Origin of the sequence: Streptomyces sp. NPDC051907, from assembly GCF_040681075.1 — a bacterium.
Taxonomy (GTDB): Bacteria; Actinomycetota; Actinomycetes; order Streptomycetales; family Streptomycetaceae; genus Streptomyces.
The window spans coordinates 1-45,666 of record NZ_JBFAYB010000075.1; the positions used below are offsets into that span (position 1 = coordinate 1).

34 protein-coding genes and 1 pseudogene are annotated in these 45,666 nt (G+C 73.1%); 12 read left to right on the forward strand and 23 right to left on the reverse strand.

All coding sequences use genetic code 11. The annotated features are described in order from the left end of the window. Positions 1-111 precede the first annotated feature (111 nt). The 9 genes and pseudogenes from AB0M39_RS30210 to AB0M39_RS30250 all read right to left on the reverse strand — a co-directional run. Positions 112-360, reverse strand: a pseudogene (locus AB0M39_RS30210) (zinc ribbon domain-containing protein); the annotation flags it as partial. A gap of 3 nt (positions 361-363) precedes the next feature. Further along, positions 364-2,895, reverse strand: a complete 2,532-nt coding sequence (locus AB0M39_RS30215) for a tetratricopeptide repeat protein (RefSeq protein WP_365369197.1) — start codon at positions 2,893-2,895, stop codon at positions 364-366. A 50-nt stretch (positions 2,896-2,945) separates the two neighbouring features. After that, positions 2,946-4,283 (reverse strand): hypothetical protein, encoded by a 1,338-nt coding sequence (locus AB0M39_RS30220; protein WP_365369137.1) that lies wholly within the window; start codon positions 4,281-4,283, stop codon positions 2,946-2,948. Between the two features lie 50 nt (positions 4,284-4,333). Further along, entirely contained in the window at positions 4,334-5,353 is a 1,020-nt protein-coding gene (locus AB0M39_RS30225; RefSeq protein WP_365369138.1) for a glutamate ABC transporter substrate-binding protein, read from the reverse strand. Positions 5,354-5,364: 11 nt separating this feature from the next. Then, a complete protein-coding gene (locus AB0M39_RS30230; protein ID WP_365369201.1) occupies positions 5,365-6,705 on the reverse strand; it encodes a hypothetical protein in 1,341 nt (446 codons plus the stop codon). A 530-nt stretch (positions 6,706-7,235) separates the two neighbouring features. After that, the gene (locus AB0M39_RS30235; RefSeq protein ID WP_365369139.1) at positions 7,236-8,255 is read right to left on the reverse strand and encodes a BadF/BadG/BcrA/BcrD ATPase family protein; all 1,020 of its coding nucleotides are present in this window, start codon (positions 8,253-8,255) and stop codon (positions 7,236-7,238) included. Beyond that, positions 8,246-9,511: a 6-phospho-beta-glucosidase gene (locus tag AB0M39_RS30240; RefSeq protein WP_365369140.1), complete on the reverse strand. Its 1,266-nt coding sequence runs from the start codon at positions 9,509-9,511 to the stop codon at positions 8,246-8,248. Before AB0M39_RS30240 ends, AB0M39_RS30235 begins: the two co-directional genes overlap by 10 nt. Before the next feature lie 112 nt (positions 9,512-9,623). Further along, on the reverse strand, positions 9,624-10,802 hold the full coding sequence (locus tag AB0M39_RS30245) for an ROK family transcriptional regulator (protein WP_365369204.1): 1,179 nt from the start codon (positions 10,800-10,802) through the stop codon (positions 9,624-9,626). Between the two features lie 250 nt (positions 10,803-11,052). Further along, entirely contained in the window at positions 11,053-12,129 is a 1,077-nt protein-coding gene (locus AB0M39_RS30250) for a mechanosensitive ion channel family protein (RefSeq protein WP_365369141.1), read from the reverse strand. A 248-nt stretch (positions 12,130-12,377) separates the two neighbouring features. On the opposite strand from AB0M39_RS30250, the gene AB0M39_RS30255 reads away from it, so the two are divergent. Then, positions 12,378-12,914: an HNH endonuclease gene (locus AB0M39_RS30255; protein WP_365369142.1), complete on the forward strand. Its 537-nt coding sequence runs from the start codon at positions 12,378-12,380 to the stop codon at positions 12,912-12,914. Positions 12,915-13,668: 754 nt separating this feature from the next. Here AB0M39_RS30255 and AB0M39_RS30260 read toward each other — a convergent pair. Beyond that, positions 13,669-16,590, reverse strand: coding sequence for a beta-N-acetylglucosaminidase domain-containing protein (locus tag AB0M39_RS30260; RefSeq protein WP_365369143.1), 2,922 nt, complete (start codon positions 16,588-16,590; stop codon positions 13,669-13,671). Between the two features lie 267 nt (positions 16,591-16,857). Here AB0M39_RS30260 and AB0M39_RS30265 point away from each other — a divergent pair, with 267 nt between their 5' ends. From AB0M39_RS30265 to AB0M39_RS30275, 3 genes are read left to right on the forward strand one after another with little or no spacing between them, the layout of a single operon-like run. After that, on the forward strand, positions 16,858-17,052 hold the full coding sequence (locus AB0M39_RS30265) for a hypothetical protein (RefSeq protein WP_365369144.1): 195 nt from the start codon (positions 16,858-16,860) through the stop codon (positions 17,050-17,052). Next, entirely contained in the window at positions 17,053-19,209 is a 2,157-nt protein-coding gene (gene malQ / locus AB0M39_RS30270; RefSeq protein WP_365369145.1) for a 4-alpha-glucanotransferase, read from the forward strand. Positions 19,210-19,229: 20 nt separating this feature from the next. Continuing rightward, positions 19,230-19,460, forward strand: a complete 231-nt coding sequence (locus tag AB0M39_RS30275) for a hypothetical protein (protein WP_365369146.1) — start codon at positions 19,230-19,232, stop codon at positions 19,458-19,460. A 592-nt stretch (positions 19,461-20,052) separates the two neighbouring features. On the opposite strand, the gene AB0M39_RS30280 is transcribed toward AB0M39_RS30275, so the two are convergent. Further along, positions 20,053-20,613 carry a MarR family transcriptional regulator gene (locus tag AB0M39_RS30280; protein WP_365369149.1) on the reverse strand — a complete coding sequence of 187 codons (561 nt, stop codon included), beginning with the start codon at positions 20,611-20,613 and terminating at the stop codon, positions 20,053-20,055. An 80-nt stretch (positions 20,614-20,693) separates the two neighbouring features. Here AB0M39_RS30280 and AB0M39_RS30285 point away from each other — a divergent pair, with 80 nt between their 5' ends. The 3 genes from AB0M39_RS30285 to AB0M39_RS30295 are packed head-to-tail and all read left to right on the forward strand — an operon-like array spanning position 20,694 to position 23,610. Then, positions 20,694-21,689 carry an EamA family transporter gene (locus AB0M39_RS30285; protein ID WP_365369151.1) on the forward strand — a complete coding sequence of 332 codons (996 nt, stop codon included), beginning with the start codon at positions 20,694-20,696 and terminating at the stop codon, positions 21,687-21,689. A 38-nt stretch (positions 21,690-21,727) separates the two neighbouring features. Next, a complete protein-coding gene (locus AB0M39_RS30290) occupies positions 21,728-22,705 on the forward strand; it encodes a DMT family transporter (RefSeq protein WP_365369153.1) in 978 nt (325 codons plus the stop codon). After that, positions 22,702-23,610: a LysR family transcriptional regulator gene (locus AB0M39_RS30295; protein WP_365369156.1), complete on the forward strand. Its 909-nt coding sequence runs from the start codon at positions 22,702-22,704 to the stop codon at positions 23,608-23,610. The genes AB0M39_RS30290 and AB0M39_RS30295 overlap by 4 nt, the downstream gene beginning before the upstream one ends. 325 nt (positions 23,611-23,935) lie before the next feature. Here AB0M39_RS30295 and AB0M39_RS30300 read toward each other — a convergent pair whose 3' ends face one another. The 6 genes from AB0M39_RS30300 to AB0M39_RS30325 all read right to left on the reverse strand — a co-directional run bounded on the left by AB0M39_RS30300 (position 23,936) and on the right by AB0M39_RS30325 (position 30,443). Beyond that, the gene (locus AB0M39_RS30300) at positions 23,936-24,562 is read right to left on the reverse strand and encodes an ATP/GTP-binding protein (RefSeq protein ID WP_365369159.1); all 627 of its coding nucleotides are present in this window, start codon (positions 24,560-24,562) and stop codon (positions 23,936-23,938) included. Beyond that, complete coding sequence (locus AB0M39_RS30305) at positions 24,543-24,902, reverse strand: DUF742 domain-containing protein (protein ID WP_365369161.1); 360 nt, start codon at positions 24,900-24,902, stop codon at positions 24,543-24,545. Before AB0M39_RS30305 ends, AB0M39_RS30300 begins: the two co-directional genes overlap by 20 nt. After that, on the reverse strand, positions 24,899-25,315 hold the full coding sequence (locus AB0M39_RS30310) for a roadblock/LC7 domain-containing protein (protein WP_365369164.1): 417 nt from the start codon (positions 25,313-25,315) through the stop codon (positions 24,899-24,901). Before AB0M39_RS30310 ends, AB0M39_RS30305 begins: the two co-directional genes overlap by 4 nt. Next, positions 25,312-26,733: an ATP-binding protein gene (locus tag AB0M39_RS30315; RefSeq protein ID WP_365369167.1), complete on the reverse strand. Its 1,422-nt coding sequence runs from the start codon at positions 26,731-26,733 to the stop codon at positions 25,312-25,314. Before AB0M39_RS30315 ends, AB0M39_RS30310 begins: the two co-directional genes overlap by 4 nt. Before the next feature lie 211 nt (positions 26,734-26,944). Continuing rightward, positions 26,945-29,521 (reverse strand): aminopeptidase N, encoded by a 2,577-nt coding sequence (gene pepN, locus AB0M39_RS30320; protein WP_365369170.1) that lies wholly within the window; start codon positions 29,519-29,521, stop codon positions 26,945-26,947. Positions 29,522-29,525: 4 nt separating this feature from the next. Continuing rightward, positions 29,526-30,443: a LysR family transcriptional regulator gene (locus tag AB0M39_RS30325; RefSeq protein ID WP_365369173.1), complete on the reverse strand. Its 918-nt coding sequence runs from the start codon at positions 30,441-30,443 to the stop codon at positions 29,526-29,528. Between the two features lie 176 nt (positions 30,444-30,619). Here AB0M39_RS30325 and AB0M39_RS30330 point away from each other — a divergent pair, with 176 nt between their 5' ends. Both AB0M39_RS30330 and AB0M39_RS30335 read left to right on the forward strand, forming a co-directional pair. Next, the gene (locus AB0M39_RS30330; protein WP_365369175.1) at positions 30,620-31,840 is read left to right on the forward strand and encodes an MFS transporter; all 1,221 of its coding nucleotides are present in this window, start codon (positions 30,620-30,622) and stop codon (positions 31,838-31,840) included. Continuing rightward, positions 31,837-32,406: a DUF1203 domain-containing protein gene (locus AB0M39_RS30335; protein WP_365369177.1), complete on the forward strand. Its 570-nt coding sequence runs from the start codon at positions 31,837-31,839 to the stop codon at positions 32,404-32,406. The genes AB0M39_RS30330 and AB0M39_RS30335 overlap by 4 nt, the downstream gene beginning before the upstream one ends. A gap of 67 nt (positions 32,407-32,473) precedes the next feature. Here the strand turns inward: AB0M39_RS30335 and AB0M39_RS30340 are convergent, their stop codons facing one another. Continuing rightward, a complete protein-coding gene (locus AB0M39_RS30340; RefSeq protein WP_365369179.1) occupies positions 32,474-33,490 on the reverse strand; it encodes an aspartate-semialdehyde dehydrogenase in 1,017 nt (338 codons plus the stop codon). Between the two features lie 166 nt (positions 33,491-33,656). After that, on the reverse strand, positions 33,657-36,986 hold the full coding sequence (locus tag AB0M39_RS30345; protein WP_365369181.1) for a S8 family serine peptidase: 3,330 nt from the start codon (positions 36,984-36,986) through the stop codon (positions 33,657-33,659). A gap of 222 nt (positions 36,987-37,208) precedes the next feature. On the opposite strand from AB0M39_RS30345, the gene AB0M39_RS30350 reads away from it, so the two are divergent. After that, positions 37,209-37,775 (forward strand): CGNR zinc finger domain-containing protein, encoded by a 567-nt coding sequence (locus AB0M39_RS30350; protein ID WP_365369183.1) that lies wholly within the window; start codon positions 37,209-37,211, stop codon positions 37,773-37,775. A gap of 72 nt (positions 37,776-37,847) precedes the next feature. Continuing rightward, the gene (locus AB0M39_RS30355) at positions 37,848-38,342 is read left to right on the forward strand and encodes an NUDIX hydrolase (RefSeq protein ID WP_365369185.1); all 495 of its coding nucleotides are present in this window, start codon (positions 37,848-37,850) and stop codon (positions 38,340-38,342) included. Here AB0M39_RS30355 and AB0M39_RS30360 read toward each other — a convergent pair. Then, on the reverse strand, positions 38,318-39,316 hold the full coding sequence (locus tag AB0M39_RS30360; protein WP_365369187.1) for a hypothetical protein: 999 nt from the start codon (positions 39,314-39,316) through the stop codon (positions 38,318-38,320). The genes AB0M39_RS30355 and AB0M39_RS30360 overlap by 25 nt on opposite strands. A 535-nt stretch (positions 39,317-39,851) precedes the next feature. Continuing rightward, positions 39,852-42,416 carry an aminopeptidase N gene (pepN, locus tag AB0M39_RS30365; protein WP_365369189.1) on the reverse strand — a complete coding sequence of 855 codons (2,565 nt, stop codon included), beginning with the start codon at positions 42,414-42,416 and terminating at the stop codon, positions 39,852-39,854. A 136-nt stretch (positions 42,417-42,552) separates the two neighbouring features. Between pepN (AB0M39_RS30365) and AB0M39_RS30370 the strand changes: the two genes are divergently transcribed. After that, positions 42,553-43,197: a DsbA family protein gene (locus tag AB0M39_RS30370; protein WP_365369191.1), complete on the forward strand. Its 645-nt coding sequence runs from the start codon at positions 42,553-42,555 to the stop codon at positions 43,195-43,197. A 141-nt stretch (positions 43,198-43,338) separates the two neighbouring features. Here AB0M39_RS30370 and AB0M39_RS30375 read toward each other — a convergent pair whose 3' ends face one another. Both AB0M39_RS30375 and AB0M39_RS30380 read right to left on the reverse strand, forming a co-directional pair. After that, positions 43,339-43,980 carry a superoxide dismutase gene (locus AB0M39_RS30375; RefSeq protein ID WP_365369193.1) on the reverse strand — a complete coding sequence of 214 codons (642 nt, stop codon included), beginning with the start codon at positions 43,978-43,980 and terminating at the stop codon, positions 43,339-43,341. Positions 43,981-44,069: 89 nt separating this feature from the next. Next, the gene (locus AB0M39_RS30380) at positions 44,070-45,515 is read right to left on the reverse strand and encodes an FGGY-family carbohydrate kinase (protein WP_365369195.1); all 1,446 of its coding nucleotides are present in this window, start codon (positions 45,513-45,515) and stop codon (positions 44,070-44,072) included. Positions 45,516-45,666 lie beyond the last annotated feature (151 nt).

A 45,666-nucleotide genomic window follows, 5' to 3' on the forward strand; every position in this document is an offset into this window, starting at 1 on the left:
CGTTCGTCCTCACCCTGACCGCGCGCCGGGCCGCCGGGGAAGACCCGTAGGGCCAGTCCACCCTGATAGGCGACAGCCCCGCCGGAACCGTCCGGACGCGGACAGCTGGCCGCCGCCCGAGTCCGTGCCCGGCAGATCGCCGGGCACCTGGAGCGGGGCGGGCCGCCCCGCCGTGTCCGTGCCTGTGGCCGCGGGCCACTCCACCGACGCGCCGATGGCGAGGGTGGGATGGTCGTCCGGCGGGGCGGACACGGCCGACAGGTCGTGCCCGCAGGCGCCGCAGAAGAGGTCACCCGCGTCCAGCGGCTCCGCGCAGCTGGGGCAGCTCGACCCGGCGGCCAGCTGGTGCATTCGCGACATCACTCACACCCACGTCCGGGGGCGGAAGCGGTTGGCCCGCTCCACCAGGTCTATCCGCTCCTCGCCGCGCTGGGCGAGCCGGGCGAGCACCCGGTACGAGCGTTCCAGCCCGAAGCGCAGGCCGCGCTCGTCCAGTTCGCTGCCGAGCAGCACGGTCTGTGCGCCTTGCTCGTTCGGTGCGGTCGGAACGGACGGCTGGGCTCCGGGACTACCGGAGAGTACCCAGTCCAGGGCCGTGCCGAGTACTTCCGCCGACAACTGTTCCCGGCGCACCGCGTCGAGCCCGAACTCCTTCAACGCCTCCACCTGCGCCGCTGCCGCCGACAGGTCCTCCAGCAGCGCGTCGTGCGCGGCGCGTCGCCGCAGCCGCGCCCGGACCGCCGCGACCCGCGCCGCCGTGTAGTGGATGGACGCCTCCGGCACCGACTCCAGGGTCCGTACGGCCCCGGGCCGGTCGCCGGACGCGATCTGCACCCGGGCCAGTCCGAACGCCGCGCTGACGAAGCTCGGGTCCGTCGTCCACACCAGGCGGTAGTACTCCGCCGCGTTGTCCAGCTGGCCGAGCACCTCGGCGCAGACGCCCAGCGCCAGCTTCGGCGCGGGCTCCCCGGGGAACGCGTCGTAGATCGCGTCGAACGAGAGCGCCGCCGCCTCGTTGTCGCCGGTCACCAGGGAGGTCAGACCGCGGTACCAGACGACCCGCCAGTCGTCGGGCTGCTGGCTCTCCAAGGACGCAAGCGCCTTCGACGCGGCGCCCAGGTCGCCCATCTCCAGCCGGGCCCGCAGTTCGCGCAGCCGCGTCTCGGACGAGCTCGCCGGCGCGGAGTGCAGCGCGGCGATCAGCTCGGCGGGCGCGGCGGCCATCAGCCCGGCCAGGAACCCGGCGTTCGGATCGTTCGGGTCGACGCGCGGGACGGGCAGTGCGAGCGAGGTCGTCCGGGTGTCGAACACGGCGAGCTGCGGCGCGAGGGCGAGCTGCGGAGCGGGCGCGCCCAGCGGCTCGCCGCGGGGCGCGGGGATCGCCGCGGGAGCGTACGACGGCGCGGCGGGCAGCGCGGCCGCGGAGGACCGGCCGTGTCTCGCTCCGGCCGCCGTCTGCGTCCGCCCGCCCAGCTGCGAGACGTCGCCCGCCAGCTCGGCGAACAACTCCGTGTCCGTGACCCGCAGCTCGGGACCGAACAGCGTCGACAGCGACGGGCGCGGGCGGCCCGTCTGGATCGCGACGACCTCCCTGAGCACCCCCGTCAGCTGCTCCGCCATCTCCTGCGCCGAGGCGAACCGCCGCGCCGGATCGGGGTCCGTCGCGCGCACCAGAAGCCGGTAGAACGACTCGTACGTCCTAAAGACGTCGATGTTGTCAGGGTCGGGCAGGGAGTCGGCGAAGACGTTCGTATAGCCCTGGAAGTCGAACGTCAGCACCGCCAGCGTCCGCGCGACGGTGTAGAGGTCGGAGGCGACCGACGGGCCCGTCTCGGCGACCTCGGGGGCCTGGTAGCCGACCGTGCCGTAGATCGCGGACTCGTCGTCGTCCATCCTGCGGACCGCGCCCATGTCGATGAGCTTGAGCTGGTCCTGCTGCTGGATGGCGTTGTCGACCTTGAAGTCGCAGTACAGCAGGTTCCTGCTGTGCAGATGGCCGAGCGCCTCCAGCGCCTCGATGCCGTACGCGCACGCCTGCTCCACCGGGAGCGGGTCGCGCTTGCCCGCCGGGGTGCGCCGCTCGTTGGCGATCTCCTTCAGCGACTTGCCGCCGACGTACTCCATGACTATGTAGCCGTCGAGGGAGCCCGTGCGCTGGTCGAGATGCTCGACGAAGTTGTAGATCCGGACGATGTTGGAGTGCTCGATCTCGGCGAGGAATCGGCGCTCGGAGATCGCCGCCGCCATGGCGTCCTGGTCGCCGGTGTCCAGCAGTCCCTTGAGCACCACCCAGCGGTCGGACACCGCGCGGTCGACGGCCAGATAGACCCAGCCGAGGCCGCCGTGGGCCAGACAGCCCGCGACCTCGTACTGGCCGTGCACGATGTCGCCCGCGTCCAGCTTCGGCACGAAGGAGTACGGGTGTCCGCACTTGGTGCAGAACCCCTCCGTGCGGCCCGGCCGCTCGCCGCGCGAACGGCCCACCGGCGCACCGCAGTCGGAGCGCGAGCAGAACCTCTTGCGCTCGGGGACCTCGGGGTTCTGCATCACCGCCGCGTTCGGGTCCGGGCGCGGCACGTCGGGCACCGTGACCAGGCCCGCGCCCAGGCGGTTGCGCCCGGAGGAGCTCGTGGACGGGCCGGAGCTGCGCACCGAGACCGAGCGGGAGGAGGTGCTGCTCCCGCTCAGCGAGCGCGACAGCCGCCCGGAGACCGACCGGCGCGAGGTCGACGAACGGGACGAGGCCCGCGACGAGGCGCGCGAACTGCTGCGCCCGGAGGCGGATCCGCGCCCGCCGCCGCCTGTGATGCCGGTCGGCGGCGACGAGACCATGCCGTTCGCCGAGACGACCGGGGCGAGCCCGCAGTGGTCGCAGTACAGCTCGCCGCCGCCCATGTCCTCGTACGAGCCCTCGCACCCGGACCGCTGGCAGTTGTTCTTCTCGCTCACGGACGCCCCCCGCCCTCGTCGGGCCCGTACGGCCCTGCTTGCCTCGGCACCAGCAGCTCCGCCGCGGCGTGCTGATAGCGCAGCACCGCCTGCTCGGCCACCCGCAGATCGCACGGAGCGCTCCACAGCATCCGGCGGGCCGCGTCGTACCTCTCCATCAGCATCGGGTCCTCGGCCATGCCGTGCCGGGCGACCTTCGCCTTGTACGCGTCGAGACGGCCGCGCAGCTCCGCGCGGACCGCCAGCGGCGCGGTGACGGCCGTCAACGACTCACGGGCCCTCAGCAGCTCGTCCTCGGCCTCCCGCTCCAGGGACTCCAGCAGCGGCGAGAGTCGGTGCCACTGGGAGTGCCTGCGGTACTCGGCGGCCGTCGCCAGCCGCTCCTGCAGCACGGTCGGCGGACCGCTGACCGCCGGGACCTCGGAGGCCGCGATCTTCGCCAGCACCTCGCCGCGCGCGGAGCGCGCCTCGGTCAGCGTCCGGTCGGCGCGCGAGAGCACGTCCCGCAGCCGCATCAGCCGCTCCTCCGAGTCCTGCCGGACCCGCAGCACCGCCTCGATCTCCCGGCGGATGTCCTCCAGAGCGCGCGCCGCCCGGTCGTACCGGTCGGTGTCGGGACGGCCGCCGCCGGGCGCCGAACTGCCCGGCGCGGGACGCCAGAAGGCGAGCGGATCGGAGATCACCTGGACGCGGAGCGTCGCCAGCTCGTGCGTGATCGACTCCAGCTCGTCGCCGGCCGGGTGCTCCCCGGGCCGCACGCCCACCGAGTGGGCGAGCGAGCGGGTGCGCTGGAGCTCGGCGGACAGAAGGTCTATCCGGGCGGGCAGTGCGGACCACACCGCGTCGGCCGTCACCACCATGTCCAGGGAGCTCGCGTACAGCTCGTTCATCCGCGCCACCAGCTCCTCCAGCGAGAACCGCTCGGAGAGTCTGGCGGGCCCGGCGATCGAAGGCGCGGAGTGCGCGGAGGAGTTCGCGACCGTGACGCTGCGGCCGCGCAGCCGCTCGGTCAGCTCCACCAGGTCCTCACGGCTCGCCCAGCGCCGCCTGGCGCGCAGCTCCTGGGCGTCGTGCAGAGCGCCGGCGTACGCGTCGAAGTACCCCCACAGCAGCGTGATCGCCTGCTCGGCGGAGGCCCAGCGGTCCTTGGTGACCCCGCTCAGCTCGGCCCCTTCGAGGAGCCTGCGGCCCGCGTGGTCCTGGAGGGCGAGGAGAGAGGTCTCGATCGCCTCGTGCTCGGCGCCGAGCCGCGCCAGCGCGCGGTCGACCTCGTCCCGGTCCATCACCGGCCCTGGCGGTCCCCCCGCAAAGGGGGAGGGTCCAGCGACGCCCATCGAGCACCTCTCCGCTTTCGTCTGTCTTCGCATGACTGGTCTCCGCGCGCTCAGCCGGCCCGGTACTTGGGAGCCGGCGGGCCGGTTATCCCCTCCAGGTCGTCGGCCAGCCATTTGTCGTACGCCTTCTTCCAGGGGCCGTCGCGGTACTCCTCGAGCACCTGGTTCACCCGGCCGACCACGTCGTCGTTGCCGAGCTTGGTCGCCACGCCGTAGTACTCCGTGGTGAAGGGCTTGTCGCCCTTGAGCTCCACCGACGGGTCCTGGGCGGCCTGGCCGGCCGCCAGGGCGTTGTCCGTGACCACCGCGTCGACCAGGCCCAGTTGGAGGCGGACCAGGCAGTCGAGCTGGTTGGGCACGGTGAGCAGGTCCTCGTCTCCCGGCTGCCCGTCGTGCTCGTCCTTGAACGTGGCGCCGAAGCTCTCCTTCTCCAGCTCCTCGTACGCCGTCGAGCCCTCCGCCGAGCAGACCCTCTTCCCCGCCAGCGACTTGTCGTACCCGGTGATCTTCGAGCTCTTGGGCGCGAGCACCTGCTGCCCGGCCTGGAAGTACGCGGTGGAGAACGCGACCTGCTTGATACGCGCGCAGTTGATCGTCATCGTGCGCACCACGACGTCCACCGTGCCGTTCTCCAGGGCGGGGATACGCTGGTTGGTGGGGATGGCGCGGAAGGTGATCGCGTCCGGGCTGCCGACGATGTTCTCGGCGATGGCGCGGGCCAGATCGATGTCGAAGCCTTCGAGGCCGCTGTTGGCCCCCTTCGCCGGATTGCGGTAGCCCCAGCGGTAGCTGTTCTGGTCGACGCCGACGATCAGCCGGCCGCGCTTCTTGATCGCGTCGATGTTCGGCCCGCCGTCGGTGGACGCCGGCAGAGAGCGCTCCGGCTCCTTGCACTCATCCGCCTTGGCCGGCGCGGCCGACGCGGCGAGGTCCTCGCCTGTGGGCCCGGTCAGGGCCTCCGCGCCGCCGTGGGACAGCGGCAGCAGGGTGACGGCGGCGGTCAGCGCGCAGGCGGCGGCCATCCCCGCGACGCCGCCCCAGCCGCGCAGCCGGGTGCTCGCGCCTGGCATCGCTTCCCCTCTCACCGGTACTCCGAAAGCCTGCGGTTGATGCCGAGGACGGCGCCCGCCGCGCCCAGCACGGCCAGCACGGCCGCGCCGACCGGCAGCCCGGCCAGCGCGCCGCGCCCGTCCTCGGCGGCGGAGGTGAACTCGCGCTGCTCGTGCGCCAGCGCCTTCTCGAGCGCCTGGTCCACCCGGTCGAAGGACTGGCCGGTGGAGTCCTCGGCGCCGATGACCTTCTCCAGCGCGCCCTCGTAGTCGCCGGACTTGTCGGTTTTGCTGGCGCTGTCGTGCCGGACCTTCCACTCCTTCACGCCCTCGACGGCTGCCTCGACCGGAGCGCTGCCCGCGTCGTCGTCGGCGGCGAGCCGGCCGGCCTCGGCCAGCGCGGTGCGGAGCTCGCCCATGCCCGCGGCGTACTGCGACTCGTACTTGTCGCTCTTGCCGTCGTCGGTCAGGACCGCGCCGCGGGCCACGAGCGTGAGGTTCTCGTTGGCGCGCGCCTTGAGGGAGTTGATCCGCGCGTCGCTGAGGACCTTCAGGGACCGCTGGCCGTTCTCCTTGGCGTCGTGCAGCTGGGCGCGGGCGACCGTGTGCCCCACCGCCAGCCAGAGCAGCACCACGGTGGCCGCGGCGGTCGCGGCGAGCAGGCCGTGGTTGAACACGCGGTTCGTCCGCTGGTAGTTGCGCCGCTGCGCCCAGGCCAGGGCGCCCAGCGCCACGATCCCGGTCGCGAGCGAGAAGAACGGCCACAGGGAGGCGTCGTCGTGGTCCTGGTCGAGCCGGGCCGTCTCCGCCTCGTACAGCTTCTGGGCGGCCGGCAGCAGCTCCTTGGTCATCTGCTCGTTGGCGAAGCGGAGATAGGCCCCGCCGAGCGGTCTGCCGAGGCGGTTGTTGGCGCGGGCGGTCTCGATCAGGCCCGTGTAGCGCGGGAGCTGTTCGTTCAGAGCGGCTATCTGGCGGCCGGACTCGCTCGAGCTGTCGGTGTTCGTCGCGGCCTTGATCAGCAGCTGGGAGGCGAGCGCGATGTCCTTCTGGTACCGCTGGTGGACGTCCCGGGGCTCCTCGGCGCCGGCCAGGAACCCGCTGGAGGCCGCCGTGTCCGCGTCGGCCAGCGAGCGGTAGATGGACGCGGCGTCCGCGCTGAGCGGCTGACTGCGGCTCACCACGTCGTCCGCCGCGGACGCCCGGTCGGAGATCTCGAAGGCGGTCACCGCGCCGAACGCCACGACCAGCGCGGCCAGCACGGCCCCGATGATCTGCAGCCGCCCCGGCTCGGTCGTCGCCGCCGTGCGCAGCCGCTCCTTGCCCTCGGCCCAGGCCCCTCGGCTCGCGGGCGGCGGCGGGGCCGCGGGCGTCAGAGCCGGCGGGCGCTCGGTGTGCACAGTCGGCGGGTGTGTCACGTGACCTCCCCCTCGGTCGCTGACGGCGGCCCGCTGATCGGCGGGTCGGGGGACGGCCCCCGGCCTGAAGTATGGCCGCAGTGACCGAGGAGCACACCAGAATTGACTGGATCTTGTTCCTATCGCAGTGATCCAGTCGCACTGATCCGACGTAACGCGCCCCCGGTCGATCTCCCCACCATGAATACGTTCCCCGACCTTGATCGGTTCCCTTTTCCGCCGGATACGGCCGAGGTTGGGCTGCGGAGATGGGGCGCGTGCCGTCGCGCGGCGGTGCACGGTGCGTCGCCTGTGGCGTGTGCGTCGGATGGGACGCACGCGGCGCCTGGAGTGCCGAGCGCCGAGAGCCGAGTGCCCGTGCGGTCGGACCGAGGCCGAAGGCACGGGCGGGGTACGGGCGTTGCCCACCGGCGACGGGTGGGGCGCGCTCTCCTGCGCAAGGCGCCAAGCGTCATGCGTGGGACCCCATGCTCCAAGCGCCATGCTTCCTACGCGTCCGCCGTCTGGCCGCGCGGCCCGGCGTAGTGCGCCCGCAGCCGCGCCCTCGCCTCGGGCGTGGCCCCTGTGCGGTCGAGGCCCAGCAGCGCGGCCCCCAGCACCGGCTGCGCCGACACCACCTCGACGACCGCCTTGGGGGCCTTGGCCGCCAGCAGCTCGCCGATCCTCTCGTCCAGCTCCGGATGACGGGCCGAAAGCACGCTGCCGCCGAGCACGACCGGGACCTCCTCGTCGAGCAGCCCGAGCCGGCCCAGCGCGACCGTGGACATGGCCACGACCTCCTCGGCGAGCCGGTGCACCAGCGAGCGGGCGACCGGGTCGCCGCCCGCGCTCGTGGCGAAGAGCACCGGCGTCAGCTCGTGCTTGCGCGCCGACGCGACGCGGCCCAGGTGCAGCGCCTCGATCAGCGCGTACATCGAGTCGAGGCCGAAGTGCGCGGGCAGCGCGCGGGCCAGCTCCGTCGGCTCGCCCCTGCCGTCCTCGGCCCGCGCCCCGAACCACAGGGCCTCCTCCGCCAGCCCCGAGCCGCCGCCCCAGTCGCCGGAGATCCGGCCGATCGCGGGGAAGCGGGCGGTGCGGCCGTCGGGCAGCATGCCGACGCAGTTGATGCCCGCGCCGCACACCACCGCGACGCCCCGCGGCTCGGCGTCCTGCTGGAGCCCGGCCCGCAGGACCGCGAAGGCGTCGTTGCGCACCTCGGTGCTCAGGCCCCATGCGCGGGCCTCCAGAGCGGCCGTCAGCTCCCGCTCCTCCACCGGGAGGTCGGCGTTGGCCAGACAGGCCGAGACATGCTCGACGCGGCCGATGGGCGCGCCGCGCGCCGCGGCCTGGGAGAGCGCCTCGCCGACCGTCGCGGCCAGAGCGTCGACCGCCGCCCGGACGCCGGCCCTCGGCGGCTGGAAGCCGTCCCCCCGGGCCGACGCGAGCACCGATCCGTCGACGCCGACGAACGCCACGTCGGTCTTGCTGTTGCCCGCGTCGACGGCGAGCACCGCAGCTCTCACGCCCACGCCAGGTGCTCCCGGTTGTGCGCGACCAGCTTGTCCGTGAGCGCCTCGGCGTACGCGTACTGGCCGATCAGGGGATGCGACAGCAGCGCCTTGAACACCCGGTCCCGGCCGCCGCGCAGGGCGGCCTCCAGCGCCAGGTCCTCGTACGCCGTCACCTGCGCGATCAGCCCCGAGTACAGCGGGTCCAGCTCGGGCACGTTCAGCGGGACCGCGCCCGTGCCGTCGACGCGCGCCTGGACCTCGATCACCGCGTCGTCGGGGAGGAACGGCAGGGTCCCGTTGTTGTACGTGTTCACCGCCTGCACGGCCGAGCCGCCGCCGACGAGCAGCGCGGCCGCCAGGTCCACGGCCGCCTCCGAGTAGAAGGCCCCGCCGCGTTGGGCGAGGAGCTCCGGTTTCGCGTCGAGCGCTGGATCGCCGTACATCGTCAGCAGCTGCTTCTCCATCCGCGCGACCTCGGCGGCCCGCGAGGGCTTGGTCCTCAGCTCCGCTACGACCTGGTCGTGCGCGTAGAAGTAGCGCAGGTAGTACGAGGGGACGGCGCCGAGCCGGTCCAGCAGGGCGCGCGGCAGCCGCAGACGGTCGGCGATCGCGTCGCCGTGGTCGGCCAGCAGCTTCGGCAGCAGGTCGGCGCCGTCGGGCCCGCCGAGGCGGACGCCGGTCTCCCACGTCAGGTGGTTGAGGCCGACATGGTCCAAGTGGACGTCGGACGGGTCGGCTTCGAGGAGCCCGGCGAACGTGCGCTGGAGGCCGATGGCGACGTTGCACAGGCCGACGGCCCTGTGCCCGGCCTGGAGCAGCGCTCGGGTCACGATGCCCACCGGGTTGGTGAAGTCGATGATCCAGGCGTTCGGGCTGGCGCGCCGTACGCGCTCGGCGATGTCGAGGACGACGGGCACCGTGCGCAGGGCCTTGGCGAGGCCGCCCGCGCCGGTCGTCTCCTGGCCGACGCAGCCGCACTCCAGCGGCCAGGTCTCGTCCTGCTCGCGGGCCGCCTGTCCGCCCACGCGCAGCTGGAGCAGCACCGCGTCGGCGTCCGCGACGCCCGCGTCCAGGTCCGACGTGGTGACGATCCTCCCGTCGCAGCCCTGCTTGGCGAAGATCCGCCGGGCCAGTCCGCCGACCAGCTCGAGACGGTCGGCCGCGGGGTCGATCAGGACCAGTTCGGCGACGGGGAGGGTGTCGCGCAGCCGCGCGAATCCGTCGATCAGTTCGGGGGTGTAGGTGGAGCCGCCCCCCACTACAGCGAGCTTCATGACTAGCCCTTCACTCCGGTCGGTGTGACGCTCTCGATGAATGCCTTCTGTGCGAAGAACAAGACCACGATCACCGGCTCGCGAGGGCCGTCCGCGCGGGCCTTTGCGGGCGTCAGCGCGTGGTGTCGAAGACCTCGTCGCGGGTCGTGGCCAGAGCGCTCTCCAGCGCCCCGCGCAGGACCGGGTGGCGGCGCACGGCGCCGAGGACCAGGCGGGGCCGGGACGCGGCCAGCTCGGCGAGCTCCGCCTGCACGCGCTCGCGCAGCGGCTCGCCGCCGGCCGCGATCGCCTCGCCGGACAGGACGACCAGCTCGGGGTCGAGGACGGCGACCATGGAGGCGAGACCGGTGGCGAGGCCCGTCGCGTACGCGTCGAGGAGCCGGCCGTACGGCTCCGCTTCCGCGCCGCCCGCCGTCACCGCCTCGGCCGCACGGGCGACCAGCGCGGCGGCGACCTCGGTGTGCCGGCCGTGGCCGACGCCCCCCACGCCGAGCTCGCGGGCCAGCCGGGGCAGCGCCTGCGCGCCGGCCAGCTCCTGGAAGCCGCCGCTGTTCGCCCGGGTCACCTGGCGCACCAGCGGGGTTCCGGGGACCGGCAGGAAGCCGACCTCGCCCGCGCCGCCGGTGAAGCCGCGGTGCAGCCGGCCGCCGATGACGACGGCGGCGCCGAGGCCCTCCTCGTTCCACAGCAGGACGAAGTCGTCGTGGCCGTGGGCCGCGCCCAGGCGCTGCTCGGCTATGGCGGCGAGGTTGACGTCGTTCTCGTACTCCAGCGGCATCGGGAGCGCCGCGGCCAGCTCGTCCAGCAAGGTGGGGGAGTGCCAGCCGGGCAGGTGCGAGGCGTACCGCAGCCGCCCGGTCGAGGGGTCGAAAGCGCCGGGGGTGCCGACGACCGTCCGGTGCACGTCGGAGCGGGTCAGCCCGGCGGCCTTCACCGCGCCGTCGAGCGCCTCGGCGACCTGGCGCACGACGCTCTCGGCGCGCCGACCGGGCGTCGGCAGCTCGAACTCGCCGACGGTCGCGCCCGTGACGTCGGCCACGGCGGCGCGGATGCGCCGCGGGGTGACGTCGAGGCCGGCGACGAAGGCGGCCCGCGCGTTGACGGCGTACAGCTGGGCGTTGGGCCCGGGGCGTCCCTCGGTGGTGCCGGTGGCGACGACCAGCCCGGCGGCCTCCAGACGGGCGAGCAGCTGGGAGGCGGTGGGCTTGGACAGGCCGGTGAGCTTGCCGATCCGGGTGCGCGAGAGCGGCCCGTGGGCCAGCAGCAGATCGAGCGCGGCCCGGTCGTTCATCGCGCGCAGCACACGCGGTGTTCCGGGAGTGGTCCCGGGTGTCGTTCCGGCCACGGCGGATGCACCTGCCCTTCGGCTTGCTGCCTGCTTGAGGCCGCACTGCACTGTTAGGAAAGTTTCCTATTCAGTGGGAGGAAGGTAGGCCGCACCGCAGGCGGCCGTCAATGGCAAACGCCCCCTAGGCGACCAGAGCGGTACCTGAGGGGGCGCTGCACAAGGCACAAGGCGCAAGGACGGCTGTGCGAGACCTCTACTTCGACAAGGGGGTCGGCGCGGGGATCGGGGACGCGGCCAGGGACTGCGGCGAGGTGGGGCTGGCCAGCGCGGACGGGGCCGCCATGGACGCCGTCGGGTCGGGGGCAGGGGCCGCCTCCACCGGGGCGGGCAGCCCGCCGACGATACGGATGCCGGCCGCGTCGAACGCCTGCTTGATCCGCCAGCGCAGCTCCCGCTCCACCCCGAGGGCCTTGCCCGGCATCGTCTTCGCCGAGACCCGCACGGTCATGGAGTCCAGCAGCACCTCGTTCAGGCCCAGCACCTCGACCGGGCCCCACAGCTGCTCGTTCCACGGCTCGGTCTTCGCCAGCTCGTCCGCGACCTCCTGGATCACGCCGCGGACGTGGTCGAGGTCCTCCGAGGAGCGGACCGTGACGTCGACGTTGGCCGTCGCCCAGCCCTGGCTGAGGTTGCCTATCCGCTTGACCTCGCCGTTGCGCACGTACCAGATCTCGCCGTTGTCGCCGCGCAGCTTGGTGACGCGCAGTCCCACCTCGATCACCTCTCCGGAGGCGACGCCCGCGTCGACGGAGTCCCCGACGCCGTACTGGTCCTCGAGGATCATGAAGACGCCGGAGAGGAAGTCGGTGACCAGGTTGCGCGCGCCGAAGCCGAGCGCCACACCGGCCACACCGGCGGAGGCCAGCAGGGGCGCCAGATTGATCTGGAACGCCCCCAGGATCATCAGCCCGGCCGTGCCGAGGATCAGGAACGAGGCGACCGAGCGCAGCACGGAGCCGATGGCCTCCGAGCGCTGGCGCCGCCGCTCGACGTTGACCAGCAGGCCGCCCAGCGTGGTGCCCTCGACGGCCTGGGCGGAGCGGTTCATCCGCTCTATCAGCTTGGTGAGTGTGCGCCGCACCGCGATCCGCAGCAGGATCGCGATCACCAGGATGAGCAGGATGCGCAGCCCGGTGTTCAGCCAGGTGGACCAGTTCTGCTCCACCCAGCCTGCGGCGTCTCCGGCCTGCTTCGCGGCCTCGTCGAGCGAGACCGGCTCGTCGGATGACGGACCGGCAGCCAGTAGGGCAGACGACCAGAACGCGGTCACAGCGGGAACCTCCAGGCATTGCGTACGTCAGACGACCACCCTAACGGGGCATACGGAGTGCACCGTTGCCGTTTCCGAGGGAGAGACGAGGCTCACCTGGGGATGAAGCGGGCGAAGGCCATGTGGTGCAAAACACCTCGAGCCCGTTACCCGCACGTGGTGGCGCTCGGACCTGGCATGAGGAGAGACTGAGAGCAGATCGTCCCGGCGCGAGCCACGCGCCGCCGGCGTACAAGGAGGCATCCACCGTGCCGCACGTCCTGGTCCTCAACGCGTCGTACGAGCCCCTCGGCGTCGTACCGCTTCGCCGCGCGCTCGTCCTCGTCCTGGAGAACAAGGCTCTCTGCCTCGAGGAATCCGGCGCCTTCATGCACAGCGCGACCCGCGTCATCGCCGCACCCAGCGTCGTACGGCTGAAGCGGTTCGTGCGGGTCCCCTACCGGGGGCCCGTTCCTCTGACCCGCAAAGCGCTCTTCGCGCGCGACGGCGGGCGCTGTATGTACTGCGGTGGCGTCGCAACCAGCGTCGACCACGTCGTTCCGCGCAGCCGGGGCGGACAGCACGTCTGGGACAACGTCGTCGCCGCGTGCCGCCGCTGCAACCACGTCAAGGCGGACCGCCATCTGCGGGAGCTGGGCTGGCGGCTGCACCACCAGCCGGCCCCGCCGAGCGGACTCGCCTGGCGGATCATCGGCACGGGGCATAGGGACCCGCGCTGGCTGCCATATCTGCAGCCGTACGGCGCGGAGGATGCGATGGCCCGCATCGACGGCATTTCTGCCTGAGATGGGCCATTTTTTGTAGCCGGACAGCCCTCCGGCCACGGCGCGCGGGGCCTGCGAGCCCCACGCGCCGTCGTCATGCGCGCGCTGCGTGCGGGTGGCCTGCGGCGCGTGCGGTGTGGCGGGTGCGGGTGGCCTGTGGTGCCTGCCCGGATCGCGTGTGTGTGCCTACCGCGCTGTGTAGCGGCCTGTGTCGCGTGGCGTACGGGAGGTGCGCGCGGCCTGTGGCGGGTGACGTGCAGCGGTGTGCGCGGCTTGTGGTGCCTGCCTGCACCGCGAGTGTGCGCAGCTTGTGGTGCGTGCCCGGATCGCGTGCCTGTGTGCCTACCGCGCTGTGTACGGCCTGTGTCGCGTGGCGTACGGGAGGTGCGCGCGGCCTGTGGTGGGTGACGTGCAGCGGTGTGCGCGGCTTGTGGTGCCTGCCTGCACCGCGAGTGTGCGCAGCTTGTGGTTGCCTGTCCGGATCGCGTGCCTGTGCCTTCCGCGCTGTGCACAGCCTGTGCCGCGTGGCGTACGGGAGGTACGCGCGGCCTATGGCGCGTGCGGTGACGCGCTGTGCGCAGCCTGGGGCGTGTGGTGCGGCGGGTGTCGTGCCGCAGGTGCGCGCAGCTATGGCGCGTGCCGTGCCGCGGGTGCGCGCAGTCTGTTGCGCGTGGCGTGCAGCGGGTGCACGCAGCCTGTCGCGTGCCCGCACCGCAGGCCGTGTGCGCCCACCGCGCGCCCGCACCGCGTGCCGTCGTGCGCCTACCGCGCGTGTCTACTCCGCTACCGCGTACGCCTCGACCGACCAGAGCGAGTAGCCGTACTCCGTGGCCCGCGCGTCGCCCTGGACGCGCAGGAAGCGCGTGCCCTCGGCGTCCAGGCGGACCTCCTCGCGGCCGCCCCTGCCGTCGCGGACCGTCGCCGCCGTGCGCCAGACGAGCCCGTCCGCGGAGACCTGGACGCGGTACCTCGTCGCGTACGCGTCCTGCCAGTGCAGCACCACCCGGCCCACCCGGGCCTGGCTCGCCAGCTCCAGCTGCCACCACGCGCCGTCCTCGGCCGGCGACGACCAGCGGGTGCGCGGGTCGTCGTCCACGGCCGCGGCGGCCGGGAAGTCGGGGGTCTCGTCGCCCGAGGAGGAGGCCTTCGCCCCCGGCGACCGCGCCAGGTCGGGGCCCGCGGTGCGCGGGTAGGCGCGGACCGTCAGGGTCTGCTCCTGGCCGGCGAAGGAGAACGGCACCTGGTACTCGCCCGCGGGCGTGTCCGCCGGGACCGAGACCTCGACCGGCACGGTCGTCCGCTGCCCCCGGGGCACCGTCGCCTCCTTCGGCGCCGTCACCTTGATCCCCGCCGGGGCCTTCGCCGTCAGCGCCCCACGCACCTCGCCGGGGCGCTTCGCCGTCAGCCGCACGCCCGCTGGCTGCGGGCCGCCGCCGATCTCCGCGCTGGTCTCCTCGCGTACGAGGTCGAGCTTCGCCGCCGGGTCGTCCGCGAACCACGGCACCACCGAGCGCACCGCGACCGGCTCAGCGCCCGCCCGGGCGATCCGCACCGCCTCCACCCGCAGCCCCTTGGCGTCCGACTGGGTGAAGCCGCTCGGCGACAGCCGGCCGAGGTCGCGCCAGCCCTCGCCGGGGACCCGCACCTCCAGGCTGCCGCGCCCGCCGTCCGGGTCCGTCATGACGGTCACCGCCGACAGCGGCCGGGGCCGGGGCAGCCATACCGTGTCGTCGCCCGCCGTGTCCTGGACGCGGTCCGCGCCCGTCCACGCCGAGGACTCCTTCGCCGCCCGGTCCAGGAAGGGGTCGAGCACGCCCTTGCCGGACGTGACCCGGCTCCTCTTGAGCTCGGCCCGCAGCGGCTCCAGGTCCAGCGAGGCCCGCCAGGCCGCCGCGCCGTCGCCGCGCCCCTGCGCCGCGAGCATGTCGACGGTGAGCTCGCCCGCCCTGCCGTACCGCGCCAACTGCTCCAGCCACGGCCGTACTTCGTCGTCCAGCCCGCCGGCCCCGCCGTCTGCGGGCTGGCTCAGCCGCTGCGGGGCCTCCCGCATCACCGTGAACGCGGCGCGCAGCGAGGCCGCGGCCCGCTCGCGCGCCGCGGCGTCCGACGTCGTGCGCGAGCGCCAGAACTCCTTGAGCAGCGGCTGGAGATACCCCGACTCGTCGGGGCTGAGGATCGAGGAGGCGTGATTGCCCGCGAGGGCGGTCAGCGCCTCGCGCGTCTTGGGGTCGCCGCCCGACAGATCGGCTATAGCGGCCCGCCAGGACTCCTGCGGCCGGTACCCCTTGGGGTTCCAGGCGTAGTCCGCGGCCGTGAACAGCGGGATACGGGAGGCGGACGCCTGCTCCATGGCGTTGGCGAGCAGCGCCGCCGAGCCGGACGCCACCGCAGGCTCCCGGCCGGTGTAGGGGCCGAGGAAGATCCGGTCCTGGGCGTAGTCGTTGACCGGGTAGTTGTCCATGGTGACCAGCGGATGCCGGAACGTGTCCCGCGCGCCCGCCAGTTCGCGCCCGGTGATGGTGCGCGGCACCACTCCGACGCCCGTCCACGCCACCTGCACCCGGCCGTCCAGCTCGTCGGCCAGCGCGCGGCGGTAATCGGTGGGCCCGTCCTGGTAGAACTCCGTCGGCATCACCGTCAGCGCCGCCGCGCCCGGATACCGGTCCGCCAGATGCTGGGCCACCGCGCCCGCGAGGCGCGCGTGCGCCTTGGCCGCGGACTCGGGCCCCGAGCCGAACTCGTCCACGTCCCGGTCGCAGTGCCACTCGCTATAGCTGACGTCCTGGAACTGGAGCTGGAAGGCGCGCACGCCCAGCGCCCACATGGCGTCTATCTTGCGGGTCAGCGCCTTGACCTCGCCGTCGTCGGCCAGACACATCGACTGCGCGGGCGCGACCGCCCAGGCGAGCGTGACGTGGTTCTGCCGGGCGCGCCCGGCCAGCTCGCGGAACTCCGCGCGCTGGGCGGCCGGGTAGGGGTCGCGCCAGCGGGTCTGGCGGAAGGCGTCGTCGCCGGGGGCGTAGAGATAGCGGTTCTGCTTGGTGCGGCCCATGAAGTCGATCTGCGCCAGGCGCTGTTCACGGCTCCAGGGCTGGCCGTAGAAGCCCTCCGTCATACCGCGCACGGCGGTGCCGGGCCAGTCGCGTACGACGACTCCCGCGATCTGCCCGTCCGCGACGAGCTGGCGCAGCGTCTGCACGCCGTGGAAGAGGCCGTCGTCGCCGACGCTGTCGAGGGCGACCGTGTCGCGGCCCTCCACCTGGCCGACCGCGAGGCGGTAGCCGCCGGAGGGGAGGTCGCCGCGCTCGGGCGCCCGCAGGGCGCGCAGGGCGCTCTGCGCGCCGTCTCCTCCCAGGCGCACCACCGGGCCGCGGCCGGGCAGGGCGGTGTACACGGTCCGTACGCCGGACTCGGTCAGGAGCTCCTTGAGCCGCCGCACGGCGTGCGGATCGGCGTCCGGGTCCGCGACGAGGGTCGCCTCGGCGCCGAGCGGGACCGCCTTGCCGACGGCCCGGATCGCCTGCGGACGCGGCCAGACGGCGGGCAGCGCGCCCTCGCCCTCGGGGTCCTGGGCGGTGGACGACGGGGCTCCTGGGTCCTCCGGTGCGGCGGCCGCGCCCTGCGCGCCGCCGAGCAGGCTGCCGATCACCGCGACCGCGACCGCTGTAGCCGTACGCCTCCCGCGCCCGAGCCGCACGCTCGTCCCCCCTCGGTCCCCAGTCATTCCGGTTGGTTTCGAGCCCACCACTCGCACGGCGAAGGTGTCAATGCGCATGGCCGTTGTGCGCCTTTTGCCTGGTGTGATGGTTGATTTGCGGCAACTGCCCCGAGGGGGACGTAATGTGGGCTCGCATGCGAGCCGGAATGTGAGCCGGAACACGTTGACGCAGCGGACACGTCTGCCGTGGCGGCCGCTGGGTAGGGCTGGCTGTGTCCCGTTCCCGACCGGTTGGAGTGACTCCTCGTGGCCGCGTCCGCACACCTTCTGCTGTCCGCCCTGTCCAAACAGACCCTGGGCTCCGGCCCGCTCACCAGCGAGCCCCCGCTCGCCGACCTCGCACCCCTGACGAGCGAGCCCCCGCTCGCCGACATCGCGCCCCTCACCAGTGAGCCGACCGCGCACGGCACGGCCGGCGGCTCGGAGTCCCCAGGAGTCTGAATGGGCCTAGCCCGGCTCGCCGAACTGCACGGAGTAGCCCCTTCCTACGCACCGTCGCCGGGGGTCGCCGTCCCCGTGCCGCAGTCCACGGTCGTCGCGGTGCTCGCGGCGCTGGGGGTGGACGCGTCCACTCCGCAGGCCCTCGCCCAGGCGCTGGCGGCGGCGGAGTCCTCGCACCCGCTGCTCCCGCCGACGGTGGTGCTGTGGCACGAGCCCGAGCCGGCGGAGCCCCCGCTCGATGAGCTCCCGCTCAAGGACCCCCCGCTCCTCGAGCTGCCGCGCCCGCTCAAGGAGCTCCCGCCGGGCACCAGGGTCGAGGTGGCCGCGGAGACGGGCGAGCGGCTGGAGTGGACCGCCCCGGCGGCGCGGTGGAACCGACTGCCCCTGGGCGTGCACCGGTTGCGCGCCGACGCGCCCGACGGCCGGAGCGCGAGCGTCGCCCTCGTCGTCGCGCCGGCCCGCGCACCGCAGCCGCCCGCCCGCGTGCACGGCCTCCTGGTCCAGCTGTACTCCCTGCTGTCCGCGCGTTCGTGGGGGATGGGCGACCTCGCCGACCTCGCGGAGCTGGCCGCCTGGGCCGGGCGGGGGCTGGGCGCCGGGTTCGTGCAGATCAACCCGTTGCACGCGGCCGTTCCTGGCGCGCCCGCCGACCCGTCCCCGTACCGCCCCTCCTCGCGACGGTTCCCCGACCCGGTGCATCTGCGCGTCGAGAACGTCCCCGAGTACGCCTACGCGGGCCCGCGCGAGCGCGCGCGCCTCGACGCGCTGCGCGACAAGGGCGGCGAGCTGCGCGAAGCCGTCCTGGACAAGGGCGCGTTGATCGACCGGGACGCGGTGTGGGCGCTCAAGCGCGAGGCGCTGGAGATCGTGTGCCGGGCGCCCCTGGGGCCCGGGCGCCGCGCCGCGTACTGCGACTTCCTCGCCGAGCAGGGGCAGGCGCTGGAGGACCACGCCACCTGGTGCGCCCTCGCCGAGGTGCACGGCAGCGAGTGGCATAGCTGGCCCGCCGCCCTGCGCGACCCCCGGTCGGCCGAGACCGCCCAGGCCAGGCGGGAGCTGATGGACCGCGTCGACTTCCACTGCCGCCTCGCCTGGCTCGCCGACGAGCAGCTGGCCGCCGCGAGCCGGGCCGCGCACGAGGCGCGGATGGCCGTCGGCGTCGTCCACGACCTCGCCGTCGGCGTGCACCCCGGGGGCGCGGACGCCTGGGCGCAGCGGGACGCCTTCGCCGAGGGGATGTCGATCGGCGCGCCCCCGGACGCCTTCAACGCCCGGGGCCAGGACTGGGGCCTGCCGCCCTGGCGGCCGGACGTGCTGGCCGCCTCCGGCTACGCCCCGTACCGCGGACTGATCAGAAGCCTCCTCAGACACGCGGGCGCGCTCCGCATCGACCACGTCATGGGCCTGTTCCGCCTCTGGTGGGTCCCGCAGGGCGCCCCGCCCACCGACGGCGCGTACGTCCGCTACGACGCGGAGGCCATGCTCGCCGTCCTCGTCCTGGAGGCCTGCCGGGCGGACGCCGTCGTCGTCGGAGAGGACCTCGGCACGGTCGAGCCGGGCGTACGGGAGGCGCTCACCCGCCGCGGCGTCCTCGGCACCTCCGTGCTCTGGTTCGAGCGCGACTGGAGCGGCGACGGCCGCCCGCTGGCGCCCGAGCAGTGGCGCGAGGGCTGCGTGGCCACCGCCACCACCCACGACCTGCCCTCCACCGCGGCCCGCCTCACCGGCGAGCATGTGGAGCTGCGCCACCGGCTGGGCCTGCTGACCCGGCCGCTGGACCTGGAGCGCACGCAGGAGACCGCCGACGTCGCCGAGTGGCTCGGCCTGCTCGGCGCGCGGGGCCTGCTGCCCGAGGGCATGGAGGACGAGGAGGGCCGCATCCGCGCGGTCTACCGCTTCCTGCTGCGCACGCCGGCCCGGATGGTCGGCGTCTGGCTGCCGGACGCGGTCGGCGACCGCCGCCCGCAGAACCTGCCGGGCACCTGGGACCAGTACCCGAACTGGCGGCTGCCCGTCGCCGACGCCGCCGGGCGTCCGCTCACGCTGGAGGAGCTGGCCGCCTCGCCCCGTCTGCACGGGCTGCTGGAGGTCTTCCGCACCCCGCCGCAGTCGGGGCGGGGACCCCGTACGGCACCCCCGGACGCGCGCCTCGGATAGCCGTTCGCTACGTTGGCACCGTGGACAAGAAGAACGCTTCGCGCGCCGGCGCTCTCGCGGCCGGTACGACGCTGATGATGCTGCTCATGTCGTCTCCGGCGCTCGCACTCACGCCCGACGACGGCGACGACCCGGGCCCCGGCCTGAGTGTGGCCGAGACCATCGGTCTGTTCGTCGTGACGCCGATCGCGCTCTTCGTGCTGATCGCGGGCCTGGTGATGGTCCTCGACAAGTCCAAGAAGCAGAGCTGACGCGGTAGTTCCCCCCCAGGGCGCTCCAGGTGCACAGACACCCGGAGCGCCTTTGGCATGCGGGGGGGGGGGGGGGGGGGGGGTGCGGGCTGTCGCCGGGGCCCTCGCCGTTGCCGTCGCGCGGGCTATCGCCTTGGCCGTTGCGGGGCCGGGTGTGGCCTCGGCGCGTGCCTCGTACGGCGCTGAGGGCGGCCGTAGCCGCCATAGCGGCCTCGCCGCGTGGCTGGCGCGGCCTCAGTGCGCCGCGAGAAGCCCGCGCCCGGCCGGGGCGGCGGGGCGCAGGCTGTCGCCCTCGCGCACGCCGTCGCCGTCGCGCGGCCGAGTCCTCGCTTTCGCAGGGGCCCTCGCCCGCGCGAGGGTCGCGCCGTCTTGCGGCCCGGCCTTCGCCCTCGTCCTCGCCGTCGCGCGGCCGGGGCGGCCGGGCGACGGCCTCGGCACGCCCTCGTACGGCTACCGAGGGCGGCCACAGCCGCCATAGCGGCCTCGCAGCGCCGTCGACGCCGCCTCAGTGCGCCGCACGGACAGCCTCGGCACGCCCCTCGTGCAGCCGTCGAGGGCGGCGCCACGGGCGGCCGTAGCCGCCATAGCCGCCTCAGTGCGCCGCGAGAAGCCTGCGCAGCAGTTCGCCCAGTTGCTCGGCCTGCTCCGGGTTCAGTGCTGAGTCGAACACCTCGTGCTGTGCCTCCAGACCCGCCGTGACCGCCTGGTCGACGAGGGTCAGTCCGCGCTCGGTGAGGGCGACCCGCAGTCCGCGCCGGTCGTTCGGGTCGGGGGTGCGGGTGAGCAGCCCTGCCTTTTCCAGCTTGTCCAGTCGTCCGGTCATCCCGCCGGTCGTCAGCATCAGCGTCGCCGAGAGCTGGCGCGGCGAGAGCGTGTACGGCTCGTCCGAGCGCCGCAGCGTCGCCAGCACGTCGAACTCCCCGCGTGAGATGCCGAAGCGGGCGTACGCCTGGTCCATGCGGTCGCCCATAGCGCGCGCGATCCGGAAGACGCGGCCGTAGGCGGCCATCGGAACGGTGTCCAGGTCGGGCCGTACGACGGCCCACTGGTCGGTGATCGCGTCGACGGCGTCGCGGGCGGCGGGCGCGGCGGCCGGGGAAGCGGCCGAGGCGGCCGAGGAAGCGGGGGTAGCGGGGGAGGCCGAGGAGGTCATGCGGACCAGTATCCGAGGAAAGAGGATCGGTTGCAAGAAAGTAGCTTGCCAGTAAGTCACTTAGGAGTAAGCTACTTCTCATGAACCGCGCCGGCCTCGTCGCCCTCACCGCTCTCGCCCCCGTCTCATGGGGCTCCACCTACGCTGTCGCCACCGAGTTCCTGCCGCCCGACCGCCCCCTGTTCACCGGTCTGATGCGTGCCCTGCCCGCCGGAGTCGCCCTGCTCGCGCTCACCCGGGTGCTGCCGCGCGGCGCCTGGTGGGGGAAGGCGGTCGCCCTCGGGGCGCTCAACATCGGGGCGTTCTTCCCGCTGCTCTTCCTCGCCGCCTACCGCCTCCCCGGCGGCGTCGCCGCCGTCGTCGGCTCGGTCGGGCCGCTCTTCGTGGTCGGGCTCGCCGCCCTGCTGCTGAGCGAGCGGCCCACCACGCGCACGCTGCTCACCGCGATCGCCGCGGCCTTCGGCGTCAGCCTCGTCGTGCTGCGCGCCGGGGCGGCGCTGGACCTGGTCGGCGTGCTGGCCGGTCTCGTCTCCTCCGCGTCGATGGCCACGGGCACCGTGCTGACCAAGCGCTGGGGCCGCCCCGAGGGGGTGGGCCCGCTGGCGCTGACGGGATGGCAGCTGACCGCGGGCGGGCTGCTGATAGCCCCCGTCGCCTTCTTCGTCGAGGGCGCGCCGCCGGCGCTGGACGGCCGCAACCTCGCGGGATACGCCTACCTCGCCCTCGCCAACACCGCGGTCGCCTACTGGCTCTGGTTCCGCGGCATCGAGCGGCTGACCGCCTCCTCCGCCACGCTGCTCGGCCCCCTCTCGCCGATCACGGCCGCGGTCATCGGCTGGGCCGCGCTCGGCCAGGCGCTCTCGCCGGTGCAGCTGCTGGGGATGGGGATCGCCTTCGGGGCCACGCTGCTCGGCCAGTTCCAGCCGCGGACGCCCCGTAAGCCTCGTACACCCCGTAAGCCTCGCGCACCGCGCACACCGCGCACCCCGGCTCCGACCGATGGAACGTTCAGTTCTGCTTCACATACTGATCGAAAGGTTTCGATGGACCTAAGGATTCCGGCGGTGCGACGGTAGCTGCGCAACCGAGTGATCCGAGTTCCGAAGGGGTATCGATGGCAGTCCTGGACCGCGTCCGCAGCAGTGAGGCGACGACGACCACGGGGAAGAGGATCCGGCAGGCCTCCGGCCTCGGAGTCCTTCTCGCCGCCGTCGCCACGGTCGTCTGGTCCGGCAGCTTCGTCGCCTCGCGCGCCCTCCACGACTCCGTGCCACCCGTACAGGCCGCCTTCTGGCGCTGGATCGTCGCCATCGCCGCCGTCGCGCCCTTCGCGCTCCGCGAGACCTGGCGTCAACGGGCCCTGCTCCGCCGCCACGCGGGCTATCTGCTGCTCGCCTCGCTGCTCGGCGTCGCCCTCTACAACACTCTCGTCAACCAGGCCGGCCTCACCACCCCGGCCGGCACGATGGGCATGATCATGGCCGCCTCGCCCGTGGCGATGGCGGTGTACGAACGCCTCGGAGGGCGCCGCCTGGGGGCGCGCCGGATCGCGGGGATGGGCATCGCCTGCGTGGGGGTCGTGCTGCTGGTCGGCGGCGGGGCGCCGGCGGCCGGGCCGGCTGCCGGAGACCTGTGGATGCTCGGGGCGGCGCTGAGCTTCGCCTCGTACAGCGCGCTGCTGCGCCGGCGGCCCGCCGAGATCGGCGGACTGGCCTTCCTCTTCACGACGTTCGTGCTCGGGGCGCTGATGCTGGCGCCCGTGTACGGGGTGAGCCTGGCCGTGCAGGGCGGCTTCGAGCCGACGGCCGGGACCGTGGGGCCGCTGGTGTACGTCGGCGTCTTCTCCTCCGCCGTCGCCTTCTTCGCCTGGAACAAGGCCGTCGCGCTCATCGGTGCGGCCCGGGCGGGGATCGTCTACTACCTCCAGCCCGTCTGCGTGGCGGCCCTCTCCTTCGCGCTGCTGGACGAGCGGACCGGTCCGGTGCGGCTGCTGTGCATGGCGCTGATCCTCGGCGGAGTGGCGCTCGGGTCGATGTCGGCGTCGTCGACGACGAGGAAGGCTCCCACGGCGTCGACGGCGGTGCGTCCGTGACCGAGTGGGACGTCAGAAAGCTCCAGATCCTGCGCACGCTGAGCGAGCGGGGGACCGTGACGGCGACGGCCGAGGCGCTGCTGATGACCCCCTCGGCCGTGTCCCAGCAGCTGTCGAACCTGGCCAGGCAGCTCGGCGTGCAGCTGCTGGAGGCGCAGGGCCGCCGGGTGCGGCTCACGGACGCGGCCCAGCTGGTGCTCCGCCACGCGGAGGCGGTCTTCGCCCAACTGGAGCGGGCGGACGCCGAGCTGACCGAGTATCTGCGGGGCGAGGCGGGAGAGGTGCGGGTCGGGGCGTTCTCGACGGCGGTGCCGGCTCTGGTGGTCCCGGCGGTCCAGGCGCTGCGCACGGCCCATCCGGGGCTGGAGGTACGGGTCAGGGAGGCGGAGGCGGCACAGGCGTACGAACTGCTGTCCAACGGAGACGTCGACGTGGCGCTCTCGCTCGCGGCGCACGCCCCGACCGCCCGGGACGCGCGCTTCAGCCGCTTCCCGCTGCTCGCCGACCCCCTGGACGTGGCCCTGCCCGCCGGCCATCCGCTGGCCGCGGCGGCGGACTTGCGGCTGTCTGACCTCTCCGGCGAGCCCTGGATCTTCGGCGGCAGCGGCCCCTGGTCGGAGATCACCATCGCGGCGTGCGAGGCGGCGGGCTTCGTGCCGGAGCAGGCCCACTCGGCGGCGGGCTGGACGGCGATCCTGGCGATGGTGGAGGCCGGGATGGGCATCGCGCTGGTGCCGCGCATGGCGGCGGCGGAGAGGCGTACGGGAGTCACGATGCGCGTCCTGAGCGCGGACCAGCCGCGCCGCCATGTGATCGCGGCGGTACGGCGGGGCGCGGAGGACGGCCCGGCTACGGGGAGGCTGCTGGAGGCCTTGCGGGAGACGGCGACGGCCCGCTCGCGGTGACCTCTCTCCGCACGGCTCGCGGTGACCTCGGCGGACGGCTCGCGGTGACGTCCCCGCACGGGATCGCGGTGACCTCTCGGCACGGCTCCCGGCGACCTCGCCGTACGGCGCGCGGTGAACTTCCCGCCCCAGCTCCCGGTCACCCCTCAGCACGCGAGCGGTGACTTCAGGCCCCGGCTCCCGTCGACCTCTCCGCACGGCTAGCGGTGACGCCCAGCTCACCCCTCAGCACCCGAGCGGTGACTTCCCGCCCCCGCTCGCCGTGCCCCCCGCCCCTACTCGCAGCGCGCCCGCGCGTCCGCGGTCCCGTCCCTCCGGCCGCCGTTCACGACGCCTCGGTGGTCGCTGTCACGGCGAGGGACTGCAGATAGTGCATCAGCGCCATCAGGACATCGCGGCTCGAGCCGCGCAGGCGCGCGTCGCACGCGACGACCGGCACCTCAGGGGGCAGGTCGAGGGCGCCGCGGACCTCGTCCAGGGGGTAGCCGGGGGCGTCCGGGAAGGAGTTGACCGCGACGACGAAGGGCACGCCGCGCTCCTCCAGCCGGCCGATGACGTCGAAGCTGACCTCCAGGCGCCGGGTGTCGACCAGCACCACCGCCCCCAGCGCGCCCTCGAACAGCCCGCGCCACAGGAACCAGAAGCGCTCCTGGCCCGGGGTGCCGAACAGGTACAGCACCAGCTCCTCGTTGATGCTGATGCGGCCGAAGTCCATGGCGACCGTCGTCGACGTCTTGCGCTCCACGCCCTGGATGTCGTCGACGCCGACCCCTGCCTGGGTCATCGTCTCCTCGGTGGTCAGCGGCCGGATCTCGCTCACCGAGCCGACCAGGGTCGTCTTGCCGACCCCGAAGCCGCCGACGATGACCACCTTGACGGCGGCCGTGGCCGTCTCCGGCAGCACGTCCTCGCTCCGCGGCCCCACGGCCTGGTCAGAGCTTTTGAAGTCCATCGATCACTGCCTCAATCAAAGCGCGGTCGGGGAGTTGGGCGGGCGGAACGGGTGCGCGGGCCAGCACCCGGGCCTCCGCCAGCAGGTCGCTGAGCAGCACGGTGACGACGCTCACCGGCAGACTCAGATACGCGGAGATCTCGGCCACCGAGAGGGGCGCCTGACAGAGCCGCATGATCGCGGCCTGCTCCGGCTGCATGCCGGGCCGGGGGCCCGACTTGGCCACGATCAGCGTGACCAGGTCGAGCGTGGTGGGCACGGAGGAGCCGCTGCGACCGCCCGTGATGACGTAGAGCCGCTCGGGACTGCTCTCCTCCCAGCCCCCGCCCGGGTCCTTCACGCGGTCTGTCCCTCGTTCCGCGGAGTCGTGCTCAGGTGCTCTCCGATCCGCAGCACCAGGTCCCGCATCCGCTGGCCCATGAGCCCGGCGTCCACCCCGTCGTCGGCGAGCACCGCGAGGTACGCGCCGGCGCCCGCCGCCATCAGATAGAAGAAGCCGCCGTTCATCTCGATGACGACCAGGCGCATCTGCCCGTCGCTGTGCGGGAGTTCGGCGGCGACGGCCCCTGCCAGGCTCTGCAGGCCGGCGCACGCCGCGGCCAGCCGGTCGGCGGTGTCGGTCTCCGCGCCGTACTGGGCCATGCGCAGTCCGTCCGCCGAGAGCACGACCACGTTCCTGGTCTGTGGCACGCCCTCGGCCAGGTCCTTGAGCATCCAGTCCATGTTGGTCTGGTTGGACTGACGCTGAATCATGGCTGCTCGTTCCCCTTGGTTGTCTGGGTGGTGTCACCGGCCAGGCCGTTCTGGAAGGCCGTGAGCCACATGCCGGGCTGCACCGCGGGGGCGGCCTCCGGCTCGGGCGCCGCGATGGCGGCCGGGGCGGTGACGGGGGTCTTGCGGCGCCGCTGCGGAAGGCCGTTCGTGGTGCGCTCGGTCACTACGGGGACCTCGTCGTCCGCGATCATGGGTCCGGTGGCGGGCCTGGCCGGGCGCTCGACGGCGAGGGAGCCGGCCGGGCGGGGGCCCGAGGAGGCGCCGATGCCGTGGGCGAGCCCGGTCGCGGCCGAGGCCGTGGTGATCAGGGCCTGCGGCACCACGAGCACCGCGCGCACACCGCCGTACGCGGACGAGCGCAGCGAGACCTGGAAGCCGTACGCCTGCGACAGCCGGCCGACCACCGCGAGGCCCAGACGCGGAGTCTCGCCCAGGTCGTTGACGTCGATGCCCTGCTGGGCCTGGCGGAGCATGCGCTCGGCCCGCATGCGGGCCTCCTCGCTCATGCTGACGCCGCCGTCCTCGATCTCCACGGCGATGCCCGACTGCACGTCCACCGCGGTCAGATGGACCTTGGTCTGCGGCGGCGAGTAGCGGGTGGCGTTGTCGAGCAGCTCGGCGAGCGCGTGGATCAGCGGCTCGACGGCGGTGCCGACGACCGCGACCTCGGAGACGGAGTGCAGCTCCACGCGCTGGTAGTCGATGATGCGCGACATCGCGCCGCGCAGGACGCTGTAGAGCGGCACGGCCTTGCTCCACTGGCGGCCCGGACGGGCGCCGCCGAGCACGGCGATGGAGTCGGCGAGCCGGCCGATCAGGGCCGTGCCGTGGTCGATGCGGAGCAGGTCGCCGAAGACCTCCGGGGTCCGGCCGTGCCGGTCCTCCATCTCCCGCAGCTCCTGCGCCTGCTGGTGGACGATGGCCTGAACCCGTCGGGCGATGTTCACGAAGGCGCGCTGCGCCGACTCGCGCAGATCCTCCTCCGCGGCGACCGCGTCGAGCACCGAGCGCAGCACCGCGAGGTGCTCGGCCGGGGCGTCGAGCGAGGCCAGCACGTCCTCGGGGAACTCGCCCCGGCGCAGCCGCTCCACCACCTGGGGCAGCAGCTCGCCCGCCAGGCGCGCGGACTCGGCTCGCTGCCGGGCCAGCACGGCCTCCTGCTCGGCGAGCTGTTGCCTCAGCTGGGACACGGCCTGGCCGCGGCGCGCTGCCTCGGCGCAGGCGCCGGCGACCGCGACGAGTGCCGCGAGCCCGACCCAGAGCACGGGGGTGCGGGCCGACTCGGAGACCACGGAGACCGCGACCGCGGCCGCCGCCGCGGTCACGGCGACGGGCAGCAGCCACACAAAGGAGGCGGCGGGCCGCAGACTTCCGGTCGACGTTTCCTGTCGGACCATCAGCACCCTCAACCATCGAAACGAGAAAGATCATATGACGACGGCCCGGAGCATATCCGGGTCAGGTAACGGGGGTTGACGCCGGGTCACCGAAATTGGCGCGTTGTTTTCGGTGCTGTCCTCAACAGCTCGGTCGACGCATGAAAGCGCCCCGGGCCGTGTGGGCCCGGGGCGCTCGACTGCCTGCGGGCGCGAGGCGCCCGCCCGCGAACTAGGCGGTCGCCGCCGCGGCGTCCGCGGCCTGCGCCTTCAGCGCGCGCTCCACGCCCGACCGCGACTCCAGCACCAGCCGCCGCAGCGCCGCGTTCGGCTCGGCCGACTCCAGCCAGGAGTCCGTCGCGTCCAGGGTGTCCTGCGAGATCTGCAGCGACGGGTACAGGCCGACCGCGACCTGCTGGGCCATCTCGTGGCTGCGGGACTCCCACACGCCCTTGACCGCGGCGAAGTACTTCTCGGTGTACGGAGCGAGCAGCTCGCGCTGGTCGGTCTGGACGAAGCCGAGGATCACGGCCTCCTGCACGGCGTTGGGGAGCTTGTCGCCCTCCACCGCGGACGCCCAGGCCTCCGCCTTCGCCTCGGCCGTCGGCCGGGCCGCGCGCGCCGTCGCCGCGTGGCGCTCGCCGGCCGCGGTCTTGTCCCGCTCGTACTCGCCCGCGATGTCGTCCTCGTCGAGCACGCCGACCGCGGCCAGCCGCTCCACGAACGCCCACCGCAGCTCGGTGTCGACGACCAGGCCCTCGATCGTCTCCGTCCCGTCCAGCAGCGCCTGGAGCAGGTCCAGCTGCTGCGGCGTCCGGGCGGTGGCGGCGAACGCCCGCGCCCACGCCAGCTGGTGGTCGCCGCCCGGCTCGGCCGCGCGCAGATGCGCCAGCGTCGCGTCCGTCCACTGCGTCAGACCGGCCTCGCGCCAGTCCGGCGCCGCGTACACGTCGACGGCCAGCTTCACCTGGCGGTGCAGCGACTGGACGACGCCGATGTCGCTCTCCTTGCCGATGCCGGAGAGCACCAGCGACAGATAGTCGCGGGCGGCCAGCTCGCCGTCGCGCGTCATGTCCCAGGCGGCGGCCCAGCACAGGGCGCGCGGCAGCGACTCGGTGAAGTCGCCCAGGTGCTCGGTGACGGCCTTCAGCGAGTCCTCGTCCAGCCGGATCTTGGTGTACGTCAGGTCGTCGTCGTTGAGCAGGACCACCAGCGGACGGCGGGTGCTCTGCGGGAACGGCACCTCGGTGAGCTCGCCGTCGACGTCCAGCTCGATGCGGTTCGTGCGGACGAGCTTGCCGCCGGCGTCCAGGTCGTAGCAGCCGACCGCGATCCGGTGCGGGCGCAGCGTCGGCTCGCCCTTGGCTCCGGCGGGCAGCGCCGGGGCCTCCTGGCGCACGGCGAACGCGGTGACGTGCCCGTCCTCGTCGACCTCGATCTCCGGGCGCAGGACGTTGATGCCCGCCGTCTCCAGCCACGCCTTCGACCAGGTCTTCAGATCGCGGCCGCTGGTCTTCTCCAGCGCGCCCAGCAGATCCGACAGGCGCGTGTTGCCATAGGCGTGCGCCTTGAAGTACGCCTGCACGCCCGCGAAGAACTCGTCCTGGCCGACGTACGCCACGAGCTGCTTGAGGACCGAGGCGCCCTTCGCGTACGTGATGCCGTCGAAGTTCACCATGACGTCGTCGAGGTCGCGGATCTCGGCCATGATCGGGTGGGTGGAGGGCAGCTGGTCCTGCCGGTACGCCCATGTCTTCATGGAGTTCGCGAACGTCGTCCAGGAGTGCGGCCACTTCGAGCCCGGCGCGTCCGCCTGGCAGGCGATGGAGGTGTAGGTGGCGAACGACTCGTTCAGCCACAGGTCGTTCCACCACTCCATGGTGACCAGGTCGCCGAACCACATGTGGGCGAGCTCGTGCAGCAGCGTCTCCGCCCGCACCTCGTACGCCGCGTCCGTCACCTTCGAGCGGAAGACGTACTGGTCGCGGATGGTCACCGCGCCCGCGTTCTCCATGGCGCCCGCGTTGAACTCCGGCACGAAGAGCTGGTCGTACTTGGCGAAGGGGTAGGCGTAGTCGAACTTCTCCTGGAACCAGTCGAAGCCCTGCCGGGTGACCTCGAAGATCTCGTCCGCGTCGAGGTACTCGGCGAGCGAGGGACGGCAGTAGATGCCCAGCGGGACGGACTGGCCGTCCTTCTCGTAGCTGCTGTGCACCGAGTGGTACGGACCGACGATCAGCGCGGTGATGTACGACGAGATCCGCGGGGTGGGCTCGAAGACCCAGACGTCGTCCTTGGGCTCCGGCGTCGGCGAGTTGGAGATCACGGTCCAGCCGGAGGGCGCCTTCACGGTGAACTGGAACGTCGCCTTCAGGTCCGGCTGCTCGAAGCTGGCGAAGACCCGCCGAGCGTCCGGCACCTCGAACTGGGTGTAGAGATACGCCTGCTCGTCGACCGGGTCGACGAAGCGGTGCAGACCCTCGCCGGAGTTGGTGTACGCGCAGTCCGCGACGACCTTCAGCTCGTTGCGGCCCTCGTGCAGATGCTTCAGCGCGATCCGCGCGTCCCGGAAGACGGCGGCGACGTCCAGGGACTTGCCGTTCAGCACGGCCTCGTGCACGGCCGGGGCCACCAGATCGATGAAGGTCTCCGCGCCGGCCTCGGCGCTGTCGAAGCGCACCGTGGTCACGGACCGGTACGTTCCGCCTTCCTGCGCCCCGCTCAGGTCGAGGTCGATCTCATAGGAGTCGACGGTCAGCAGACGGGCCCGCTGCTGTGCCTCTTCGCGGGTCAGATTCGTGCCAGGCACGCTGTCATCTCCTCGGTTCGTGACGTTTGCGGCCATCCTTCCACGGGCCGCCGTCCGCCCGCCCCTGGGAATCCGCTGAAGCGAGAGCGGCCGCGAACGCCGTGATCCGCGCGGTGGGAGCGTCTCTGCGCCAGACCAGCCCGAGCACCGAGTCGGGCAGCCCGCCGACCGGCACGAACACGATGTCGCGCCGGCCGTGGTACTCGGCGGTGGGGCCGCACAGCAGCATCGCGCCCCGGCCCGCCGCGACCAGGGTCAGCCCCTCCTGGAGGGTGGCGACCTCGGGGCCCGGGGCGCCCGGGGCATGCGCCTCGATCCAGTACTCCGGGGCCGGGGCGGACACCCTGATCAGCGGCTCGTCGGCGAGCTCGGCGGCGCTCAACGAGGCACGGCCCGCGAACCGGTGGCGCACCGAGACCGCCAGCGTCTGCCGCTGCTGGGAGAAGACCGGGCCGAGCACGAGGTCCTCCTCGGCCACCGGCAGCAGCACGGCCGCGACGTCCACCCCGCCGCCGCGCACCGCGCCGAAGGGATCGCGCAGCGGTATCTCGCTGACCTCCGTCGAACAGGCCGGGTACGCCCTGTGGAAGGCGTCGAGCGCCCGCATCAGGACCTCGTCCGCTGCGCCCTGGAAGCCGACCCGCAGCGTGCCCTCGACGCCCCGGGCGGCGGCCTTCGCGTCCTGGACCGTCGCCGACAGTGCGTCGTAGGCGGGGCGCAGTCCGGTGAGGAATCGCTCGCCGAGCGGGGTCAGCCGCACCCGGCGGCTGGTGCGCTCGACCAGCCGCGCGCCGATCCGGCCCTCCAGGGAGCGCAGCAGCTGGCTGACCCGGCTCTGGGAGACGTACAGCCGCTCGCCCGCCCTGCCGAAGTGCAGCTCCTCCGCCAGCACCAGGAAGCACTCCAGCTCCCGGATCTCCATCCCCGCCCCTCCGCCCGCCCTCGCTCGACGCGCACGGACGCCGTCCGACGCACGGACCCCGCTCGACGCACGGCCCTCAGCCCATCGATGAGCCCGGCCCATCGATGAGCCCGGCTCATAGAAGGATGAGACCTTCGGCGTTGTTCCCGGCCGGCCCGGGGCGAAGGCTGGCGAGCATGATCAGAAGTCCTCGATCCCCCGTCTTCAGTGTCCTGGCCGTCGCGTTCGCGACGTTCTGCGTCGTCACCACCGAGCTGCTGCCGGTCGGCCTGCTCAGCCCCGTCGCCACCGGACTGCGCGTCTCGGAGGGCGCGGCCGGTCTTGCGGTCACCCTGCCCGGGCTCGTCGCCGCCGTCGCGGCCCCCCTGCTCGCCGTCGTCGCCGGCAGGGCGGACCGGCGCACCGTCCTGTGCACGCTGACCGCGCTGCTGGCCGCCGCCAATCTGCTCTCCGCCCTCGCCCCCAGCTTCGCCGTGCTGCTCCTCGCCCGGGTGCTGGTCGGCGTCTGCATCGGCGGAGTCTGGGCGATCGCCGCGGGGCTCGCCGTGCGCCTCGTGCCCGCCGCCTCCGCCGGCCGCGCCACCGCCGTGATCTTCAGCGGGATCGCGGTCGCCTCCGTCCTCGGCGTGCCCGCCGGGACGCTGATGGGCGAACTCGCCGACTGGCGGGCTGCGTTCGCCGTCATGGGCGGCCTCGCGCTGGTCCTGACGGCGGCGCTCGCCCTCGCGCTGCCGCCGCTGCCCGCCGAGGGCCCGGTCCGTCTCGCCGCGGTGGCCGCCCTGCTCGGCAGGGCGCGGGTGCGGACCGGTCTGCTGGTCGTGCTGGCCCTGGTGACCGGTCACTTCGCCGCGTACACCTACGTCCGCCCCGCCCTGGAGCGGGTGGACGGCGTCGGCGCGGGCGTGATCAGCGTGCTGCTGCTCGCGTACGGGGGCGCGGGCATCGCCGGGAACTTCGCCGCCGGCGCCGCGTCCGCCCGCGGCCCGCGCCGGACCCTGCTCGCCATCGCCGTCGCGCTCGCCGCCGTGACGCTGCTGCTCGCCCCGGCAGGCGGCTCGCTCGCGGCGACCGGGGCGCTGCTCCTCGCCTGGGGGCTGGCGTACGGAGGGGTGTCGGTGAGCACCCAGAACCTGCTGGCCGCGGCCGCGCCCGAGGCCCGCGAGGCGGTGTCGGCGCTGTTCGTGTCGGTGTTCAACGTGGCGATCGCGCTGGGCGCGCTGCTCGGCGGCCGGGCGGTCGACGCCTTCGCCGTCGAGGGGGCGCTGGTGCTCGGCGGTGTGCTCGCGGCGCTCTCGGCGGCGGTCCTCGCGCTGTCGGGGCCGCGCGCGGGCACGGCGAGGTCCACGTCCGAATCCCGCCGGAACGCGGACCGGCCGCGCGCCACTCTGAAGCCATGACGACACAGCAGGCGACACAGCAGGCGACAGAGCAGACGACAGAGCAGACGACAGAGCAGACGACGTCGAGGACACGGTGGGCCGCGCGCCCCATCTCAGCCGCCGCGCTCGAGGAGCTGCGCGACACCGACGACGCCGGACGCCCCTGCGTCCCGTACACCGACCCCGAGGGCGGCGCGCCGCTGCGCTGCTGCCTGCGGCTGAGCGAGAGCGGCGAGCGGATCGCCCTCGTCCAGTACGCCCCCCTGCGCCGCTGGGCGGCGGAGACCTCCGCCACACCGGGGGCGTACGACGAGCAGGGGCCGGTCTTCGTCCACGCCGAGGAGTGCGGGGGCCCCGCGCCCTCGGACGCGTACCCCTTCACCCACTCCGGCGCGCTGCGGACCGTGCGGCGCTACGACGAGCAGGGGCGGATCGTCGGCGGCCGGCTGCTGGAGATCCCCGAGGACGGGGCGCAGGGCTTCGACCACGCCTTCGCGGAGGCCTTCGAGGACCCGCAGGTGGCCCTGGTGCACGTGCGGAACGTGGAGTACGGCTGCTTCCACTTCGAGGTCCGCCGCGCCTAGCGCACCGCGCGCCCTCGGCGGGCGCGGAGAGAAGGTCCGGGGGCTCGGCCCCCGGACCGCTTCGCCGCTAGGCGGTGAGCTCCTGCGCCACCAGCTCCGCGATCTGCACCGCGTTCAGCGCGGCGCCCTTGCGCAGGTTGTCGTTGGAGAGGAACAGCGCCAGGCCGTTGTCGACCGTCTCGTCCACCCGGATGCGGCCCACGTACGACGCGTCCTTGCCCGCGGCCTGGAGCGGCGTGGGGATGTCGGACAGCACCACGCCCTCGGCGTCCTTCAGCAGCTCGTAGGCGCGCTCCACCGAGATCGGGCGGTCGAACCGTACGTTGACCTGCAGCGAGTGGCCCGAGAAGACCGGGACGCGCACACAGGTGCCGGAGACCTTCAGCTCCGGGATCTCCAGGATCTTGCGGGACTCGTTGCGGAGCTTCTGCTCCTCGTCGGTCTCGTGCGAGCCGTCGTCGACGAGGCTGCCCGCGAGCGGCACCACGTTGAAGGCGATCGGGCGCTGGTAGACGGCCGGCTCGGGGAAGGCGACGGCCTCGCCGTCGAAGGCCAGCTGGTCGGCGGTCTCGGCGACCGCGCACGCCTGGGTGCGCAGCTCGGCGACGCCGGCCACGCCCGAGCCGGAGACGGCCTGGTAGGTGGTGGCGACCAGCGCCACGAGGCCCGCCTCCTGGTGGAGCGGCTTGAGGACGGGCATCGCGGCCATGGTCGTGCAGTTCGGGTTGGCGATGATGCCCTTGGGGCGGTCCTTGATCGCGTGCGGGTTGACCTCGGACACCACCAGGGGCACCTCGGGGTCGCGTCGCCACGCGGAGGAGTTGTCGATCACGACGGCGCCCTGCGAGGCGACCTTCTCGGCGAGCGCCCGGGAGGTGCCGCCGCCGGCGGAGAAGAGCACGATGTCGAGGCCGGTGTAGTCGGCGGTGGAGGCGTCCTCGACCGTCACGCCGTCGACGACCGTGCCGGCGGACCTGGCAGAGGCGAACAGCCGCAGCTCGTCGACCGGGAAGCTCCGCTCGGCAAGGATCTTGCGCATGACCGTGCCGACCTGACCGGTGGCTCCGACGATTCCGACCTTCACAGGGATTCCTCCGTACGTTCTTGCGGCTCGTTCTGCTCCATGATGCGTATGTCCCCGGCCGCCTTGTCCAATCCATTGTCCGAGGAGCGGGACGTGTGACGCGGGACATGCCGACGGGGCGGGCGCGCAGTGCCGCGCCCGCCCCGCCGGGGTACCGCTCACACCGCTACGGCGTGACCTTCTCGATCACCACGCTGCCGGCGCCCGCGATCGTGCCGCGGCCGTTCAGCAGCTGCACCTCGCCGAAGAACTGCCGTCCCTCAGGCGCCGCGCCGCCGACCACGATCTCGGCGCTGACCTGCGCCGACGCCCCGTGGGCGAGCGTGACGGGCTTGCTCGCGTCGACCTTGACCGAGCCGAGCGACGGCGCGAAGAACACATCGCGGTAGTCGTACTCGGTGGTCCCGGCCGGCACGGAGTAGCCGTCGACCACGATGCGGTAGGTGCCCGCGGCCGGCTTGGCCAGGCTCACGGCCTCCTCGGAGTCGCCGTCCGCCGCCTGGCCGACCCGGACGCTGCCCAGGTAGACGGCCAGGTCCAGGTCGGCGCCGTTGTCGGAGACCCCGCCGATGGCGATGTCCAGCCGCTCGACGCCGTCGCCGATGGTGACCGTCGACTCCTGGCTCTCGCCCTGCTTGATCGACGGGCGGGCGACCTTCGCCGAGCCCAGCGGGCCGCCGGCCAGCTTGCCGTCGATGGCCGCGAAGCCGTTCGTCACCTTCCACTCGACGGGGGCCGGCGTGCCGACCTTCGCCTCGGGGAGGGTCTTGACGGCCGGGTCGAAGCTCGCGCCGAGCATGGAGACGTCGAGCTTGTAGGGGTTGTCCAGCAGCGGGGACGTGCGCCGCGACTCGACCTCGATCTCCCAGACGCCCGGCGTCGGCTCGGCGTACGAGCGCAGATCCGGGCGGCAGGTGTTCTTCGGGTTGTTGTAGTTGGCGTAGCAGTTGATCGTCGAGCTGTCGTCGACCGGCACGCCGTACGGGTGGATGCCGATGAACCGAGTGTGGCTGTCCTTGGCCAGCCCGCCGAGCGCGACCTCGAGGTTCTTCGCGCCCTCCGGCACCGTGACGAAGTACGACGTGTGGCTGTTGCGCTGCACCGAGCCGGAGGCCGAGAAGGAGTACGACGGCTTCGCCAGCTCGTTGGAGACCACGACGGTGGACAGGATCTGCTTGTCCACGCCCTCGGTGCGCGGGTCGTCCGCCTCCAGGATCGCGCTGTGCACGCCCGCGGTGCGGGGCTTGGCGTTGACCTTGACGGTGACCGGCTGGTTCAGCGGCAGCGAGACCGCGCCGGAGCCCGGCAGGTCGAAGGTGCCGTCGTTGTACTTCCAGTCCAGCTCGTGCCGCACCGGGCGGTCCGGTCCGGTCGTGCGGGTGATGACGATGTCGTACGACTTCTTCTGGCCCGCCTTCAGACCGCCCTCGCGGTCGTAGAGGCCGGCGCCGAAGCCCGGGGTCTTCAGCGCGAAGTCGATCGCGGTGTCGACCGGGGCCTTGACCGCGTACTCGTGGGCGGTCGCGCCGTCCTTGATGGCCTCCCACGCGTCCACGATGTTGATCAGGCCGGAGCCCTGCTCATGCGCCTGCACACCGGCGATGCGGTCGGCGGTGCTGGTCAGCGCGGTGCGCAGGGTCGCCGGGGTCAGCTCGATCTTGCGCTGCTTGGCGGCGGAGAGCAGCAGCGCGCTCGCGCCCGCGGCCTGCGGCGAGGACATCGAGGTGCCCTGCAGCATGGAGTAGCCGGGCGGGAGCTGGTAGCCGGCCTCGGCGACCGGGCCGCCGGGGGACCAGGTCTGGGTGGTGTTGATGGACGCGCCGGGCGCGGTGATGGTCGGCGTGAAGCCGCCGTCCTCGCGCGGGCCGCGGGAGGAGAAGGGCAGCATGGCGTACTTCTTCTGCACGCCCGAGCCGTAGTTGGCCGCCCAGGTCTCCTTGGAGATGGCCGCGCCGACCGAGATCACCTTGTCGGCGACGGCCGGGTCGCCGAGGGTGTTGGTGCCGGGGCCCTCGTTGCCGGCCGAGATGACCAGCTGGACGCCGTAGGTGTCGATGAGCCGGTTGTAGAGCTCGGAGCGGGCGTTGTTGCCGTCGTTCAGCGGCGGCAGGCCGCCGATGGACATGTTGACGATGTCCACGCCCCGGTCGATGACCAGGTCGGCCATGCCCTCGGTGAGCGCGATGTTGGTGCAGCCGCCGCTCCAGGTGCAGGCGCGCGAGGAGACGAGCTTCGCGCCGGGGGCCGCGCCGTTCATCTTGCCGCCGAAGAGGCTGTTGGCGGCGGTGATGCCGGCGACGTGGGTGCCGTGCGAGCCCTCGATGACGCCGATGCTGACGTAGTCGGCCTTCGCGCCCGCCGCGTTGTAGACGACGTCCTGGCGGACCTCGATGACGAACGGAATGCGCTCGACGACCTCGGTGGCCGGGTCGTCCGTGCCGAAGTAGCCGACCTGGAAGCCGTTCTTGTACGGCTTCATCACGGCGTCGTTGCCGAAGTCAGCGTCGTTGTCGAGGTCGACGCGGGCGGTCCGGGTGCCGGGGTCGTAGAGCACGGCCCACACGTCGGTGGTGTCGCCGTCCCGGTTGAGGTCGCCGGCCATGTCGCCGCCCTTGGTGGCGGCCTCGGCGAAGACGTTGAACTTGTACGCGCCCGCCGGGGCGGAGTACGTACGGCCGTTGACCGCGAACGTGGGTCCGCTGACGTTCGCGCGCATCTGGAGCCAGGTGCCGTCGCCGTCCGCGACCGGGTCGGTCGCGGTGACCCAGTCGACGATCTTGCGCTCGCCGGTGGTGGTCTTCTGCAGCGCGGGGTGGCCGACGTCGACGCCCGAGTCGAGGATGCCGATGGTCACTCCGCGGCCGTCGGCCTTGGGGTTCTTCTTGACGAAGTCGACGGCGCCGGTCTCGAAGGACGGGTTGTACGGGTTCTTCGCCGGCGTCTTCTTATCCGGCGCGGGGTACTTCGCGGCCTGCGCGCCCGCCTTGCCCGCTGCCTTCGCCGCGTCCGCGGCCGGCGTCGGGTCGTCCAGCTCGATCTCGTGCTTGAGGTCGATGCCGTGGACGCTGGAGAGCTTGGCCGCCGCCTTGAGGGCGGCCTCCGCCTTGCCGGTCGGCAGGGTGGCCCGGACATAGCCGAGCTTGTCGTACGTCTTGCCGACCGAGGCGCCGTCGACGGCGTCCAGCTGCCCGGCGACCTGCTCGGTCGCGCCGGGGGCGGTGGCGACCATGACGGTGACGCTCTTCTGGCCCTTGGCCTCGGCCTGGGCCAGCAGCTCCTCGTCGGCCGAACCGATCTTGTCGGAGGCGGACTTGGCCTTGACGCCCGCGGCCGGAGGGGCCGGGTCGTCGGCAGGAGCGGCGGCGAAGACCGGCGCGGCGCCGGCGGCGACCATCGCGGTCACCAGCGAGACGGCTGCGGCGAGGCGCGCGGCCCGTCTGTGCCCGGGTATCGAACGCCCTGCTGTGGTGCTCTGGGAATCGGGGGTCATCAGCATCCCTGTGGGGTGAATGAGAGGTCCGGAATTCGGTGTCGAATGACCGCTCAGCCTTTCGTAAGTGACCAGGGTTTGTGGAGGGTTGATGAAGACAGGTTCTGTTCATGGCGTACATCCGCCACTGCGCGCAGTACGCCACGCGTGGGGGTCCGCAGGCGGAGCGGATGCCTCCGGGGCGCCCTTTAACCCCTCTTCGTAGCGTCAAGGGTTAGACTGGGCGCCGTGACAGCCCAGGACCCCCGGCCGCTGGCCGGCGAGCCGCTCTCCGTCGACCTCCTCAACACCCGGTGGACCGACGGCGCGGCCGCCCACGACCTCCTCGAGTCCACCGCCGGCCTGGCCGTCTGGCTGGACTCGCCGACCGTCGCCGACGCACTGGTCGGCAGGGACGTCCGCGCCGACCGCGCCACGCTCGACGCCCTGCTCGCGGCGCGCTCCGCGCTCGCCGAGGCGGTCGAGAGCTCCGACGGCCCTGGCGCCCCCGCGGCCCGGGCGGCGCTCAACGAGGTGCTCGCCCACGGGCGGCTCCGTCTTCGGCTGGACGCGGACGGCCCCGCGCAGAGCGTCGAGACCGACGACGCGGCCTGGCTCCCCGCCTGGGCCGCCGTGCGGGACTGGCTGCGGCTCCTGGGCGACCGCCCCGACCGGATCCGCGCGTGCGCCGGCCCGGAGTGCGTCCTGCACTTCTACGACACGTCCAAGAACGGCACCCGCCGCTGGTGCTCCATGGCCGGCTGCGGCAACCGCGCCAAGGCCTCGCGCCACTACGCACGCCGCCGCCAGGACTGACCCCGGGCCTGGTCCCGGCGAAGCGGGTCGAGCCGGGTGACGCCCCTCGGCGACTGCGCCTAGCCTCGCCGGATGAACAACCGGGTGAACAGAGGTCCGAAGAACAAGGAGTTGAGGGTCGCGGCGTACGCCGTGTGCGTAAGGGACGAGCAGATCCTGCTCGCCCGCTGGGTGGCACGCGACGGCGCGAAGCGGTGGACGCTGCCGGGTGGCGGCATGGATCACGGGGAGGACCCCCTCGACACGGTGGTGCGGGAGGTGGCGGAGGAGACGGGCTACGCCTCGCAGATGACGGCGCTGCTCGGCGTCGACTCGATCCGCCGCCGCTATCCGCGGCGGCTGGGCGCCTTCGCCGACTTCCAGGGACTGCGGATCGTGTACGAGGGACGGATCACGGGCGGCGAGCTGCGCCCTGAGGCGGACGGGTCGACGGATCTGGCGGCCTGGCACCCGCTGGACGCGGTGAGCGCTCTGGAGCGGGTCGAGCTGGTCGACGTCGGGCTGGAGCTGTGGCGCTCCAGACCGCCGGTGGGCAGGGTCGCTCAGCGGGGGAGCACGACCACGTAGGCGGCCGGGTCCCGGTCGCCGGACGCCATGAGCGCGGTGCGGACGACGGTCGCCTGCTGCTCGGGGGCGTCGCGCAGCTTCTTCGGCGTGATGTGCACGACGGTGATGCCGAGCCGCTCCAGGTGCTCGCGCTTGCGGGCGTGCTCCGACCACAGGGCGTCCTCGTTCTGGCGGGGCGCGCGGGTGTCGAGCTCGACGGCGACGGCGTGGTCGGGCCAGTAGGCGTCGACGCCGCCGAGGTGGGGGCCGCCGGGGAGCCGCAGGTCCACGTTCCAGACGGGGTCGGGCAGGCCCTGGGAGCGGACCATGTCGAACAGCCGGTCCTCGGCGACGGACCGGCCCTCGGCGAGGAGCGAGTCGACGGCGTCCACGACATGGGGGCGGTTGAGCAGCCGGGCGCGGCTCAACTCCTTGACGACGGCCGCGGGTTCGCAGTGCCCGCCGCGCACGGCCTCGGTGAGGAGGCGGCGTACGGCGTTGGCGTCGGCGAGATGCGCCACGGCGTCGGCGACGGCCCGGGCGACGGGGGCGACGGGGACGCCGGTCACCTCCTGGGGCTCGGGCAGGGCGTGCGCGCGTACGAGTCGCGCGCATCCGGTCGAGCGCAGCCGACGGTTACGGGGGATCAGGACGTCGATCCGGTCGAGCGAGGGCAGCGGCGGGGCGGACGCGAACCGGTACAGCGCGAGGGCGGCGAGCCCGGTGATCATGACCTCCCCGTACTGCCCGGGCGCGAGGGGCCGCCCGGCGTACAGCAGCGCGCCGTGCAGCCGCTCCTCGCTGGTGGCCGGCCCGGGGTGCAAGAGGAACACCCCTGGCAACAACTGCTGCCAGGGCCCTCCCGGCCGGCACTGCGCGGTGGTGCGCGCGGCGGTGACGCCGTGCTCCCGCAACTGCGCGGCGGACAGCACGCGCCGCTGTGCATCGCAGAGGTGGGAGAGGGGGAGGGGGGAGAGCGGGGTGTTGGGGTTCATGCGACGGGGATGCCCGGAGGGGGGCGGCTGACTAACCGCTGTTACAAGGCCGTCGACATTTCAGGACAACATCGCCCTAAAGTACGGACGTTCGACTGCCGAGAGGCGGAATTGGTGCCGGTGAGGGGGTTTGAAGGGGATCGTCCTGCGGTTTCGCTCCCCTCGGACGGAGGGGTTCCGCCGGGCCCGCGGCCGAGCCGGCGAGGGCCTACGGAACGCTCCACGGTCCCGAGACGCGCACTCGCACACGTGGACGCCCGCCTCCCGGCACGTGCCGCGCCCCCAACTCACGCCCTCGCGCCGGGAGCTCCCGCCCGCCCGCCGACAATTCGGCTCGATCTAGCGGTCGCACGGGCGTGCGCGGGGCCTCGGCGGCCTGCGGGGGCGGTGGGGTTCGGCCGATCGCGCCGTGGGCGTCCTGCCCCAGACCGCCCGCCCGTCCGCCCCGCGGGGCGCGCCGCAGCGCGTCGTCGGCGGGGGCGTTGCCCCGGTAGGGGGTCTGGGGGCGCCTGCCCCCAGACCGCTCACCCCGCAGCTACGCCGACCCGTCGCAGTCCTGCGCCCGCAGTGCGCGGGACAGGTCCGACCTTGCCTCCAGGACCAGGCGGCGCAGCGCCGGTGGCGCGCCCTCGTGGGTCGTCAGCCAGGCGTCCGTCGCACGCAGCGTCGCGTCGTCGTCCTGGAGGCTCGGGTACAGGCCCCTCACCACGTCCATCGCGATCTGGATCGACCGCTCCTCCCACACCCGCTCGATCGCCTCGAAGTACTTCGCCGCGTACGGCGCCAGCAGCTCCCGCTGGCCCGGCTGTGCGAAGCCCGAGATCGTCGCCTCCACCAGGGCGTTGGACAGCGTGTCCGACTCCACCACCTGGGCCCACGCCTGGTCCTTCACCGCCGCCGACGGGCGGGCCGCCAGGCAGCGGATCTGGTGGCGCTTGCCCGACGCCGTGTCGTCGCGCCGCAGTTCGGCCGCCACGAACTCCTCGTCCGCCGCCCCGTGCGACGCCAGCGGCTCCACGAACGCCCACCGCAGCTCCTGGTCCACGTCCAGGCCGTCGATCTTCGCCGTGCCCTCCAGCAGGCCGTGCAGCAGCTGGAGATCCGACTCCGAGTCCGCCGTCGCGGCGAAGAACCTCGCCCACGTCAGCTGGTGCTGGCTCCCCGGCTCCGCCAGCCGCAGCTCGCGCAGGGCGCCCTCCGCCAGCAGCCGCGCGCCCTCCTCGCGCCACGCCGGCGCCGCGTAGTGCACGAGCGCCGCGCGGGTCCACGCGTGCAGCATCTGGAGCACGCCGATGTCCGACTCGCGCCCCGCGAACCGCAGCACCAGGTCGACGAAGTCCCGCGCCGGCATCAGCGCGTCGCGCGTCAGGTTCCACAGCGCCGACCAGCACAGGGCCCGCGCCAGCGGGTCCTCGATGTCTCCGAGCCGGGCGCGCAGCGTCTCCAGCGAGCCCTCGTCGAAGCGGATCTTGCAGTAGGTCAGGTCGTCGTCGTTCACCAGGACGAGCTCGGGCCTCTCCGCCCCCGCCAGCTCCGCCACGACCGTCCGCACGCCCGTCACGTCGACCTCGGCGCGCGCGTACCGCACGAGCTCCGTGCCCTCGTGCCGGTACAGCCCCACCGCGACCCGGTGCGGCCGCAGCACGTCGCCGTCCTGCACCACCGCGAGCTCGGTGATCCGGTCCCCGGCGTCGTACACGACCACCGGCGTCAGGGAGTTGACCCCCGACGTCTCCAGCCAGGACCGCGACCACGCCTTCATGTCGCGGCCCGACGTCTCCTCCAGCACCGACAACAGGTCGCCCAGCCGCGTGTTCCCGTACGCGTGACGCTTGAAGTACCGCCGCGCCCCCTCCAGGAACGCGTCCCGCCCCGCGTACGCCACCAGCTGCTTCAGGACCGACGCGCCCTTCGCGTACGTGATCCCGTCGAAGTTCAGCTTCGCGTCCTCCAGGTCGCGGATGTCCGCGGTCACCGGATGCGTCGACGGCAGCTGGTCCGCCCGGTACGCCCACGCCTTGCGGTTGTTGGCGAAGGTGACCCAGCTGTTGGTGAAGCGCGTCGCCTCGGCCAGCGAGAACGCCCCCATGAAGTCGGCGAACGACTCCTTCAGCCACAGGTCGTCCCACCACTGCATGGTGACCAGGTCGCCGAACCACATATGCGCCATCTCGTGCAGGATCACGTTCGCCCTGCGCTCGTACGACGCCTGGGTGACCTTCCCCCGGAAGACGAACTCCTCCCGGAAGGTCACGCACCCCGGGTTCTCCATCGCCCCGATGTTGTACTCCGGCACGAACGCCTGGTCGTACTTCCCGAACGGGTACGGGTAGTCGAAGTTGTCGTGGAAGAAGTCCAGTCCCTGCTTGGTGACCAGGAAGATGTCGTCCGCGTCGAAGTGCCTCGCCAGCCCCTTGCGGCACATCGCGCCCAGCGGGATCTCCAGCTCCGTGCCGTCGTCGAGCGTGCGGGTGTAGCGATCCGTCACATAGTGGTACGGACCGGCCACGACCGCCGTGATGTACGTCGAGATCGGCTTCGTCGGCTCGAACCGCCACACGCCGTCCTCGCCGAGCGCGCCCTCGCCGTTGCTCCACGCCGTCCAGCCCTCGGGCGCGGTCACCTGGAAGCTGAAGGGGGCCTTGAGGTCCGGCTGCTCGAAGTTCGCGAAGACGCGGCGGGCGTCCGCCGGCTCGTACTGCGTGTAGAGGTAGACCTCGCCGTCCTCCGGGTCGACGAAGCGGTGCAGCCCCTCGCCCGTGCGGCTGTACGCGCACTGCGCGTCCACGACCAGCACGTTCTGCTCCGCCAGCGAGTTCAGCGCGATCCGCGCCCCGTCGAAGACCGCCGCCGGGTCCAGCTTCTCGCCGTTGAGCGTGACGCTCGTCACCGCCGGCGCCAGCAGATCCGCGAACGTCGACGCGCCCGGCTCGGCCGACCGGAAGCGGATCGTCGTCACCGAACGGAAGGTGCGCGGCCCGGACCTCTCCTGCGCCTCTCCGACCGCCGAGCGCAGGTCGAGGGCCACCTCGTACCCGTCGACGGACAGCAGCTCGGCCCTTCGACGGGCCTCGTCGCGGGACAGATTCTCTCCGGGCACGGGCACTCCTTCGTGTCTCGTTCGAACACGGCCGATCCTCCCACGCACGCTTGGCACGCGGTATCGGGGAATCCCTCGACCGCGGGCCGCGTTGCCCTCCTCGAAGCACGACGAGGAAGTCCCGCAGAGGAGAGAGATGTCCGAGAACGCCGAGCCCGCCACGACCACGGCCGACTTCTGGTTCGACCCCCTGTGCCCCTGGGCGTGGATGACCTCCCGCTGGATGCTGGAGGTGGAGAAGGTCCGCGACGTCGCGGTGCGCTGGCACGTCATGAGCCTCGCCGTCCTCAACGAGGACAGGCTGGACGAGCTGCCGGAGCGGTACCGCGAGAGCATGAAGAACGCATGGGGCCCGGTCCGCGTCGTCGTCGCGGCGCAGCAGAAGTACGGCGACGACGTCGTCGGCCCGCTCTACACCGCCCTCGGGACCCGTTTCCACAACGAGGGCCAGGGCCCGACCCGCGAGGCGATCGCGGGCGCGCTGGAGGAGGTCGGCCTCCCCGCCGACCTGATCGACTACGCGGACCAGGACGTCTACGACACCGAGCTGCGCGCCTCCCACAAGGAGGGCATCGACAAGGTCGGCCAGGAGGTCGGCACCCCGGTCATCGCGGTCCCGGGCTCGGACGGCCGGCAGATAGCGTTCTTCGGCCCGGTCGTCACCCCGGCGCCCAAGGGCGAGGAGGCGGCGAGGCTCTGGGACGGCACGCTGATGGTCGCCTCGATCCCCGGCTTCTACGAGATCAAGCGCACCCGCACCCAGGGGCCGATCTTCGACTGAGCCCGTGCGACCGCGCTCCCGCGCGCGTCGACGCAGAAGTGCCCCGCGAGTCCTGTCCTCGCGGGGCACTTCCTCTTTTCCGCCTGCAGGTGAAGGTTGAGAAGACGATCACGAGCAGGACGCTTGGGGGTCCCTCGGTCCTTACGGCGCGACCAGCAGGTTCGTCGAGTGCGCCTTGGCGGCCGTGTAGCGCTTCGCCACGTCCTGCCAGTTGACGACCTGCCACATCGCGTCGATGAAGTCCACCTTCTGGTTCTTGTACTGGAGGTAGAAGGCGTGCTCCCAGGCGTCGAACACGAGGATCGGGACCGAGCCCTGGCCGACGTTGCCCTGGTGGTCGTAGATCTGCTCGACGATCAGGCGGCCGCTGAGCGGCTCGTACGCCAGCACGCCCCAGCCCGAGCCCTGCGTCGTCGCCGACGCCTTGGTCAGCTGGGTCTTGAACTTGGCGAAGGAGCCGAAGGACTCGGCGATGGCGTCCGCGAGCTCGCCCACGCCGTCCTTGTCGAGCGGCTCGCCGCCGCCGTCGCCCGTCATGTTGTGCCAGTAGATGCTGTGCAGGATGTGGCCGGAGAGGTGGAACGCGAGGCTCTTCTCGAGGCCGTTGATCGCGCCCCACGCCTCCTTGTCGCGTGCCTCGGCCAGCTGCTCGAGCGTGTCGTTGGCGCCCTTGACGTAGGCCGCGTGGTGCTTGTCGTGGTGGAGCTCGATGATCTGCGGGTTGATGACCGGCTCGAGCGCCGCGTAGTCGTACGGAAGTTCAGGAAGTGTGTACATGGCCATGTCCGGACGGTCCCTCCGACTGCTTATTGCGCATCCTATGCAAATGCACCGTAGCAGCAGGCGCCACCGGAGTTGATCAGGCGATGGTCCTAGGTCCGAGGACCCCCCTGGTGCTCTTCCACAGCCCGCTCGGACCGGGCGCGCGCACGGGACGACGCCAGCCGGCCCAGGTGCTCCTCGTAGGCGCGCGCGTAGAACGCCGACCGCTCCGGGTTCGGCTCGAGGACCGCCGTCGGCGCGGTCCACGACGCGACGTCCAGTTCCACGCCGTACCGCTCCGCCGCCGCCAGCACCGCGCCGCGCGCCCCCACCTCGCCCTCCACGATCCGCAGCGGCCGGCCCAGCACATCGGCGAACAGCCGCATCCACGCCGGGGACCGGGTGCCGCCGCCGCAGATCGCGAGGGACCCGGTCAGGCCCGCCGCCTCCAGGCAGTGGCGGGCGGCGAAGCCGATGCCCTCGCAGGTCGCGCGGATCAGATCCGCCTTGGTCGACTCCAGCGACACGCCGGTCAGCTCGGCCCGCAGCCGCGGCTCGACGAAGGGGGCCCGCTCCCCGGACGGCGCGAAGTACGGCTGCACACGGACCCCGTTCGCGCCCGCCGGGGCCCCCGCCAGCAGGGCGTCGACCTCTGTGTGGGGCACGCCCGTGGTGTTCAGCACCCAGTCCAGCGCGGCCGTGCCCACCATCGCGGGCATCGCGCGCAGCCAGCGCCCGGGACGGTCGGTCGAGATGTACAGCCCGGCCGGCTCGCCCGTCAGGTCCAGCTCGCAGGCGGCGACCAGAGAGGCCAGACAGGTGCCGACGATCAGCAGCCCGTCGCCCGGCTCGGTCACGCCCGCGCCCAGCGCGCAGGCGGGCAGGTCGTAGGGGCCGTTGGCGATGCGCGTCCCCGTCGGCAGCTCGCCGACGGCGACCGGGTCGCTGACCGGGGCGAGGAGCTCGCGGCGGTGGGCGAGTCCGAGCGCGTCGAGGACCTCGGGGGAGTAGGCGCGGGTGCGCGGGTCGAGGAAGGGCATCGAGGCGTCGGAGACGTCGGTGGCCCGCACGCCGGTCAGCCGCTGGAAGACCATGTCCTTGCAGTAGAGCGCGGTCGCCGCCGCGTCCAGCGACTTCGGCTCGTGCCGGTCCAGCCAGGCCAGCACCGGCCCGGGGCAGCCCGGGAACATCGCGCTGCCCGTGCGCCGGAAGACGGACTCGAAGACGCCCGACGCCTGCCACCGGTCGACGAGCTCATGGGCCCGGCCGTCCATCCAGGAGATCGCCGGCCGCACCGGCCGCCCCGACTCGTCGACCAGCCAGACCCCGTCGCCCTGCCCGGTCAGGCCCACCAGCTCCACCGGCTCGCCCGCGCCGGCGGTCAGGGCGGCGAGCACGTCGACGACCGCGCCGTACACCTCGTCCATGTCCTGCTCGACCCGGCCGCCCCGGATGTCCAGGGCCACCGGCCGCGACTCGACGGCCAGGGCGCCTCCCCGCTCGTCGAAGGCCGCCGCCTTGACCGTCGATGTGCCCACGTCGATGCCGATGTACATCGCAGATCTCCTCAGGTCGTCGGGTCGTCAGGTCGCTGCGGGGCCGTGGGGGGGGGGGGGGGGCCGCGCCGGGCGCCGCCCGGGGAGCGGGGGGGGCGCGGGGGCGCCGCCCGCCGCGCCGCCCCCCCCCGCCGCCCCCCCGGGGGCGCGC

Excerpts from the sequence above, each read along its gene's own strand:
- AB0M39_RS30215 (WP_365369197.1), bottom strand. The coding sequence starts at position 2,895 with ATGGGCGGCGGCGAGCTGTACTGCGACCACTGCGGGCTCGCCCCGGTC.
- AB0M39_RS30220 (WP_365369137.1), bottom strand. The coding sequence starts at position 4,283 with ATGGGCGTCGCTGGACCCTCCCCCTTTGCGGGGGGACCGCCAGGGCCG.
- AB0M39_RS30225 (WP_365369138.1), bottom strand. The coding sequence starts at position 5,353 with ATGCCAGGCGCGAGCACCCGGCTGCGCGGCTGGGGCGGCGTCGCGGGG.
- AB0M39_RS30240 (WP_365369140.1), bottom strand. The coding sequence starts at position 9,511 with ATGAAGCTCGCTGTAGTGGGGGGCGGCTCCACCTACACCCCCGAACTG.
- AB0M39_RS30245 (WP_365369204.1), bottom strand. The coding sequence starts at position 10,802 with ATGAACGACCGGGCCGCGCTCGATCTGCTGCTGGCCCACGGGCCGCTC.
- malQ (WP_365369145.1), top strand. The coding sequence starts at position 17,053 with ATGGGCCTAGCCCGGCTCGCCGAACTGCACGGAGTAGCCCCTTCCTAC.
- AB0M39_RS30280 (WP_365369149.1), bottom strand. The coding sequence starts at position 20,613 with ATGACCTCCTCGGCCTCCCCCGCTACCCCCGCTTCCTCGGCCGCCTCG.
- AB0M39_RS30285 (WP_365369151.1), top strand. The coding sequence starts at position 20,694 with ATGAACCGCGCCGGCCTCGTCGCCCTCACCGCTCTCGCCCCCGTCTCA.
- AB0M39_RS30290 (WP_365369153.1), top strand. The coding sequence starts at position 21,728 with ATGGCAGTCCTGGACCGCGTCCGCAGCAGTGAGGCGACGACGACCACG.
- AB0M39_RS30300 (WP_365369159.1), bottom strand. The coding sequence starts at position 24,562 with ATGGACTTCAAAAGCTCTGACCAGGCCGTGGGGCCGCGGAGCGAGGAC.
- AB0M39_RS30310 (WP_365369164.1), bottom strand. The coding sequence starts at position 25,315 with ATGATTCAGCGTCAGTCCAACCAGACCAACATGGACTGGATGCTCAAG.
- AB0M39_RS30315 (WP_365369167.1), bottom strand. The coding sequence starts at position 26,733 with ATGGTCCGACAGGAAACGTCGACCGGAAGTCTGCGGCCCGCCGCCTCC.
- AB0M39_RS30325 (WP_365369173.1), bottom strand. The coding sequence starts at position 30,443 with ATGGAGATCCGGGAGCTGGAGTGCTTCCTGGTGCTGGCGGAGGAGCTG.
- AB0M39_RS30330 (WP_365369175.1), top strand. The coding sequence starts at position 30,620 with ATGATCAGAAGTCCTCGATCCCCCGTCTTCAGTGTCCTGGCCGTCGCG.
- AB0M39_RS30335 (WP_365369177.1), top strand. The coding sequence starts at position 31,837 with ATGACGACACAGCAGGCGACACAGCAGGCGACAGAGCAGACGACAGAG.
- AB0M39_RS30345 (WP_365369181.1), bottom strand. The coding sequence starts at position 36,986 with ATGCTGATGACCCCCGATTCCCAGAGCACCACAGCAGGGCGTTCGATA.
- AB0M39_RS30355 (WP_365369185.1), top strand. The coding sequence starts at position 37,848 with ATGAACAACCGGGTGAACAGAGGTCCGAAGAACAAGGAGTTGAGGGTC.
- AB0M39_RS30360 (WP_365369187.1), bottom strand. The coding sequence starts at position 39,316 with ATGAACCCCAACACCCCGCTCTCCCCCCTCCCCCTCTCCCACCTCTGC.
- AB0M39_RS30370 (WP_365369191.1), top strand. The coding sequence starts at position 42,553 with ATGTCCGAGAACGCCGAGCCCGCCACGACCACGGCCGACTTCTGGTTC.
- AB0M39_RS30375 (WP_365369193.1), bottom strand. The coding sequence starts at position 43,980 with ATGGCCATGTACACACTTCCTGAACTTCCGTACGACTACGCGGCGCTC.
- AB0M39_RS30380 (WP_365369195.1), bottom strand. The coding sequence starts at position 45,515 with ATGTACATCGGCATCGACGTGGGCACATCGACGGTCAAGGCGGCGGCC.